The organism is Marinomonas sp. S3726, from assembly GCF_000967665.1.
GTDB lineage: Bacteria > Pseudomonadota > Gammaproteobacteria > Pseudomonadales > Marinomonadaceae > Marinomonas.
Genome location: NZ_JXYC01000012.1, coordinates 57,672 through 115,342 on the forward strand (window position 1 = coordinate 57,672; position 57,671 = coordinate 115,342).

Annotated in this window: 48 protein-coding genes and 1 pseudogene (2 of these 49 cut by a window edge); 29 read left to right on the plus strand and 20 right to left on the minus strand. The window is 39.3% G+C overall.

The window, feature by feature from the left end; all coding sequences use genetic code 11:
• Positions 1-460, minus strand: the 5' portion of a protein-coding gene (locus tag TW85_RS10940) for an AraC family transcriptional regulator (protein WP_046017156.1). The gene continues 428 nt to the left of window position 1, outside the view; 460 of the gene's 888 nt are visible here — the first part of the coding sequence; its start codon is at positions 458-460; its stop codon lies beyond the left edge, outside the window.
• Between the two features lie 240 nt (positions 461-700).
• Here TW85_RS10940 and TW85_RS10945 point away from each other — a divergent pair, with 240 nt between their 5' ends.
• From TW85_RS10945 to TW85_RS10995, 11 genes are all read left to right on the plus strand, one after another.
• Positions 701-2,194, plus strand: a complete 1,494-nt coding sequence (locus tag TW85_RS10945; RefSeq protein WP_046017157.1) for a CoA-acylating methylmalonate-semialdehyde dehydrogenase — start codon at positions 701-703, stop codon at positions 2,192-2,194.
• 124 nt (positions 2,195-2,318) lie between these two features.
• On the plus strand, positions 2,319-3,473 hold the full coding sequence (locus TW85_RS10950) for an acyl-CoA dehydrogenase family protein (RefSeq protein ID WP_046017158.1): 1,155 nt from the start codon (positions 2,319-2,321) through the stop codon (positions 3,471-3,473).
• Positions 3,474-3,560: 87 nt separating this feature from the next.
• Complete coding sequence (locus TW85_RS10955) at positions 3,561-4,349, plus strand: enoyl-CoA hydratase (RefSeq protein WP_046017159.1); 789 nt, start codon at positions 3,561-3,563, stop codon at positions 4,347-4,349.
• Positions 4,350-4,367: 18 nt separating this feature from the next.
• Positions 4,368-5,474, plus strand: a complete 1,107-nt coding sequence (locus tag TW85_RS10960) for an enoyl-CoA hydratase/isomerase family protein (protein WP_046017160.1) — start codon at positions 4,368-4,370, stop codon at positions 5,472-5,474.
• A 114-nt stretch (positions 5,475-5,588) separates the two neighbouring features.
• Positions 5,589-6,479, plus strand: coding sequence for a 3-hydroxyisobutyrate dehydrogenase (gene mmsB / locus TW85_RS10965; protein WP_046017161.1), 891 nt, complete (start codon positions 5,589-5,591; stop codon positions 6,477-6,479).
• A 101-nt stretch (positions 6,480-6,580) separates the two neighbouring features.
• Entirely contained in the window at positions 6,581-7,360 is a 780-nt protein-coding gene (locus TW85_RS10970; protein ID WP_046017162.1) for an SDR family oxidoreductase, read from the plus strand.
• Between the two features lie 149 nt (positions 7,361-7,509).
• Positions 7,510-8,262: an electron transfer flavoprotein subunit beta/FixA family protein gene (locus TW85_RS10975; RefSeq protein ID WP_046017427.1), complete on the plus strand. Its 753-nt coding sequence runs from the start codon at positions 7,510-7,512 to the stop codon at positions 8,260-8,262.
• Positions 8,259-9,215, plus strand: a complete 957-nt coding sequence (locus tag TW85_RS10980) for an FAD-binding protein (RefSeq protein ID WP_046017163.1) — start codon at positions 8,259-8,261, stop codon at positions 9,213-9,215. The genes TW85_RS10975 and TW85_RS10980 overlap by 4 nt, the downstream gene beginning before the upstream one ends.
• 345 nt (positions 9,216-9,560) lie before the next feature.
• Complete coding sequence (locus tag TW85_RS10985; protein ID WP_046017164.1) at positions 9,561-10,685, plus strand: polysaccharide export protein; 1,125 nt, start codon at positions 9,561-9,563, stop codon at positions 10,683-10,685.
• Positions 10,686-10,687: 2 nt separating this feature from the next.
• Positions 10,688-11,119 carry a low molecular weight protein-tyrosine-phosphatase gene (locus TW85_RS10990; RefSeq protein WP_046017165.1) on the plus strand — a complete coding sequence of 144 codons (432 nt, stop codon included), beginning with the start codon at positions 10,688-10,690 and terminating at the stop codon, positions 11,117-11,119.
• A gap of 27 nt (positions 11,120-11,146) precedes the next feature.
• On the plus strand, positions 11,147-13,333 hold the full coding sequence (locus TW85_RS10995; protein WP_046017166.1) for a polysaccharide biosynthesis tyrosine autokinase: 2,187 nt from the start codon (positions 11,147-11,149) through the stop codon (positions 13,331-13,333).
• A 74-nt stretch (positions 13,334-13,407) separates the two neighbouring features.
• Here TW85_RS10995 and TW85_RS25950 read toward each other — a convergent pair.
• Positions 13,408-14,352, minus strand: a pseudogene (locus TW85_RS25950) (IS481 family transposase).
• 112 nt (positions 14,353-14,464) lie between these two features.
• On the minus strand, positions 14,465-15,043 hold the full coding sequence (locus TW85_RS11000; protein WP_046017167.1) for a hypothetical protein: 579 nt from the start codon (positions 15,041-15,043) through the stop codon (positions 14,465-14,467).
• Between the two features lie 356 nt (positions 15,044-15,399).
• Between TW85_RS11000 and TW85_RS11005 the strand changes: the two genes are divergently transcribed.
• Positions 15,400-16,374 carry a haloacid dehalogenase gene (locus tag TW85_RS11005; protein ID WP_046017168.1) on the plus strand — a complete coding sequence of 325 codons (975 nt, stop codon included), beginning with the start codon at positions 15,400-15,402 and terminating at the stop codon, positions 16,372-16,374.
• A 116-nt stretch (positions 16,375-16,490) separates the two neighbouring features.
• Here the strand turns inward: TW85_RS11005 and megL are convergent, their stop codons facing one another.
• Entirely contained in the window at positions 16,491-17,720 is a 1,230-nt protein-coding gene (gene megL / locus TW85_RS11010; protein WP_046017169.1) for a methionine gamma-lyase, read from the minus strand.
• Positions 17,721-18,074: 354 nt separating this feature from the next.
• Here megL and TW85_RS11015 point away from each other — a divergent pair, with 354 nt between their 5' ends.
• Positions 18,075-19,670, plus strand: coding sequence for a sigma 54-interacting transcriptional regulator (locus TW85_RS11015; protein WP_046017170.1), 1,596 nt, complete (start codon positions 18,075-18,077; stop codon positions 19,668-19,670).
• Between the two features lie 30 nt (positions 19,671-19,700).
• Here the strand turns inward: TW85_RS11015 and TW85_RS11020 are convergent, their stop codons facing one another.
• Both TW85_RS11020 and TW85_RS11025 read right to left on the minus strand, forming a co-directional pair.
• Positions 19,701-20,702: a DUF2804 domain-containing protein gene (locus TW85_RS11020; protein WP_046017171.1), complete on the minus strand. Its 1,002-nt coding sequence runs from the start codon at positions 20,700-20,702 to the stop codon at positions 19,701-19,703.
• A 268-nt stretch (positions 20,703-20,970) separates the two neighbouring features.
• Complete coding sequence (locus TW85_RS11025) at positions 20,971-21,993, minus strand: hypothetical protein (RefSeq protein WP_046017172.1); 1,023 nt, start codon at positions 21,991-21,993, stop codon at positions 20,971-20,973.
• Positions 21,994-22,196: 203 nt separating this feature from the next.
• On the opposite strand from TW85_RS11025, the gene TW85_RS11030 reads away from it, so the two are divergent.
• The gene (locus TW85_RS11030) at positions 22,197-22,448 is read left to right on the plus strand and encodes a cysteine-rich CWC family protein (RefSeq protein ID WP_046017173.1); all 252 of its coding nucleotides are present in this window, start codon (positions 22,197-22,199) and stop codon (positions 22,446-22,448) included.
• On the opposite strand, the gene TW85_RS11035 is transcribed toward TW85_RS11030, so the two are convergent.
• Together TW85_RS11035 and TW85_RS11040 are read right to left on the minus strand one after the other, a co-directional pair.
• Positions 22,438-24,789: an EAL domain-containing protein gene (locus tag TW85_RS11035; RefSeq protein WP_046017174.1), complete on the minus strand. Its 2,352-nt coding sequence runs from the start codon at positions 24,787-24,789 to the stop codon at positions 22,438-22,440. The genes TW85_RS11030 and TW85_RS11035 overlap by 11 nt on opposite strands.
• Positions 24,790-25,381: 592 nt before the next feature.
• Positions 25,382-26,083, minus strand: coding sequence for a hydrolase (locus TW85_RS11040; RefSeq protein ID WP_084616243.1), 702 nt, complete (start codon positions 26,081-26,083; stop codon positions 25,382-25,384).
• A 192-nt stretch (positions 26,084-26,275) separates the two neighbouring features.
• On the opposite strand from TW85_RS11040, the gene TW85_RS11045 reads away from it, so the two are divergent.
• From TW85_RS11045 to hisD, 4 genes are all read left to right on the plus strand, one after another.
• Positions 26,276-27,220, plus strand: a complete 945-nt coding sequence (locus TW85_RS11045; protein ID WP_046017175.1) for a LysR family transcriptional regulator — start codon at positions 26,276-26,278, stop codon at positions 27,218-27,220.
• A gap of 157 nt (positions 27,221-27,377) precedes the next feature.
• Complete coding sequence (gene aspA / locus TW85_RS11050) at positions 27,378-29,216, plus strand: aspartate ammonia-lyase (RefSeq protein ID WP_157196931.1); 1,839 nt, start codon at positions 27,378-27,380, stop codon at positions 29,214-29,216.
• A 71-nt stretch (positions 29,217-29,287) separates the two neighbouring features.
• Positions 29,288-30,766 (plus strand): aldehyde dehydrogenase, encoded by a 1,479-nt coding sequence (locus tag TW85_RS11055; protein ID WP_046017176.1) that lies wholly within the window; start codon positions 29,288-29,290, stop codon positions 30,764-30,766.
• A gap of 213 nt (positions 30,767-30,979) precedes the next feature.
• Entirely contained in the window at positions 30,980-32,299 is a 1,320-nt protein-coding gene (gene hisD, locus TW85_RS11060) for a histidinol dehydrogenase (protein WP_046017177.1), read from the plus strand.
• A 204-nt stretch (positions 32,300-32,503) separates the two neighbouring features.
• On the opposite strand, the gene TW85_RS11065 is transcribed toward hisD, so the two are convergent.
• The 9 genes from TW85_RS11065 to TW85_RS11105 all read right to left on the minus strand — a co-directional run bounded on the left by TW85_RS11065 (position 32,504) and on the right by TW85_RS11105 (position 42,701).
• Positions 32,504-33,898, minus strand: a complete 1,395-nt coding sequence (locus TW85_RS11065; RefSeq protein WP_046017178.1) for an aminotransferase — start codon at positions 33,896-33,898, stop codon at positions 32,504-32,506.
• A gap of 304 nt (positions 33,899-34,202) precedes the next feature.
• Positions 34,203-35,630: an APC family permease gene (locus TW85_RS11070; protein ID WP_084616245.1), complete on the minus strand. Its 1,428-nt coding sequence runs from the start codon at positions 35,628-35,630 to the stop codon at positions 34,203-34,205.
• 388 nt (positions 35,631-36,018) lie between these two features.
• Positions 36,019-37,044 (minus strand): extracellular solute-binding protein, encoded by a 1,026-nt coding sequence (locus tag TW85_RS11075; RefSeq protein ID WP_046017179.1) that lies wholly within the window; start codon positions 37,042-37,044, stop codon positions 36,019-36,021.
• Positions 37,045-37,074: 30 nt separating this feature from the next.
• Positions 37,075-37,908: an ABC transporter permease gene (locus TW85_RS11080; RefSeq protein WP_238326204.1), complete on the minus strand. Its 834-nt coding sequence runs from the start codon at positions 37,906-37,908 to the stop codon at positions 37,075-37,077.
• A complete protein-coding gene (locus TW85_RS11085; RefSeq protein WP_084616247.1) occupies positions 37,905-38,849 on the minus strand; it encodes an ABC transporter permease in 945 nt (314 codons plus the stop codon). The genes TW85_RS11080 and TW85_RS11085 overlap by 4 nt, the downstream gene beginning before the upstream one ends.
• Positions 38,846-39,943, minus strand: a complete 1,098-nt coding sequence (locus TW85_RS11090; protein ID WP_046017180.1) for an ABC transporter ATP-binding protein — start codon at positions 39,941-39,943, stop codon at positions 38,846-38,848. Before TW85_RS11090 ends, TW85_RS11085 begins: the two co-directional genes overlap by 4 nt.
• Positions 39,944-40,057: 114 nt before the next feature.
• Positions 40,058-41,221 carry an acetylornithine deacetylase gene (gene argE / locus TW85_RS11095; protein WP_046017181.1) on the minus strand — a complete coding sequence of 388 codons (1,164 nt, stop codon included), beginning with the start codon at positions 41,219-41,221 and terminating at the stop codon, positions 40,058-40,060.
• A gap of 353 nt (positions 41,222-41,574) precedes the next feature.
• Positions 41,575-42,252: a DUF1028 domain-containing protein gene (locus TW85_RS11100; RefSeq protein WP_046017182.1), complete on the minus strand. Its 678-nt coding sequence runs from the start codon at positions 42,250-42,252 to the stop codon at positions 41,575-41,577.
• Positions 42,252-42,701 carry a RidA family protein gene (locus TW85_RS11105; RefSeq protein WP_046017183.1) on the minus strand — a complete coding sequence of 150 codons (450 nt, stop codon included), beginning with the start codon at positions 42,699-42,701 and terminating at the stop codon, positions 42,252-42,254. The genes TW85_RS11100 and TW85_RS11105 overlap by 1 nt, the downstream gene beginning before the upstream one ends.
• Before the next feature lie 260 nt (positions 42,702-42,961).
• Here TW85_RS11105 and TW85_RS11110 point away from each other — a divergent pair, with 260 nt between their 5' ends.
• Positions 42,962-43,561 carry a methyltransferase domain-containing protein gene (locus TW85_RS11110; RefSeq protein ID WP_046017184.1) on the plus strand — a complete coding sequence of 200 codons (600 nt, stop codon included), beginning with the start codon at positions 42,962-42,964 and terminating at the stop codon, positions 43,559-43,561.
• 307 nt (positions 43,562-43,868) lie between these two features.
• Positions 43,869-45,755 (plus strand): methyl-accepting chemotaxis protein, encoded by a 1,887-nt coding sequence (locus TW85_RS11115; RefSeq protein WP_046017185.1) that lies wholly within the window; start codon positions 43,869-43,871, stop codon positions 45,753-45,755.
• A gap of 13 nt (positions 45,756-45,768) precedes the next feature.
• Here TW85_RS11115 and TW85_RS11120 read toward each other — a convergent pair whose 3' ends face one another.
• Both TW85_RS11120 and TW85_RS11125 read right to left on the minus strand, forming a co-directional pair.
• Positions 45,769-46,299 carry an NUDIX hydrolase gene (locus TW85_RS11120; protein WP_046017186.1) on the minus strand — a complete coding sequence of 177 codons (531 nt, stop codon included), beginning with the start codon at positions 46,297-46,299 and terminating at the stop codon, positions 45,769-45,771.
• A 109-nt stretch (positions 46,300-46,408) separates the two neighbouring features.
• Positions 46,409-46,744 (minus strand): helix-turn-helix transcriptional regulator, encoded by a 336-nt coding sequence (locus TW85_RS11125; protein WP_046017187.1) that lies wholly within the window; start codon positions 46,742-46,744, stop codon positions 46,409-46,411.
• A gap of 128 nt (positions 46,745-46,872) precedes the next feature.
• Here TW85_RS11125 and TW85_RS11130 point away from each other — a divergent pair, with 128 nt between their 5' ends.
• The 4 genes from TW85_RS11130 (at position 46,873) to TW85_RS11145 (ending at position 50,801) form a co-directional block, all read left to right on the plus strand.
• The gene (locus TW85_RS11130) at positions 46,873-47,790 is read left to right on the plus strand and encodes a permease (RefSeq protein WP_046017433.1); all 918 of its coding nucleotides are present in this window, start codon (positions 46,873-46,875) and stop codon (positions 47,788-47,790) included.
• Positions 47,791-47,956: 166 nt separating this feature from the next.
• The gene (locus TW85_RS11135) at positions 47,957-49,003 is read left to right on the plus strand and encodes a nitronate monooxygenase (protein ID WP_046017188.1); all 1,047 of its coding nucleotides are present in this window, start codon (positions 47,957-47,959) and stop codon (positions 49,001-49,003) included.
• 135 nt (positions 49,004-49,138) lie between these two features.
• On the plus strand, positions 49,139-50,125 hold the full coding sequence (locus TW85_RS11140; protein ID WP_052702108.1) for a DUF3179 domain-containing protein: 987 nt from the start codon (positions 49,139-49,141) through the stop codon (positions 50,123-50,125).
• A 244-nt stretch (positions 50,126-50,369) separates the two neighbouring features.
• On the plus strand, positions 50,370-50,801 hold the full coding sequence (locus tag TW85_RS11145) for a hypothetical protein (protein WP_046017189.1): 432 nt from the start codon (positions 50,370-50,372) through the stop codon (positions 50,799-50,801).
• A gap of 78 nt (positions 50,802-50,879) precedes the next feature.
• Here the strand turns inward: TW85_RS11145 and TW85_RS11150 are convergent, their stop codons facing one another.
• Positions 50,880-51,629 (minus strand): NAD(P)-binding oxidoreductase, encoded by a 750-nt coding sequence (locus TW85_RS11150; protein ID WP_046017190.1) that lies wholly within the window; start codon positions 51,627-51,629, stop codon positions 50,880-50,882.
• A gap of 167 nt (positions 51,630-51,796) precedes the next feature.
• Between TW85_RS11150 and TW85_RS11155 the strand changes: the two genes are divergently transcribed.
• The 5 genes from TW85_RS11155 to TW85_RS11180 all read left to right on the plus strand — a co-directional run.
• Positions 51,797-52,696 carry a LysR family transcriptional regulator gene (locus TW85_RS11155; RefSeq protein WP_046017191.1) on the plus strand — a complete coding sequence of 300 codons (900 nt, stop codon included), beginning with the start codon at positions 51,797-51,799 and terminating at the stop codon, positions 52,694-52,696.
• A gap of 42 nt (positions 52,697-52,738) precedes the next feature.
• Entirely contained in the window at positions 52,739-53,329 is a 591-nt protein-coding gene (locus tag TW85_RS11160; protein ID WP_046017192.1) for a uracil-DNA glycosylase family protein, read from the plus strand.
• 528 nt (positions 53,330-53,857) lie between these two features.
• A complete protein-coding gene (locus TW85_RS11170; RefSeq protein WP_046017194.1) occupies positions 53,858-55,819 on the plus strand; it encodes a hypothetical protein in 1,962 nt (653 codons plus the stop codon).
• A gap of 15 nt (positions 55,820-55,834) precedes the next feature.
• Complete coding sequence (locus TW85_RS11175; protein WP_046017195.1) at positions 55,835-57,406, plus strand: hypothetical protein; 1,572 nt, start codon at positions 55,835-55,837, stop codon at positions 57,404-57,406.
• A 7-nt stretch (positions 57,407-57,413) separates the two neighbouring features.
• Positions 57,414-57,671, plus strand: the beginning of a protein-coding gene (locus tag TW85_RS11180; protein WP_046017196.1) for an ABC transporter ATP-binding protein. It continues 459 nt past the right edge of the window; 258 of the gene's 717 nt are visible here — the first part of the coding sequence; the start codon lies at positions 57,414-57,416; the stop codon falls past the right edge of the window.

The following is a 57,671-nucleotide window of genomic DNA, read 5'->3' on the forward strand; positions in this document are numbered from 1 at the left end:
TATTGAGTCTTGTATCTAAAAGTGCCTCGAAATCAGTAATTAATCGCGAATGTAGACCTATGGATAATATGTTGCTCTGGGATTGAGTGATAATCTCATCAAGATAGTCTTTAGCGAGTATGCCATCACAGTGAACCCAGTAGATGCTCCAAGGTGACTTTTTCTTAGCGGTATACTCATGAGAAAGTGTTTTTGGTAGTATTAAAAAGTCCCCCGCACTGACTTTTATACTTTTCTTATTAAGTTTTAATAAACCTTCGCCCCCAACGCAATATATTAATAAATAATCATCGTGATCTAGCCTAGACATAGTGTGCCCTTGTGCTTTTTTGTAAAACCCCATGGCGACTGGGTGTAGGGATCTTCCAATAGGGTTCTCTTTAAGACTATTAATTACGGGTCTTGGCAATAAAAAACGAACACTATCATTGGGGATTGGCCAGTTTGATGTGTTGCTCATGTGTTGGCTCTCTAAAAAATAATGTACAAAGTTAACCTTTAGGTAAACTTATGATGTTTGTCGCAATATAGTCCATTAATAAAGCAACTTTATCAATCCTGAAATAGGAGTTTGCGTGGTAAAACATATTTCTATTGAAAAATAATAAATATGAGATTAACGTTAACGTAAAGGTAATGAATTTGCTTACAAAGCAAACTTTCTGATTAACGCAATCTCTAAACTCAAGGAGAAATGGTTATGACACATAAAGTTCCTATGCTAATTAATGGTGAAATGGTGCAAAGCACCTCTCAAAACTGGATTGAAGTGACGGATCCGGCTACTCAAGATGTCATTGCCAGTGTTCCTTGCGCAACTGAACACGAAGTTGAGCAGGCTGTTGCTAGTGCACAGTTAGCATTTGAAACATGGAAAGAAGTGCCTGTATCAGATCGTGCACGTCTTATGTTGCGATACCAAGCTTTGCTAAAAGATCATCACGATGAACTTGCTACCATATTAAGTAAAGAAACAGGTAAAACCTTTGAAGATGCGAAAGGTGATGTCTGGCGTGGTATTGAGGTTGTGGAGCAGGCTTGTAATATTGCAGCGCTAAGTATGGGTGAAACGGTTGAAAATGTTGCCCGTAAAATTGACTGCTACAGCTACACTCAGCCACTAGGTGTGTGTTTAGGTATTACCCCGTTTAACTTTCCTGCCATGATTCCGCTTTGGATGTTCCCTATGGCTATCGCTTGCGGCAATGCTTTTGTACTAAAACCTTCCGAGCAAGACCCATTAACGCCTATGCGATTGGCTGAGCTCTTTATTGAAGCAGGCGCACCTGAAGGTTTATTGCAAATCGTACACGGTACTAAAGATGTGGTGAATCAACTGTTAGTTCATCCTGAAGTGCATGCCATTTCGTTTGTTGGCTCTGTTTCTGTTGCTGAGCATATCTACAAAACGGGTACCGACCATATGAAACGTGTACAAGCCTTTGCTGGTGCTAAAAATCATATGGTGATTATGCCAGATGCACAAAAACAACAGGTTATTAATAACTTATTAGGTGCATCAGTCGGTGCAGGTGGTCAACGTTGTATGGCCATTTCTGTTGCAGTCTTTGTTGGTGAGTCTCGTCAGTGGGTGCCTGAACTAAAAGAAGCCTTATCTAAAGTTAGACCAGGTGCTTGGGATGATGAGGGTGCAGGATATGGTCCTTTGATTAATCCTGCTGCGAAAGAGCGTGTGTGTCGCCTTATCAGTGAAGGAATAGAAGCAGGTGCCGAGTGTCTATTGGATGGTCGTGACTATAAAGTCCCCGGATTCCCAAATGGTAACTGGGTTGGGCCGACACTTTTCACCAATGTTAGCCGTGATATGTCTATTTATCAGGAAGAAATTTTTGGTCCTGTGCTGTTAGTGATTGAAGCGGATACCTTAGAAGAGGCGATCCAAATTATTAATGAAAACCCATATGGCAATGGTACCTCTATCTTTACTGCTTCAGGCGCGGCTGCACGTAAATTCCAGCATGAGATTAAAGTTGGTCAAGTGGGTGTGAATGTGCCTGTACCTGTACCACTGCCTTTCTTCTCTTTCACCGGCTGGCGTAAGTCGTTTTACGGCGATCAGCATGCATATGGTAAACAAGCTGTACGTTTTTATACGGAAACTAAAACAATTACAGCGCGCTGGTTTGAAGATGATATTGCGCATGGTCCTAATATGACGATTCAACTTAAATAATAACAATCTGAGGTGACTATTTAGCCAGCGATTATCTGGTCAGCGACTCGATCACCTCATTAACAATTTAATAGTTTTAAAGGCTTAGCTTGATGAGATGGCTAAGCCTATTTTGGAGGCTTTAATGGATTTTGAATTAAACGAAGATCAGGTGGCGTTTTCGGATATGGCAACTGCATTTGCTCGCAGTGAGTTGGAGCCGAATGCAGCAAAGTGGGATGAAGAATCTTTTTTTCCAGTGGATGTAATTCGCAAAGCAGGTGAGATGGGTTTTGCCTCACTTTATACCCCAGAGTCTGCGGGTGGCCTAGGTTTAAGTCGTCTTGATTCAAGTATCATTTTTGAGCGCCTTTCTATGGGGTGTACCTCCACTACCGCTTATTTGACCATCCACAATATGGTGACTTGGATGGTGACCAGCTTTGCTAAGCCTAGTGTGCTTGAAAAATATGCAGAGTCTTTGATTAGTGCACAAGCCTTGGGTTCTTATTGTTTGACTGAACCAAATGCAGGATCCGATGCAGCTTCTTTAAAAACAACGGCTAAGAAAGAGGGCGATCACTATATCTTAAACGGCAGTAAGGTATTTATTTCAGGTGCCGGTAGTACAGATGTGTTGGTTGTAATGGCTCGAACGGGTGGTCCTGGTGCCCGTGGAGTGTCCGCTATTGTGGTTGATGCTCATAGTGACGGTATTAGCTATGGCCGAAAAGAAGACAAAATGGGGTGGAATAGTCAGCCAACACGCATGATCAGTTTTGATAATGTGAAAGTGCCAGTGGAAAACCTGTTAAGTGAAGAAGGTGAGGGTTTTGTGCTTGCCATGAAAGGGCTTGATGGGGGGCGAATTAATATTGCTTCTTGCTCTTTAGGAACGGCTCAGCAAGCTTTAAATCAAGCGCGTGATTATATGCAAGAAAGAAAGCAATTTGGCAAACAAATTGGTGATTTTCAGGGTTTGCAGTTCCGTTTAGCTGATATGGCGACTGAGCTTTTAGCTGCTAGGCAGTTAGTGCGCTTAGCTGCAAGTAAGCTGGACCTTGGCCATAAAGATGCGACCACTTATTGTGCTATGGCAAAACGTTTTGCTACCGATGTTGGCTTTAAGGTATGTGATGAAGCGCTACAGATTTTTGGTGGTTATGGTTATATCAAAGAATACCCAATGGAGCGCTATGTGCGTGATACAAGAGTTCACAGAATACTTGAGGGAACTAACGAGATTATGCGTGTCATTATTGGCCGTCGTTTATTGGCAGACACGGATTCTGAATTTTAATCTCATCATAAATTGAACATTCTTGTGTTCTGTATCGGCTCAATAGAGATTGATGTGATTTAGGACTGCAAGAGAAAGGAGTTAAACATGACACAGGTAAATACAGACTTAGTTTTGGTAGAGAAAAAGGGCCATATTGCCATTCTCACAATGAATAATTTACCCGCAAATACTTGGACGGCAGAAAGTCTAAAGGCGCTTAAGCTAATTGTTGAAGAGCTAAACCAAGATAAATCAATTTGGAGTTTGGTTTTAACGGGGGCTGGCGATAAGTTTTTTTCAGCGGGTGCGGATTTAAAGCTCTTTGCTGATGGGAATAAAGAAGTTGCTCGTGAAATGGCGCGTTTATTTGGTCTAGCTTTTGAAACCTTAAGTCAATTTAGAGGTGTCTCTATCGCTGCTATCAATGGCTATAGCATGGGGGGCGGCCTTGAAGTGGCACTTGCCTGTGATTTGCGTATCGCAGAAGAACAAGCTGTATTGGCTCTGCCAGAAGCAAAAGTTGGCTTGCTGCCTTGTGCTGGTGGTACTCAAAATCTGACTTGGTTGGTCGGTGAAGGTTGGGCAAAGCGTATGATTTTATGTGGTGAACAAGTTAAAGCTCAAAAAGCACTAGAAATAGGATTGGTCGAAGAGGTTGTTGAAAGAGGCGATGCTTTAGAGAAGGCGATTGCTTTAGCTGAGCAAGTCGGTCAGCAGAGCCCATCTTCTGTTGCTGCATGTAAATCTCTTATTCAAAACGCGCGAACAGCACCGCTACAACAAGGGCTAATTCTTGAAAGAGAGCTATTTGTTGATCTTTTTGATACGAAAGATCAGGCGGAAGGGGTGAATGCCTTTTTGGAAAAGCGAGCGGCTAATTGGCTAAACAAATAAAAAGCTAAGGAAATATTTATGGCAAGCGTAATCTTTCATGAGCACATTACAGTTTCAGGTGAAATTATTGGTGAAATTAGGTTAAACGCTGAAAAGAAACTTAATGCGTTAACGTTAAAAATGATCGACCTTATTTCGGCGAAATTAGATGCTTGGCAATCTAAAAAAAGCGTTGTCGCTATTATATTAGATAGTGAAGGGGAAAAGGCTTTTTGTGCTGGTGGCGATATTATCAAACTGCACGAAGCTATGATGCGAGACGAAATTAGTTCTTTTCCAACTGACTTTTTTACCCGTGAGTATCAGTTAGATTACCAAATTCATACCTACCCTAAGCCAATTATTTGTTGGGGCAGTGGTTTTGTTATGGGGGGCGGCATGGGGTTGTTTGCCGGTGCTAGCCATAGAGTTGTTACTCAAACAACTTACCTTGCTATGCCTGAAGTGAGTATTGGTCTTTATCCTGATGTTGGAGCGAGTTACTTCCTGAATAAGCTGCCAGGTAATATTGGTATGTTTTTAGGGTTAACAGCGGCAGGAATTAACGCAAAAGATGCGATGGCATTGGGAATGGCGGATTATGCTCTAGATGTCAGTCAAAGATCTCAGCTTTTGGAGCAACTTCTCGTTACTGATTGGCAAGCTAACCCTCATGAGGCAGTGAATAAACTTTTGTCTGGTTTGAGTGAAGAATCAAAAAGTGTATTTGAAGTATTGGCTAGCCCAATAATATCTCATCAAGGTTTGATTGAAGATTTAATATCTAATGACTCTCTAGATGACATGTTATCGGATCTTGCAGCCATTGAAACAGAAGAGAAGTGGTTGATTAAGGCTCAAAAAACGGTTGCTAATGGTAGCCCTATCTCTCTTGTCCTCATTAAAGCTCAGTTGGAGCGTAGTGTGGGCTTGTCTCTGAAAGAGGTTTTTCAGCAAGAGCTTGAAGTGTCTGTGCAATGTACAAGACATGAGGAGCTTGCTGAAGGTGTAAGAGCATTACTAATTGATAAGGATAAAGCACCAAAATGGCGTTATGACTCTGTGGCTGAGGTAGAAGATACTTATATTGCAGACTTATTAGGTTCTCCTTGGGATAAGGCTGATCATCCACTTAGGTATCTTTAGATTAGTAATACCTTATATAAGCACGCTGTTTGGCTTGTTTCTTTAAGCATTTAACAACAGAAAGTGGCAGATCAAATTACTAAAACAAGAATAATGATTTAAAGGATAAACGTCATGGCAAATATTGGATTTATAGGGCTTGGCAATATGGGCGGGCCAATGGCAGCTAATTTAGCAAAGGCTGGTCATCAGGTAAAAGCATTCGACTTATCAACAGAAGCGTTGGATAAAGCTGTGCAAGCTGGTTGTATGAAAGTAGACACGGCTTTAGATGCGATTCAAGAAGCAGAGTTTATTATTAGCATGCTACCTGCTGGTAAGCATGTTCATGGTTTGTATGTCTCTTGTGATACTCCCTTGTTTGATCATATCCCCTCAGGCGCTTTGGTTATTGATAGCTCGACCATTGAAGCTGATGTGGCAAGGACAATTGCTCATCTCGCTAAAGAGCGCGGTATTGAGTTTATTGATGCGCCTGTATCTGGTGGTGTAGGTGGTGCGCAAGCTGGCACATTGGCCTTTATGGTTGGTGGTGAACAGGCTCAATTTGATAAGGCTTTACCTGTACTAGAGTGTATGGGAAAGAATATTTTTCATGCGGGTGATCATGGTGCAGGTCAAATAGCAAAAGCCTGTAATAACATGATGTTAGCTATTCTTATGGCGGGTACCTGTGAGGCTCTGAATATGGGCATGAAGAATGGTTTAGATCCGAAGGTATTGTCTGACATTATGAAGCAAAGCTCAGGTAATAACTGGGCTCTACAAGTCTATAATCCTGTGCCTGGTGTAATGGAAAATGTTCCTTCATCTAATCAATACAAAGGTGGGTTTATGGTGGATTTGATGTTTAAAGATTTGGGTCTCGCTATGAATTTAAGTCAGCTAAGTTCATCTCCAACGCCTATGGGAAGTGCTGCTAGAGGCTTGTTTAACCTGCATAAAGAACAAGGTAATGGTGGTTTAGACTTTTCTAGTTTGATTAAGCTATATCAAGAAAAGTAAATTTCATAATTTAAAAATAATCATGATTTAAGCTTGAGTCTGTGCATAACTTGATTTTTATAAGCTAATTCAGTCTTGAGTGTTATATAAAGGGAAGATGTATGAAACTTGATCAAAAGGTGTTTGCAATAACTGGTGGTGCAAGAGGTTTAGGTGCTGGAATGGCGTCTCATTTAGTTGAGCTAGGTGCGCATGTTGCCATTATTGATCTTGATAATGCTGCTGTAGAGATGATGGCGAAAACGTTATTGGGGCAAGCGCATCAAGCAGATAAGAACCTCACTGTGAAAGGGTATGTTTGTGATATTTCAAGTGAAAGAGAGGTGGAAGATACTTTCTCACGAATAAAACAAGACTTTGGTCAATTAAATGGCTTAATCAATAATGCTGGTTTAATGCGTGATGGTATGTTGATTAAGGTGAAAGATGGAAAACTTACTGACAAGATGTCACTTAAGCAATGGCAGTCGGTTGTTGATGTGAATTTAACTGGATCTTTTTTATGCGGCAGAGAGGCTGCCGGTATTATGGCTGAGCAAGCAGATGCTGGCGTCATCATTAATATTTCATCTGTATCACGTGCTGGGAATGCTGGGCAGACTAATTATAGCGCGACTAAGTCGGGTGTTGCGACTATGGTGGTAAGTTGGGCGAAGGAGTTAGCTAGATACAATATTCGGGTAGCTGGTATTGCTCCTGGCATGATTGCAACGGATATGACAGCTCAAATGAAGCCAGAAGCGGTTGAGCGAATGCTTAAAGCTGTTCCACTAAGGCGCATGGGTGAAGTCGATGAAATCGCCCATACAATGCAATACATATTAGAAAATGATTATTTTACGGGCCGTGTCATTGAAATGGATGGCGGACTTCGCGTATAACTTAGGGTAATGACCCTTATTTATCAGGCAAAACAAATAGTTAAAGAAGTATATACCTCTAAAGCTATAGATTGCAGTTAGGGCCATAAGCCTTGGCTGATTATAAAAAGGCCAAAAGCCATAAATTAGACAGAGATGGGAATTTGCCAATGAAAATTTTGGTAGCAGTAAAGCGTGTTATTGATTACAACGTAAAAGTGCGAGTTAAAGCTGATCAATCTAATGTTGATCTTAATAATGTCAAAATGGCCTTAAATCCTTTTTGTGAGATTGCAGTTGAAGAGGCTGTTCGATTAAAAGAGCAGGGTGTGGCAACTGAAGTGGTTGTAGTGTCAATTGGGTCAAAATCTTGCCAAGAGCAACTCAGAAATGCGCTGGCACTAGGTTGTGATAGGGCAATTCAAGTTGAATCTGAGGACGGACCTGATTCACTCTCAGTAGCTCGTATTCTTGCTAAAGTTGCAGAATCAGAAGAACCAGGTTTGATATTGCTGGGTAAACAAGCAATTGATTCGGATAATAATCAAACGGGCCAAATGTTGGCTGCATTGCTTGATAGGCCTCAAGCCACTTTTGCATCTGAAATTAAAGTGGAAGACGGTAAAGCTTCCGTTACTCGTGAAATTGATGGTGGCTTGCAAACACTAAAACTTACCTTACCTGCTATTGTTACTACTGATCTTAGATTGAACGAACCTAGATTTGCATCTCTGCCAAATATTATGAAAGCTAAGCGCAAGCCTCTTGAGGTTAAAGCTGCTGATGAACTTGGTGTTAATGTGTCTTCAAATATTGCATTAGTTAGTGTCGAAGAACCTGCACAAAGACAAGCAGGTATTAAAGTTTCTTCAGTTGATGTATTAGTTGAAAAATTACGTAATGAAGCAAAGGTGATTGCATGAGTACCTTAGTATTAATTGAACATGATAATAGAACGCTTTCACCTGTAAGCTTGAATGTGTTAAGTGCGGCTAAACAAATTGGTAAACCTATTACTGCACTTGTGGCTGGTGCAGGTTGTGCAGATGTTGCAAATCAAGTCGCAAAAATCGCTGATGTTGATTTAGTTTTGTTAGCTGACAGCGTAGCATATGAACATCAACTTGCAGAAAATGTTAGTAAACTGCTCTTAGAGCAAATTGACCCTGATAATAAAGGTATTGACGCTGCAAGATTTAGTAATGTTCTTGCGGCATCTACGACAACTGGGAAAAATGTTCTACCAAGAGTAGCTGCGTTATTGGGCGTTAATCAACTATCGGATGTTATGTCTATTGAATCTGAAGGTCGCTTTAAACGTGCTATTTATGCAGGCAATGCCATAGCGACAGTTGAATCAAGTGATGCTGTTAAGGTTATGACAGTCCGTGGAACAGCGTTTGATGCTATCTCTGCAGAAGGTGGATCGGCTCAAATAGAGCAACTATCAAGTGTTCATTCATCAGGCGATATTGAATTTATTGAGGAGTCTTTAGCTGTATCAGAAAGACCTGAATTAACCGCTGCAACAACTGTGGTCTCTGGTGGACGTGGGCTTGCTAATGGTGAAAACTTCAACATGTTGTACAGCTTAGCGGATAAGCTAGGCGCTGCTGTCGGCGCTTCTCGTGCTGCGGTGGATGCTGGCTTTGTCCCTAATGATATGCAAGTAGGGCAAACGGGTAAAATGGTAGCGCCAGAGCTTTACATTGCGGTTGGCATTTCAGGAGCGATCCAGCACCTTGCGGGTATGAAAGATTCTAAAGTGATAGTTGCTATCAACAAAGACGAAGAAGCGCCAATCTTTCAAGTGGCTGATTATGGTTTAGTTGGTGATTTGTTTGAGGTAGTACCTGAGATTGAAAAACAAATTTAAAGCGATTGCATGCCACTAGCAAGGTCCCTTTGAAGCCTGTTCAACGATCTATTGAGCAGGCTTCAAAGTTTATAACGATTTAAAATTTCCATATATATTCCTTTTCACATATTCCTTTTTGTAAAATTCAGAGTTAGCAGTATAGATTTTGCTGGTTGATATAATTGTGTGTTAATTAAGTTAAGTGCGACATTTGTTAAATACTGTTATTAAAAAATATATATGACTGTTTTTTTTGGCTTTTTTCTGTAATCATTGTCAGCTGCAATACTGCACCTGATAATTTTATTGCAATTGTAAGTATTTAATATAAATGCATTAAACTAATAAGCGATAATTGCCCTTATGAAAACGAGTAGCAAAACATTAATTTCCCTTTTTATGCCTATCTTATTAGCTGGTTGCTCTGTACCTGGTTCATACCTTACTGTACAAGAAGGTGAAAAAGACCCAGCTCTAGAAACAAGTTCAACAGATATTATTAGTAAAATTAATCTATACCAGTTAACGGCCTCTGAAATTGATAACTTCAAAACACCTGAAGTAATCGCAAAGGTAAATCCACAGCTAGATAAAGAAATTACAGAGTATGAATATTTTGTAGGAAGTGGCGATATTCTTAATATTACCGTTTGGGATCACCCTGAGCTGACGATACCTGCCGGCTCATATCGAAGTGCAAGTGAATCAGGCAATTGGGTTCATGCAGATGGTCGTATTTTTTACCCTTATATTGGCTTTGTTGAAGTGGCAGGGAAAACAACCTCTCAAATTCGCTCTGACATGACTTCAAAGTTATCAAAGTTTATAGAGTCTCCTCAAGTTGATGTGAGTGTTGCTGCTTTCCAATCTAAAAAGGCTTATATGACAGGAGCCGTTAATACACCTGGACAACAGTTTATTTCTAATGTCCCCTTAACACTTCTTGATGCCATAAATCAAGCCGGTGGATTGGTTGGTGAGGCTGATTGGCGTAATGTTAGCCTTACAAGAAATGGAACTGAAGAAATTCTCTCTTTATTTAATTTGATGCAAAAAGGAGATTTAACTCAAAATAGATTGTTGCAAGCAGGAGATATTATTCACGTTCCAAGAGATGATAATCAAAAAGTGTTTGTTATGGGCGAAGTTAATGATCCAAAGTTATTGAAAATAGATAGAAGTGGTATGAGCTTAACTGAAGCTTTAAGTAATGTTGGTGGTATCAATCAAGTGGCTGCTGATGCAACAGGTGTTTTTGTGATACGTACAAGCTTAGATAACTCAAAAGTAGCTGATGTTTATCAGTTGGATGTTTCCAACTCTATAGCATTTATTTTAGGAACTGAATTTGAATTACAGCCGAAAGATATCGTGTATGTTACAGCCGCCCCAATTGTTCAATGGAATAGAATAATTGGTCAAATCCTTCCAAGTATTACTGGTTTTGACGAATTAAGTCAGGGCGTTGATACGATAAGAGGCTGGTAATTATGTTTAATGATATTTTAGTTGTTTGTGTAGGGAATATTTGTCGCTCGCCCACTGGTGAGTATTTGCTGAAATCCTTATTGCCAAACAAGAATATTTCATCAGCAGGAATCAGTGCTCTTGTTGGTAAAGGTGCGGATAAACTTGCAATTGATGTTGCGAATGCCAATGGAGTTGATTTGAGTAAGCATAAGGCTCAACAATTAACTAAGGAGCTTTGTAAAAAGTTTGATTTAATTTTAGTAATGGAGCCTGGGCATTTAAGCGCTGTTACTGAAATATCTCCTGAAAGTCGAGGAAAGGTTATTCTTCTGAGTAAGTGGGAGGATTTTGCAACTATTCCTGACCCTTATAGACAAAGTAAAGAGGCATTTGAGCATGCGTATAGTTTGATATACTCATCTTGCGTTTCTTGGGTTGAGAAATTAGGTTAAGTTTTTGATATTAGGTGAAAATGGATTATGAGTAATTTACCTCTTTTAGATAGCGCTAAGAGTTCAAATGAAGAGTTTGATGTATCTAAGTTATTTTCAATTTTAATGAATAATATTTGGTTGATTGTATTTGTTATAACTCTTTTCGGTGGACTAGGTGTTGCAAATGCAATTTTGCCGACACCTATATACAAAGCTGATGCTTTATTGCAAGTAGAGTCCAAAAATAGTGGGATGTCTGCTTTAGTTGGTGAAATGGGGGATATGTTTTCGAATGAATCGACTTCAACAACAGAAATAGAAATAATTAAATCGCGTATGATTTTAGGTAAAACTGTTGATAAATATAATTTGACTATTGTCGCTACACCTATTTACTTTCCATATTTTGGTAAGGGCCTTTCTAGGCTGACTGATGATAAAAAAGATATTTCAGTTTCTTTGTTTAAACTAGGTAACAATAAAAACACAGCTTATAAGATTACTTTGATTGACAATTTGACTGGGGAATACCAATTTGAAGATATTGAATCAGGTGAACTTATTTTTAAAGGGAAAGTTGGTGAAATAGTGAATGCTAAAGGATTTTCTATTTTAGTTAGCTCGTTACAGGGAGTTGAGGGAGATGAGTATACTGTAGGTCATAGGTCTCGATTTGATACAATTCAGTGGTTAAAGGGGAGTTTATCCGTAAGTGAAAGAGGAGCTCAATCGGGTATCTTATCGCTTTCTTTTATAGGAGAGGATAAAGAATTAATTCAGAAGATTTTAAATGACGTGAGTCAGAACTACTTCCTACAAAACGTGCAAAGGAACTCTGCTGAGGCTCAGAAAAGTTTGGATTTTTTACATGGACATTTGCCTAATATTAAATCTGAATTAATGTCATCTGAAGATATTTTGAATAAATTTATGCAAGAAAACGAATCTATTGATTTAAGCATGGAGGCTCAGTCAACTTTAAACTTAATAGTCGACCTAGAAGGAAAGCTTAATGAGCTAGTATTGCAAGAAAGTGAAATATCTAATCGGTTCACCAAAGATCATCCTACATATCAAGCTTTATTAGATAAAAGAAAGGTTCTTGAGTCCGAACAAAAGAAAATTAATAATCAAGTTAAGAAATTACCAAGAGCTCAAAGAGATGTTTTGAGAATGAAAAGGGATGTAGAAGTAAATCAACAAATTTATATACAACTTCTTAATAAATCCCAAGAGCTCAATATTCTTAAAGCTGGGACTGTTGGTAATGTCCGCATTTTAGATGATGCAAAAGTTTACTCTTCGCCTATAAAGCCCAGAAAAACACTAATTGTTTTTCTGACTACAATGGTGGGAGTAGCAGTGGCTCTAATGATAGTGTTTCTTAAAGAAATTATGCACAAAGGTATTGAAAGTCCTGATGAAATTGAAGAAATAGGTTTGTCTGTTTATGCTAGTATACCAATGTCAAATTTTCAGACAGGGATGGATATTAAGAGTAAACGCAAAAATGGCAAAAACCATAAAAGATGCTCAAACCTAAGCCTGAGTGAAACATTGTTGGCAGTAGCGAATCCCGCAGATTTATCGATAGAGGCTCTTAGGGGATTAAGAACAAGTATGCACTTTGCAATGATGGAAGCAAAAAATAATATTGTAATGATTTCTGGGCCAGCGCCGGGTATTGGTAAGTCATTCGTTTCTGTAAATTTTGCTGCTGTTATGGCTAAAACTGGCCAAAAAGTATTAATTGTTGATGCTGATTTGAGAAAAGGGTATTTGCATCAGAAGTTTGGTTTACATTGGACAAATGGTTTATCAGATTTTCTTTCCGGTAAAGAAGATTTGTCAAGTATCATTAAGAAAACAGAAATAGATAGTTTAGATGTTATCACTAGAGGGCAAGTTCCACCTAATCCTTCTGAGCTTCTGATGAATGACAGATTCTCAAATTTTATTGATCAAGTATCAAATCAATATGACTTAATACTGATAGATACACCGCCAGTACTTGCTGTAACAGATCCTAGTATTGTTGGTGCATTTGCAGGAACCACATTGATGGTTGGTAGATTTGGTGTAAATACTTCGAAAGAAGTTGAAGTTGCGAGACATAGATTTTTGATGGCAGGAGTTGAAGTTAAAGGCTTCATCTTAAATGCTGTTGAGAAAAAAGCCAGCATTTCAAGTGGGTACGGCTATTACAATTATAATTATGAAAGTGATACATAATTTAAATGTATTAATTCAGACCTGATCTGACAGTTACCCACTTTTTTCGAGGTGCCTGTCAGATTATATCTGGGTTAGATTTTTTCAGCCCAGATAGATTTTTCATCCTCTAATGATTATATTGGCGTTCTGTCACAACACACTTTTCCTTGATGAGCTCGATGATTATTATAGTAGTACATTCATTCGACTAGATCTTTTTGTAAGTCTTCCATCGTGACATACAGTTTCTTTCTGAATGTCACTTGGTAGAACTCATTTAATATCGTCTTGTGGAAGCGTTCGCAGATCCCGTTTGTTTAAGGTGACATCGCTTTAGTTTTTGTGTGATCGATATCATTGATCGCTAAGTAGAGCTGGTATTCATGCTAATCTACTCGTCCACAGTATTCTGTTCCTTCACTTGCTAAGATTCTCAGCATTGGTAGCTCATGAATTTCAAAAAATGGTAGAACTTTGTCGTTCAGCATATCTGCAGTGGTAATTGGTGTTTTTGTTGTATAGAGTTTAGTGGGGGCGATTTTGCTGTAGGTATCAACAAAAATATGCTGATAGATGCGGCCAACACCTTACAAGTCGCCACATAGAAGGTATCTTGAGAGCCCAGATAGCCTAGATGCATCGTTTCTATTTCACCACACGCTTCATCATTGTGCTTTTTTTAAAGTTCTCTAGATCATTGCGAAGCCAGATTGATAGAGTGCCGCTTGGTGAGATAAATACACCTATTTTATGCAGCTCATTGCTTGTTCTCACTTGTCCGTGAGCAGGGAGGTTAATCGTATATTTGAGAACAGTTTTTCTGTTTCGCTATCGATACGATTCTTCAAGTTTGGTGTTCTGCGATTTTGATTCATCAGTGTATCAATACTACCGGTTTCTACCAGCTCTTGATAATGATAGAAGGTGTCCCTTGAGACGCCAATGACTTTACAGGCTTTTGATACTTTACCGAGCTATTCTGCAAGATTAAGCAGAATAGCTTTGTGTTTGATGATTGGGTTGCTAGTATGAATCATTAGAGTTACCTCTTATTTTCTTTGATTAGTGATTAAGCTCTTTAATCAAAGTAGGCAACTCTTTTCCAATAGAGACGTTAGATCTATTAGGAGATAATACACTTAATAATTATTAAAGCTGATTCTTGGCTTTAAATGTTTGAATCAAAGCTTCAGGTTTTACTTTTTTGTTCTGGCTATTTAAAGCGTAAACAACTGTTTCGCCTTTAGGACCTGCTCCAATCTCAGTGAAGCGTAATGGAACTTCGCCAACAATGCGAGCAGTTGTCATTTCTTCTAAAGATGAGAATACATAGATTCTACCTTCTTCAGTGCGAGTCTCGCCATAAAAACCAGCTGAACCTTCAAGCTTGCCATCGTACATGTCGACAGAAGCAATACCTTGGGTTTTCTTTTTGTCTTCGTTAGTTAGGCCAAATACGATAGTTTCACCTCTAGGGCCTTCACCAATACGTACTTTTCTATAGGCTGTCTCACCAACTTGTAGGAAGGTTTGGTAAGTAGCAAAATCATCGAAGAAATAGATGCGACCTTCGTGATCAACTTGGTATAAATCTTCGTTATTTTGAGAAACAACTGCTTCAGTTTGAGTGTTTGTAGCGAGTGTATTATCGACAGAGCTTGTGCCGCAAGCCGTTAAAATTAAGCTAGTACCAAGTACACATGAAAGGTTAATAAGAGTTCGTTTCATTTTTGTCTTCCTAGTTAAATAATGACAAAGATATTACGAAGTTCTTATTAAGTTTTTGTGTCAAAGAGGTGACACTTTTATGGCATTAACTTTTCATTCGAGCCAGAGCGCGCCAGCCTTGTATATTTAGCGTTTCTTTATTTGAAATCACTTCCTGAATTCAAGTTCGATACTTTTTATTTCAATTGACTGAATAAATTTACAAGTTTTTTAGCGTTTCTTTCTAGGAGAATTGTTGCCTAGTTTTGATTTTTAGGCTCATTAAATGATCTTTTTGAAATAGCTTTGTCAATTTATGGCTGGTGCATGGGGTTTTATATTAGAGTTTTCTTTCAAAAATCGAAGGAGAATGGCTAATGCTCAAATTACAACATGGACTGTTAGCCTTAACGTTAGTCAGTTCACATCTTGTTAATGCTGAAAGCTGTCCAGATTATGAAGTGTTGGATGCACTTCCCAACTTTACTTATCCTGCCGAACGTTCTTTTGACCATACTGCGAGTACTTTGTTATCAGGTTTTTATAGTCCTTACCATATTATTCATGACCAAGTAATCAAGGCTGATGAGCCAGTGACAATAGTGGGTAAATTTGATTATAGTCGTGTTTTTCACAAAGACTTAGAGGATGAAAAAGTTCATGCTTATATCTATGGTAGTGGCATGAATCAGTGGCAGTATCTAGGTGCTTACACGACAGACACGGATGGTAAGGTTTTTGTTCCAATACAAAAGCCTGAGGGGGAATATCAAATTCGCATGGTTGTGGAAGGGGATTTATCGAGTGTTGATGGTTACCTTTCAGTCGTTACTGATAATCGTAAAGCAGTCTTGTTTGATATTGATGGAACTTTGACACTTAATGATTTTGAATCTGTAGGTGATTACCTAGGTGTTGATAAAGCTGATGCCCATTACTATGCGAAAGAAACTGTCTTAGCTTACAAAGACAAAGGCTATCAGATTATTTATTTAACAGGTAGACCATATTGGGTCGGTAAAGATAGTCGCGAATGGTTCGATTATATGGCGCTACCTCAAGGTCATTTACATACCAACCCTTATGGTGATGGACCAATACCTGGCAATACACAAGCTTATAAAACTGAATATTTAAATCAGTTAATGAATAATTTCTCTATTGAAATTGTTAGAGCTTACGGTAATGCAACGACTGATATAGCCGCTTATGCTGATGCTGGTATATCACTTGATGAAATCTATATTATTGGTGAGAACGCAGGTATGGATGGTACTCAAGCTGTATATGGCGATTACGCTTATCACTATGCTGATAAGGTTAGCGAATTTTCTAGGTTAAATTGTGACTAATGACTAATGACTAATGACTAATGACTAATGACTAATGACTAAGGCAAATAGGGAGTGAAAATTTATCCCCTTACCACTTTTACCTTATAAGGGGATAAAACTTAATCTGGTTTTGATTAGGCAACGTTCTGTTGATGATTCTTTCCTACAAGGTTTAAGCGGGTGTCAATTAAATCAAGTGCTTGCTTAAGATCTGCTATCAAATCATCTTCATGCTCTAGACCTACTGATATACGAATTAAGCCATCACTGATACCCGCATCTAAACGTTCTTCTTGAGTATAAGGAGAATGAGTCATAGAGGCAGGGTGTTGAATTAAAGACTCAGCATCGCCCAAGCTTACCGCAATAGAAAAGAGTTTCATGCTATTAATGAATTCAGCGCCACCTGCTAAGTCTGTATCAAGCTCAAATGCAATGACACCGCCAGCCGCTTTCATTTGTTTTCCAATGAATGTATTTCCTGAGTGGCTTTTAAGGCCTGGATAATGGACTTTAGTGACGTGTTTATTTTCTTCTAAAAACTCAGCAACACTTTGCGCATTGCGACAGTGACGCTCCATACGAATGGGTAGGGTTTTAATTCCTCTTAATATTAACCATGCATCGTGAGGGCTCATGGTTGCGCCGATATCTTTCAGTACAGTCATTTTGATGTGATTAATCATCTCACTTGTGCCACAAATAATACCGGCAACCACATCTCCGTGGCCATTCAAGTACTTGGTAGCGCTATGGACAACGATATCAATCCCAAATTCTCCAGGTTGTTGCAAAATAGGTGTGAGGAAAGTGTTATCAACGACTGAGATGAGGTCGTGCTGTTTAGCTATGTTTGAGATGGCGTCTAAATCTAATACCACCATATTGGGGTTTATAGGCGTTTCTAAAAAAACCAACTTGGTATTTGCTTTAATTGCCTGACGGAACGCATCCATATCAGTCATATCGACAAAAGTAACTTCAATGCCAAAACGAGTCAGCATATGGCTGATGAGTGCGTAAGAGCAACCATAAATCGCTTTAGAAGCAATCATGTGATCGCCTGCTTGCAAATAGCTTAGTAAGGCACCAGAAACAGCACCCATACCTGTTGCAGTAGCTGCTGCATCTTCCATGCCTTCCATTGCAGCTACACGCATTTCTAATTGACGTGTTGTCGGGTTACCAAGACGACTATAGATAAAGCCTTCCTCTTCTCCGGCAAAGCGGTCAGCACCTTGTTGTGCGTTCTCGAAAATGAAAGTAGATGTCTGATACAAAGGCGTGGCTAATGAACCAAATTGCTCATCATTTATGCGTCCTGCATGAATTGCTTTGGTTTCTATATTATTACTCTTCGCCATGATAATAGTCCTTAAGGTTACTGTTAACCTGTTATCTCTGATGATTTTTGTTTTATTTATATCTCCTTATTAGATAGCAACTCTCTTGCCAATGTATATAAATTTATATTAATCAATGGTTTAGAGATTGCTTTGGTTTTTAATGTATTATTTTTGTCATAAAAAAGTGACACTTGAAAGTTTAGACTAATTAGAATTTTGTTTTTTAATCGTAAGGGTTTATTTTATAAAGAATTTATACGGAAAAGTGGGCGAAAGGGAAGAATTAAGCTGGTTAAAGTGCATTTTAATTGTAATATTAATATTACGCTGTCATATTTAAATGACATTTGGTGTTGGAATGCGGTGAGTTTAATGCGTTTAGAAATTAGATCGAATGATAGAATAGGTATTAGCCAAGAAATATTGCATATTTTCTCTAAGTACGCGTGGGATATTCGAGCAATAGAGGTAACGGCTGGCTTTACTTATGTTCATGTGAATGAAAGCTATCAAGACTCTTCCCTTATCATTGAGCAAGTGCACTTAATTGATGGTGTCACGTCATGCGACGAAATAGAGCTTATGCCTCAGGAGAGGCGAGAAAACCACTTAAGGACCTTACTCAACCGTATCCCAACCCCAATATTTGACCTCGATGAAGCGGGTAATATTTTAGCCTTGAATCAAGCCGCGATCCATTTAATTGATTTACCAGATACTAAACTGGAAGGCCTCTCAATCAGTGAGTTTATCGATCAAGACTTTTATGGATTACTGCAAGGTAAAGGAAGGGAGCAAAGTATTGTCTTCAAGCAAGATGCCCATATTGCAGAGGTAAGTCCTGTTTTGGTAGAAGGCCAAGTGCGTGGTGCACTCTTGATGCTAAGAGACATGAATAGCCTAGGGCGGCAAATGTCGCTTATGCAGGCACAAAAGGAGCATGGGTTAGAACAAATAATTGGTCAGTCTGAAACGATTAAACTTTTGAAGCAACAAACTAGACGCTTTGCACAGCTTCATTTGCCCGTTTTAATTCAAGGCGAAACAGGGACTGGTAAAGAGTTAATCGCTAGAGGACTACACCAAGAAAGTGAACAGAAAGATGCCGCATTTCTCGCATTAAATTGCGCGGCTTTGCCAGAGCACTTATTAGAAAGTGAATTATTTGGTTATGCATCAGGCGCTTTTACAGGTGCGCAAAAAGGTGGCAAACCCGGTTTATTAGAACTTGCGGATGGTGGCACCTTATTCTTAGATGAAATTGCTGAAATGTCGGTTTATCTTCAGGCTAAGCTATTACGTTTTTTGCAAGATTATCGCTTTCGGCGTGTGGGCGGGAATCGCGAAATCAAAGTAAATGTGAGAATTATAAGTGCCACTCATCAAAACCTACCCCAGAAAATCGAAGAAGGTCGTTTTCGAGCAGATCTCTATTATCGCTTAAATGTTTTGAATCTTGTTCTACCTGCGCTCAGGCACAGAGGAAATGATATTGCTTTACTGGCTAAGCACTTTATTCAAAGTGCAGCAATTCAAGTTAATATGCCTGCACCTTTGATTGATGAAGCATCAATTGCTGAATTACATGCCTACACATGGCCAGGTAATATTCGACAACTACAAAATATATTGTTTCGCCTCGTTGCTCTTAACAAAGGAGAGTATCTTTCTTTAAAGGATATTAAGCAAAGCCTCGCTCAAGCTGCTGGAGAAATGAAAAGTGTCAAAAAAAGTCATTTGAGACTTGAGTATGATGGGGAGCCAATCATAGATAATAAGTTACAGGGACAAGGAATTAGAACACAAGATGATAAAACTTGGGCGAATGCTCAAGCTGAATTTGAGGTGGATTTATTATCACGTTTATACCCGCTTTATCCAAGCACACGTAAATTAGCAAAGCGTCTTGGTGTATCTCACAATAAGATTGCTATGAAGCTTAAAGAGCACGGTTTTACGTCTGATTAAATGTATTTAATCAGACGTTTCCTAGATCTATCACCATTTTGCATAATGATCTTCAACTAAGCCCATAGCATTTTGAATCTTTATGGTTTCCTTATTTAGTTTAATAGAGCCATTAAAGTATCCAAAAAACTGCCTGAAATTAGATGCAATTAGAATGAGATTCATCTTCTGAGCGCGTTTGCCTTGTTTCTCAAAGCTAAGTTCGAGCTTTGCATCATTTGATATAAGGTGCCATGTTTGAGACTCTTGGTAGCGATCAAAGCTGAAATCAACCATGTCAATTTTGTAGTATTCATCATCCAACCAGATAGCGTTTTCACTAAAGCCTGTTTCATTTACGCCGGAAGCCAAATTAAAACCCAGTCGTCGGCCATCTTCTAAATAGGTAGAGAGACTAGCCCAGTGCCAACTTGTCTCTCTACGCATAAATCCCGCACTCCAATCAATGCTTGCTAGAGCTCTTCTTGCTTCTAAAGGGTAACTTTTTGATTGCCAGTTTAATTGCCCATGAACAGGGCGAGCAGTCAATTTTTGAGTATAAACCCAACCGTTATAGCCTGCTTTAGAGCACAGATTAAGGGCTTTGTCTGAGTTTGTTTCATCAATGATAGCCTCTAAACTAAGGCCATTCTTTAATCTCAAGGTAATATATCTAGCTTGATGCTTTGCTTCAAACTGCAAAAAATTATCCGCTTTAGATATGCTTGAAAATCCTTTGTTGGGATGAGAAGACATTCTTGTTTTAAGGCTAAATGGCTGAATGAAATCAAACTCCTCAAAGGTTTGCTTCTCAATGTGGTAAAGGTATACGAAGCAGTTGCTGGCATATTGTAAATCAACAATAGCCATTCCCATGATAAAGTCATCGCACTTGATTGAAATGAATTGGAACTGATTGAACTTAAACTTTTTCCGCCAATGAGAAAGCGGTTTATCCATGGCATTTCTGAGGTCATAATCAAGATGGTTAATTTCTTTCGCTTTTGTGTAGCCGAATTCGATTTGTCCTTTACTGTTAACCAAATATGACATTGAAACGTCCCTGAATAATTATTAGTCATTGTTATAGTGTCTTTTACTAATATAAAAATCAATTATTCAGTACAATTGCTCAATTTATACATACCTGTAATAGCAAAGCTCATTTCAGATAAGCTTTGGATACATTATCTATATAGTTTGCTATAAAACGCTCATGTATAGCTGACTTCTGACTAAAATAAGTACTGTATCCTATATAGATACGTTTAATGGCAATTTACTTGAATGCAGTACTTTCTATTGCTAAGTTTTCAAATTGTTAATAGGCCAAATTAACAGGTAATATCCCCTCTAAGCCTTTAAAGCCTTGTAACCGCTCTTTAAGCCTCATACCAAAATCACTATTGTTGAGATGAGGTACGCGAGTTTTGTCCGTTTCATAGCTATTAAGCTTTACTTCATCAGCAAGATTAGGGTCTTTAAGGCTTGCCTGTTTGTCTCTTGCTTGAATAGAAAGCTCTCCAATTAAATCAATATCATGCTGCCAACTAAAGCGATTAACACCTCTGAAAGTAAAGTTTTCATCTAGATATCTATCGCTAAGCTGAATCAAATACTGCATTAAATAATGAGGTAACAAATGAATGTTTGCTTCATCTAGTATGAGTGTAAAAGGGGTGGCTGATAATTCGGCTAATTTGCTTTTATCGGTTGGAATGAAGGTCAAATCAACAAGGTATTGCAATTTTGCTTGAGCTTGATGAGTTACTTGTCTCTCTTCAAAGTTAACTAGCCTAAAGCAACCGTGATCATATTGAATTCTTGCAAGCGCGCTTTGAATTATTTGCTGATTCAGTCCAAGCGCATGCTTATCAGTCTTATTTGATAGGGCATGGCTTAATAAAGGAAGATCGTGATGATTATTAAATGGAGTACTGGTTTTATCCTGGTGAGATAGCCTAAAGAGCTCACGAATCTCATGCTCTCGGGCTTTCTTTAAACCTAAAAAGGCTGTCTGGATCACTTCAGAGCTGGGTAGCTGTGGCTCAATACGCCATTTACGGCCGTATACAATTTTGTAATGTTGCTGATCTTCTTGGTTTAAATAATTGTCATAGCCAATAATACCAACTTGTAGATAGAGGCCAGACTTATCTTCGCAAACAAAAATTGGGTATTCAGTATCAAACTGAATTTCTTGAATCAGTTTTTCAATCGAAGCAAGCGTATGTTGATATCGTAAATAGTGCTGCGGAATGCATTGAGTATTATTATCTAAACAAATGACAGGTGCATGCTTAATTGCAGACTCGCCTAAATGTAATGGAATGGCTTTGCTCATCATAAACTCTTCAAAGGCTCTTATAAGACAAAGAAATGGAGTTTAATCAAGTATACTAATGGGCGGAAGTTGCAAAAAATGCAACTGGTCGAAGTAAAAATGCACCAGCTGTTCACCTATTTATCTGTTCAAAAATAGTGTAAAGATAATAAAAACTTGAAATGGATTCTAACTTTAGGTTTATAAAAAATGAGGCGTAAATTTTGTCACCAAACCAATATACTTGCCCCTTATGTCATCAAACTAATGCTTGTGGCCTTAATCAAATGAGCAGCAAAGCGTGCTGGTGTGAATCATTGTCGCTACCTGAGAAAACGCCAGAATTAAATGAAAAATTAGAAGAGCTGCAAGGAAATAAGGCGAATTTCTCTGAGCTTGAACAGAGTCAATCTTGCATTTGCCAAGCTTGCCTAACGAAATTGAATCATTTGGCTAAAGGTTTAATTACTCGTTAATATCATATTTTTTACTAAGGGTAATAACATCACTAATTGGCATGGGTTTATAAAAGTAAAAACCCTGAATAAGTTCTACTTTCAGCCTTTTTAAGTAGTTCAGCTGCTCTTCTTGCTCTACACCTTCTGCCACAATAGATAAGCCAAGTCTATGGGCTAACAATATGATGTGCTCAACAACATAGCCAGAGCGAATGTCATGGGGGATTTTTTTCACAAAGGTATAATCAAGCTTGACCACATTAACAGGTAAGTTCTGTAAGTAGGCTAAAGAAGAATATCCAGTGCCAAAATCATCAAGGGCGACATGAAAGCCCGCCGCTTGAAGTTGATTGCTTATGATAATGGCGCAATCTAAGTCTTCTAACATGCTACTTTCGGTAAGCTCAAATTCGATATACTTGCTATTAACCTGATTTTTTTGGCAAATTCCCAATAACTCTTTTACAAGAAAGTCACGATTAAACTGATAGGAAGATAGGTTAATAGAAATCCGAAAGCCTGGGCAATGATTAAAATGTTCGATTAATAGTGATGCTTCACCGATGATTCTACTGAACAGATAGTTTTCTAATTGAAGCATGAGGTCTTTAGAGGTTTCGACAATAGGTAAGAAATCTCCAGGCCTCAATAAGCCTCTTTGTGGATGCTGCCAGCGAATAAGGGCCTCAACGCCTTTGATTTCACCCGTTTGGCTGCAAAGTTTAGGTTGGTAATAGGCAATGAATTCTTTATTTTTTATACCTGCTGCAACCATGTTTAAGAGATTTTCTCTAGCTTCAATTGCTTCAACGATAGTGTTTGAGAAAAAAACTAACTTGTCAGTTTTTAAGCCTTTTGAGTGTTGTAGTGCTTGTTCAAAGCGGGTGGCGATAGCTGAATTATCTAAGATGAAATCAAGCTTGATACCACCAGAATGTAGTTTAATATTTTTCATTCTGTTGATGATTTGCTTCATCAAATTATCAATGTTTTGTTTAAATTCATCCTGACTATGGGCCGAAGTAATGAAGGCAAATTTGCCACCATATAAGCTATAGCACTGGCTTTGCTTATCACCATATTGGCTAATGATATCCGCCACATTTTTTATTAGATCGTCAGCGATTTTAAAGCCTTGGCTTTTATTAATTTTTTGCAGTTTGGCAATATCAATAATAGCCAGGTAGTGGTTGGTTTTATTACGGGTACGACATTCTTCGAAGAAAAGCATCATAGCAGACCGGTTTTTCATGCCGGTTAATGTGTCTTCAAATGCCTCTTTCTCAAGTTTTTGCATCGCAAAATCAAGCTTGCTTTTTAAAGTACGATTCCAAACATAGAGGAGAACTATCATCAGCAAAGCCAATATGGCGCCAATAATACTGTTTCTTATCCAAGACTTATCCTGATGGAATTCGTCGTATATGGACTTTCTTGAGAAAACAGCCTGACCATTGGTGACTTCATTAAAGGTATCAAACATAACGGCCCAACGATCTGGGCTGGTATAACCAAGAGGAATTTTTTTTGAATCGATTAGTTCTATTGTTTTTTGAGCTTCAAATTGTTGGTGTAATAAATCAAAGGGTTTAGGGTTGAGTGTTTCAAGCGACAAAATATGTCTAATAGTTTCATCTGGATGTTTGATGGCATAATTCCAACCTCGAATAACAGCACGGCGAATGGATGCTACACGATTAGGGTGATTATTCAGTTCAGATTGGGTTGTCGCTAAACTGTCACCATAAAAATCAATACCATAATCAAGTGGTGAGAGTATTTTAACCTTTTGTCCAAGAGCGGCTAACTGGTATGGCTCATTTGAAATATAACCGTAAATGGCAAAAACAGTACCATCAATGAGCTTGTTAACATCACCATCATAAGGGTGTTTGGAGTAGCTGGTGGAAGGGACACCATTTTTATTTAACATGGCATCAATTTGGCCTGCCAACGCCGCATCAGCCAGCATTAGCTTTTTACCTTTGAGTTCTTTTATATCTTGAACATTGTCTTCTAGACGAGTCATCAAGATTTCAGGAGCATGCTGAAAAATGGAGGTAACAATAATGACGGGCGAACCAAGAGCCAGTGAATTGATTGATTCGCTACCAAGTACAGCATATTGGCTAGAGTTATTAATAAGTTGGTGTAAGTGGTTTTTATGAGGGCCGCCTTCAATGAGCTGGACATCCAGTCCCTCATCTTCAAAATAACCTTGTTCTAAGGCGGCATAATAGCCTGCAAACTGAAACTTGTGATACCACTTGAGATGAATGCTAACCGTCTCTGCTAAGGAAAGAGAGGAATATAAAACAAGGACGAGCAAGGCCACTAAGTGTCTGGCTGATATTAGCATTGTATGATCTGCACTAATTTATTCATAAAATGCGCGTTACCATCAATCAACATATTTAACAAATCCATTAGCTATAATATTTAGATAAAAATGATTACTTCTATCTCTATAAGTATAACCTTTTTTCTCTGATTAAATTTATATTAACTTGGCCAATTGTAGTTTTTTGTGATTTATAAAACGAAATTTTACCAAGATTATTTCTAGCAGAAAATTCATGCTTTCATTTTAATGAAAAAGACACCTATTGTTACTAAGTGTATGAAATTAATAAGTAAGTCCTAATTTAGTTTGTAAGCAATTTGTGGCTGTAACTTGCTCTGATTAGCTTGGTTCTACTTAAAATATTAAGTTCAAGCCTTGGCTAAGTTTAGTCTAGATTAAAAATTAAATGCCTCTTCATTACTTTCGAAAACTTCCTAGTGCCCACTATTATTGGAGGAGGTGGGTAGAGAGATAGTCTTGCCATTGAAGGAGTGGTAATAGATGAGAGTGGAGAAAAGGTATTGATATAGACTTTATTTTGATAAGACCTCTCTTAGATAAAGTTTCAAGCTGAAACCTTCTCTGGCTCCAGCTTGATTTTAGTTGCTTAGTTAGATTTCTTATTTGCGATAAAGCTTTGATACACATAACCATAACTTGTATGTTCTGCTAGTACAGCACCAAGTTCTTGACCCTTAGGGCTTCTCCAGTCATCCATAATCTCCGCGAGTACAGAGGCCCAAGTAACTACTTTTACGCCAGCTTGTGTCATACGATGAATCGCAGCTTCACGGCTAACTTTATCCCAGGTACCAGATGCATCAACAACCGCGTAGACATCATAGCCTTGTGCAACGGCTGAAATGGCAGGAAACATAAGGCATACATCAGTCACTATGCCTGCCATGATGATTTTATTACGTCCAGTGTCTTTAATTGCCTTTCTAAATTCAGGTGATTTCCAAGCATTGATTTCACCTTGTCGGTTAATCACTTTTGCATCAGTGAGTACTTGGCTAATTTCTCCCATTACAGGTCCGTTAGGCCCTTGCGGATAGCTGGCGGTTACAATGCTTGGTAAGTCCAATACCTTAGCCATCTTAGTTAGGCCTAAAATGTTATTTTTTAGCTGGGCAGGGTTCATATCTCTTACTCCCACCATAAGTCCGGTTTGATGATCTATCATGGCTAGAACGGCATTATCTGGCGTTAATACTTCGCTGTATTTATTCGCATATGATTGGCTGGCTAAGCCTAATAATGCGACTGTGAAGAGAGTATTTTTAACAATAGATTTGAAAATTTTCATGAGTTAAACCTCGTTTTTGAATGTGAGGTCATATTAATTGTTGGTTTAAAAGTGATATATACCTATATTCGAGACTCTTTGTTGATTTATTGATAACAAAATTCTGTATTTGAAAAAATGTTCTTGAAACTAAATTGGATTAGATTATTTTATTTAAAAAGATATGACTTATTTAAAGTAGGAAAAATAATAATGAACTTTACCTTGAAGCAACTGCGTTACTTTGTAAAAGCGGGTGAATTTAATAGCGTAACCAGAGCAGCAGAAACCTTATTTGTTTCCCAGCCATCTATTTCTTCTGCCATTTTACACTTAGAAGATGTGACAGGTTTACAGCTTTTTGTTAGACATCATGCTCAAGGTCTTTCCTTAACGCCTGCAGGTAGGCAATTTATCCTTAAAGCGAAGCAGCTTTTAGCTGATGCCGAAGGGTTAGGGCATTATGCGAATACTCTCGGTGAAGATGTTGCTGGTACTCTGAGAATTGTTGGCTTTCCCACTTTTACCCCAATACTTTTACCTTCTTTAATGAAAAAGTTTGTGGAAACCTACCCTGATGCAAGTGTTCAATGTGATGAAAGCCATCACAAAGACATTATTGAAGACTTGATTGATGGCCGTTATGAACTTGCTTTAACCTATGATATGCAAATTCCCGCTGAGATCGAATTCGAGCCGATTGTAGAGTTTCCACCTTATGCTATCTTGTCTCAAGATCACCCATTGGCACAAAGAGAGACATTAAGCCTAAAAGAACTCGTTGAATATCCAATGGTGCTGTTGGATTGGCCTATGAGCCGAGATTATTTCTATTCGCTATTTTTAAGCCAAGACCTTGAACCTAATTTTGCCTATCGAGCACAGTCCTTGGGCATGGTACGAGGTTTAGTTGGTAATGGTTTTGGTTATTCCTTGTTTAATACGCCACTTGCAACAAACCTAGCCTTAGATGGCTCTCAACTGATTGCTATTCCTTTAACAGATAATTTACGACCACTGAGGTTAGGTGTAGCAAAGGTTGCTCAGTTTAGGCTGACACCTGTGGCAGATGCCTTTATTGAAATGTTAAAAGAAAGAGCGAGTGAGCTTACAGACTCAGTGTTTACCGATAAGCGTCTTTATAAAAACTTGAAATAATCTTGTTTAACTTTCCTGCATAAGTTTTTTTTATGCAGGAAAGTTAAATTAAATATTTTACATATGCATTGGGGCTTTTTAATCTGTTGTTATAGATATGTTCATTTACTGACTTCGAGGTAAATGCGCTTAACCCTCTATATCAATGGATTAAAAAATGACTGTCCTAAAAAAAATAATTAAATCGGTTTTACCTTGCGATACTTTGAACAAATCAGAGTTTGATAAGCTGGTACAGCTCTTTCATTCGCAAAAATTAAAGCAAGGAGAAATGTTCCAACATGACTTATTAAGCTCAGATGTTATTTTGCTTGTATCTGGGCAGTGTCAGCTGATATATCAGGACATTCAAAAGCATTTAGATTCCCCTTCACTTTGTAACCCCTTCATCGGCGATGATAGTGACACTGCATTACGTAATATTTGTGTTGTGAGTGAGTCAGCGTCATTTGTCAGTATTAAACGTCAGGCATTATCCACTTGGTTGGATATAAACCAAAATACAGCACTCTTAAGTCATGCCTTTCTAAAATTAGAAATGAATCGTTTGAATGCTCAGGTCTTAGATGTACAAACATTTCGTACCGAAAAAGATTTACTTGGGGTTCGACAGGTTGAAGAAAGTGCATTGTATGGCATTCAAACCCTACGTGCCCAAGAAAACTTTGCTATCACTGACATCAAGGTTAAGCATTTTCCTCAACTTGTTAGCGCGCTTGCTATGGTTAAAAAGGCGGCGGCTAATGCTAATCATAAGTTGGGACTACTTTCACAAGAGCATAAAAATGCTATTGGACTAGCGTGTGATGAAATCATAGGGGGTGAATGGCATGAGCATTTTGTCGTTGATGTGATTCAAGGAGGCGCGGGCACATCAACGAATATGAATGCTAATGAAGTGATTGCCAATAGAGCGTTAGAAATCATGGGGCATAAAAGAGGGGAGTATCAGTATTTACACCCGAATAATCATGTGAATCTTTCTCAATCCACCAATGACGCTTACCCCACTGCGATACGTTTAGCTATCTTGCTAAGTCATCAGGACTATGTGGATGCTTTATCAGATCTTTGCTATCAGATGAAACAGAAAGCTGTAGAGTTCTCTGATGTCATCAAGATGGGGCGCACTCAGCTGCAAGATGCTGTGCCTATTACGCTAGGTCAAGAGTTTGATGCTTGGTACTTCACCATGAAAGAAGACATCTCGGAAGTGAAAGATGTTATTGAATACTTTAGAGAGATTAACCTTGGTGCTACTGCCATAGGAACAGGGATAAACACTGACCCTGATTATTCCAGTTTGGCCATTGAAGAGCTATGTCGTATTTCAGGAAAAGAATTAGTCAGGGCAAGAAACCTCATTGAAGCAACGTCTGACATGGGCGCTTTTGTGACCTTTTCCAGCGTACTTAAGCGAAATGCTGTCAAGTTATCTAAAATCTGCAATGACCTTAGGCTCATGTCGAGTGGTCCAAGAGCTGGGCTACAAGAAATCAACTTGCCCGCTATGCAGCCAGGTAGCTCAATCATGCCAGGCAAGGTTAACCCTGTGATACCCGAAATGGTCAATCAAGTTGCATTTCAGATTATTGGGAACGACATCACGATTACAATGGCAAGTGAAGCAGGGCAATTACAGCTCAATGTTATGGAGCCTGTCATCGTCTTTAATGTTTTGCAGTCTTTACGATTACAGGTTCGCGCTGTATCAACCTTATCGCAAAAATGTATCAAGGGGATAACCGCAAATGTTGAGCATTGCTTAAACACGGTTAATCACAGTATTGGCATCATCACAGCGCTTAACCCATTCATAGGTTATGAGAATGCTACTCGAATTGCTAAACAAGCCTTAGATGAAAGTGCCAGTGTTAGAGATCTTATTTTGGCTGAAGGTCTGTTATCTGAGCAAGCTTTGGATGACGTGCTCAGTGTAGAGAATATGACAGCACCCCGAAAAATGCGTGTTAAAGAAGCAATGCAGTTAGTTTGATCCCATAAAATTAGACTAAAACTATTTAATAGAACCTATGTCGGGCAAGGTGTCCTGATTGGAGAAAAAGAATGAAAAACAAACAAGACTGGTTAGATCTACAGCAAAAGATTGAGCTTAAACATCAGGCTTTTATTAATGGACGTTTTGTTGATGCCAGTGATAAAGGTGTATATGAGACAATTAATCCAGCAAATGGTGAGCGACTAAATCAAACGGCTGCTTGTACCGAACTTGATGTAGATACTGCAGTAAAAGCGGCTAGGGAGTCATTTGATGATGGCGTTTGGGCAGATAAAGCGCCGGCAGAAAGAAAGGCTGTTTTAAAGAAGCTTGCCAGTTTGATTATGGAAAATCATGAAGAGTTAGCTTTGCTTGAGAGCCTAAATGTAGGCAAACCAGTGCAAGACGCTATGAATGTCGATATACCGGGTTCAGCTGCTTGCTTTGAATGGTACGCTGAAGCGATCGATAAACTCTATGGTGAAGTAGCGCCGACAGATAAAAACAATGTTGCCACGATTACACGTGAACCTGTTGGTGTGGTTGCTGCTGTTGTGCCATGGAACTTCCCGCTTGATATCGCAGCATGGAAGCTCGCACCAGCGTTAATTAGTGGTAACTCTGTGGTACTTAAACCTGCTGAGCAATCACCATTGACCGCATTAAAACTCGCTGAGCTTGCTCAACAGGCAGGTTTGCCAGATGGTGTTTTAAATGTCGTAACAGGCCACGGACACATAGTGGGTAAAGCCTTGGGTCTTCATCAAGATGTCGATTGCTTAGCTTTCACTGGCTCTACTCAAGTGGGTAAATTATTTATGGGCTATTCTGCTGCTTCCAATTTAAAGCAGGTTTGGCCAGAGACTGGCGGTAAAAGTCCAAACCTTATTTTTGCTGATTGTGATTTAGACGCTGCTGTAGAGCATGCAGCCTTTGGTATCTTCTTTAATCAGGGCGAGGTCTGCTCGGCAAATTCACGTATTCTTGTTCAATCTAGTATTAAGCAGGCTTTCTTAGACAAGTTTGTAGCAAAAGCAAAATCAATGAAGGTTGGTGATCCGCTTGATGCAGATACCCAAGTAGGTGCTTTAATTGACCAACAACATGCCAGCAATGTTAGAGCTTGTATTTCTCAAGCCCTTGAACAAGGAGCAAGCTTGGTAACAGGTGGTTTAGGTGATGAGAGTACTGCCGTAGTGGCGCCAACAATCTTTGATAATGTGAGCCCTGAAATGGCCATAGCGAGAGATGAAGTCTTCGGTCCTGTGGCTGCCATTATTGGGTTTGACTCAGAGGAAGAGGCTATCAAGATAGCGAATGACTCCATTTACGGATTGGCAGCTTCTGTTTGGACCCAAGATTTAAACCGAGCACATAAAGTATCTGCGAAACTAAAAGCAGGTACAGTCTCCGTGAATACAATGGATGCTCTAGACTTTTCGACACCATTTGGCGGTTACAAGCAGTCAGGGTTTGGTCGTGATTTGTCGCTTCATGCACTTGAAAAATTTACTCAGTTAAAAACCACTTGGATCAAGCTTGCTTAGGTTGTATTAGTAAAAAAGAAGCACAGAGTTTGATTCCCTCTGTGCTTTTTTTATTTAGAAACTATGAGTAATTTTTTATCAAGATGAATCAAGGCTGAGCTTTATAGCCTGATAGCTTGGCTTTCTTTTCTAATTTTATTCCCCCCCAATTTTTAGTCGTTTCACCTATGCGGTGACGCCTGTTTTGAGATTCATTTAATTTGGAGTTATTACATGCAAAACATTAATTTATGGCAGCTTGATGAGCTTGACTCAGCAAAAAGACAATCTCTATTAATGCGAACAGAGGCTGACTTAAGCCTTTATATAGATCAAGTTAGGCCCATTATTGAAAGGGTTAAGAAAGAGGGTGATTTGGCTCTCATTGAGTATACAAAAAAGTTTGATGGTGCCAGTTTAAGTCTAGAGACAATTCAAGTGACAGAACAAGAGTTTCTTGATGCCCAAGCTCAGGTCGATGAGGACACATTAGCCGCAATCAAATACGCCTCTAACAACATACGTCAATATCATGAGGCGCAAAAACCTCAAGAAATGGTGATGCAAGAAGTTCGAAGTGGTAGTTATGTTGGTGAAAAGTATTTGGCGATTCCTTCTGTCGCTTGTTACGTGCCAAGAGGTAAGGGGTCTTTTCCATCCGTACTCATGATGAATGCCATTCCGGCGGTTGTGGCTGGGGTTGAGCAAGTGGTTATTCTAACACCGCCTGGGCCTGACGGACGTGTTGATGCTGCAACTTTGGTCGCTGCAAAAGAAAATGGCATCAATCAGGTATATAAGTGCGGTGGTGCACAGGCGGTGGCAGCGGTAGCGTATGGTACGGATACATTACCAAAATGCAGCAAGATTGTCGGGCCGGGTAGTCCATGGATGATAGCAGCAAAGCAAGTGCTAGCCAGCCTGATTGACCCAGGTATTCCAGCGGGTCCATCGGAATCTATCGTGTTTGCAGATGATAGTGTTGATGGCGCACTGGCTGCTATGGATTTATTGATTGAGGCAGAACACGGGCCAGATTCCTCTGCCTATTTAGTGACAACCTCATCTAGAGTGGCGCAAGAAGCATTATCAGCTATTCCTCAGCATTGGTTAGCTATGAGTGAGCTTAGGGTTGAATACTCAAAGACAGTGCTAACAGGTCCTATGGGGGGCATAATTCTCGCTGACAATATTGAGCAGGCTTTTGATTTTATTAATGACTACGCACCTGAGCATTTACAAATTCTAAGTCAAGATGCATGGAAATACTTGGGCAAGATTCGTAATGCAGGTGAGGTTTTATTAGGTCAACACTCACCAAGCACTCTAGGTAACTTTGTTTTAGGCTGTAATGCTGTTTTACCCACTTCAGGGGCGGCTGCCACTGTATCGCCATTATCTGTGATGGATTTTATGAAGTTCATGTCCGTGGCGTATGTGACTCAATGTGGTTATCCAGAAATGGCAAAACATGCGCACGTCTTGGCTAGCTACGAAGGTTTTGATGCTCACGCAAATGCGGTATCTGATAAACGCAATAGCTTAATAAAGTAAAGAAGTAGAAGCGCTATCAAAGCGGTGCTAGTCACCGCTTTTTTGTGTTTATTAAATATAAAGATAGGTGTTTGGAGAGTGATAAGAATAACTGAAAAGCCTATTTTTCAGACACAAAAAAGGGTAGATGGGAGAACATCTACCCAAAATGAGCAACTTGGGAAGCTGCTCATAAGGCTGGTGGGTGTAATTCAGCCTGTAAACTTATAAGAAACCATCACGTTTTAGATCTTGGGTTGTGGCTTCAATACTTTCTCTTAAGGTACTGACTAGGAAATCAACATTCTCTTTTGTAAGCGTTAGTGGTGGTGACAATACGTTCATATGCGCCAATGGACGGACAATCAAACCGCGAGCCTGACAGTGGTCTGCAATTCGGTTACCCACAGCAGCATCAGGGTTGATTAACTCTTTGGTTTCTTTATTGGCAACATTCTCAATGCACATCATAAATTTACGACCGCGCACGTCCCCAACAATAGAAAGGTCACCTAGTGATTTAACTTGCTCTTCGAAATAAGCCCCCATATCCATCACGTGCTCGCAAAGTTGTTCACGCTCTATAATTTCAATATTTTTGATTGCAGCCGCACAGCTAACTGGGTGGCCAGAGTAGGTATAGCCATGGGTAAATAAGGCGCCGTCTTCTTGTGGCACACTGATGACATCGTAAATATCATCAGACATTATGGTGGCACCTAAAGGAAGGTAGCCAGAGGTTAAGCCTTTTGCGCAAGTAATGATGTCAGGCACTATCTCAAACTCATCATCAGATGCAAACATATGGCCTAAACGACCAAAGGCCGTAACCACTTCATCTGATACATAAAGAACGCCATATTTACGGCACACTTCTAAAGAGCGTTTGTGATAACCCTTAGGCGGTACGATAACACCACCAGCACCCATGATAGGTTCTGCAAAAAATGCAGCAACGTTATCTGGACCTAATTCAAGAATTTTATCTTCTAGCTCTTGAATCTTCTCATCGCAGAAGTCTTCGATACTTTGATCATTTGGACGACGATAAGGATTAGGGCATGAGATATGGTGTACAAGCTCTTCTTCAATATCAAAACCAATGTGGTCAAACTTGACGCCAGTAATTGACATGGCCATATAAGTACTACCATGGTAACCATCAATACGAGAGATGATTTTCTTCTTCGATTTTTTACCTAGCTGATTAAAGTAGAAGTGGATAATACGAACCGCGGTATCGTTGGCAACAGAGCCGCCACAACCGTAAAAGACATGATTCAAGTTACCAGGCGCAAGTTCTGCAAGTTTGGCAGAAAGCTGTGCCGCAGGAACTGTCGTGTGATGACCGAATGAAGAATAGTAAGGAATATTCATGATTTGATCAGCAATGGCTTGTGCCATTTCTTCGCGTGCATAACCTATGTTGACGCACCACAGTCCGCCAATACCATCTAGGTAGCGTTTACCTTCACCATCCACTACATGCACATTATCGCTGTCAGCGAGGATCATAGAGCCTTGCTCTTTGAAGGTTGAAAAGTCAGTCCAAGGGTGAACATAGTGATCTTTATCTTGTTGCCACACTTGCTTCATATTGATGTTTTTTGTATTGGACATTTTCGAGATTACTCCTCAATGAAAATTATTATTCTTTTTTCTGATCTCTCTAAGGTAGGCATTTGTTAGGTATAAATAAAATATTAAAAATTTTACTTAAATATTAAAAAAACCTATGCAAGGAATGACGGTAATTAAGAGTCTACAAAGCCCTGACTAACTATGTGCGCTTTAAAAGTATAGGAGATCTTGAAGGTGGAAGAAGTACATTGGTGAGAGCAAAGTGAGCGTATAAAAACAGAAAAACCCGTAAACATTATGTTTACGGGTTTAGTATTAAAGTTCACTTAATACTTAGGCGAAGCTATTTTTGCTTGAGAATTTCATCAATGTCTGTGGCTTTGAAAAGGGGTTTACCCATGACCAGTTTCACCCAAAGAACACCAATGATGGTCACAAGACCAAGTACCACACCCGCGGCACCAAATATTTGAGCACTTAACTCTGGTGCTGGTGAGGCATAATAAATGGCATAAAGCATTCCTAAAATACCAACAATCTGAGGGATAGGGTAAAAAGGTGTTTTATAAGGTCTGGCGATACTTGGATAACGTTTGCGTAATACAAGAACGTTGATATGGGTGATGATATAAGCCAACAACCAAGCAATCGCAGCTGAAATAAGAAGTAAACCGATAGACTCAGGCTGATTTCTTAACAGCAGCATAGGAATACCTGTAATTAAAGCGACAAAGACAATAGCGACCCAAGGGGTTTTCTTTTCCTTTGTTAATGTTTTGAATTGAGGGAATGCCTGACCATTTTTTGCCATACCATAAAGCATTCTTGGTATTGCCGCTAATGAGGTATTCACCGTGCTACAAGTTGCTGTAATAGCTGCAATGGCTAAAAACATTAAACCAACATCACCGAATACCGCTTGGGCAAAGTCATAGTGAGGCAGTGTTGAATTAGCTAAATCATCAGCTGGTATATAAAGCAAAGCACCAAGACAATATAGAGTGATAGTAATGAAAATAATGGTCACACCTATCATCATAGAGCGAGGTATATTTCTATTCGCATCTTTTGACTCTTCCACTAGCGGACAAACAAATTCTGCGCCGACAAAGCCCCAAATAGCTAATGCAGCTAGGGTAAGCACTTCTGCACCCAGTGGATTCCAGTTAGAGACCAAGTCTATGCTTTGATTGTGAGGTGCTGAGATTTCAGTTACAGCAGATAATCCAAGTACCAAGAGGACAACAACCATTACAAAGGCTAGTGTGGTTTGTAGCTTGGCGAAAACATCTAATCCCATTAAGTTTAAGAAGGTAAAGATGGCTAATAAACCAAAACCAACTGAGTATTGAGGGAAGATACCCGGATAAATTTTCTCAATGATGAAGTCGACCAATAAGAGTTCGGCAGATAGAGCGAACATGGCAACGACGACGTAACCAGAGAAAACCGCTAAAATAGCTGGGAAATGGCCAATAGCGGCTTCGGTATAAGTACTTAAGCTTCCTGCTCTTGGGATCATTAAGGATAGTTCTGAAAAAGACATGACATAGGTAATTGCAAGCAAGTAGGCAATGGCTAAAGGTATTATGAAACCTAAACCAGCAATGCCCGCGCCCTGTAGCATGAGTACCATCACGCCTTGAGACACAACTAAACCAATAGCGACCGCTAACAGCGAACCTAAACCTAATATTTTATTAAAGCCAGTTGGCTTTGATGTATCTGTTTTAGCCTGATTGGCATTACCATAGGTGGTGGGGTTTGACATCTTTCGCTCCAAAGAGAGTATTTATTGTTATTTGACTCGGCTATTAAAATTTAAAGCCTGTTGTTCACTTACTTGTTAACGAATTAGGCTCTTCTTACTATTTTTTGAATCCTTATCAAAGATGACATGTCATTGTTTAATCTTAGTGGATTAGCGCTAAAGAGTGCTTTGTATCAGTTTTTGCTGATAAATTAAGAGTACGTAGTCTTGCTTTATTATTAAAATATTAAAAATCACTTTGCTGCATAAATATTTTTTATCCAAATAACCTACTCTTTACCAGCCAATTTATTCGTTAAAATCTAATAGAAAGTTAAAAAGCCCCTAGGTTAGACATAAAAAAGCCAATAGAGGCGAGTCTATTGGCTTTAACTTTTTATGTGGCAGCTTATAAAAGCAATTGAGTCCAGACTTTATCAACTAACTTTTGTGCGACAGGAGAGCATGCCTGGGTAAATTTGACTCTTACTTCAGGAAATATCTCTGGCGAATTATCCGGTTTGTGTTTGGCGTTTCTTGCATTAATGATAAAGCCTGATGAGTGGCCATAATAATTGTATTGGGTTGTCGCATTGGCCTCTTGGCTAATCCAGTTAATAAAGGTTTTAGCATTTTCTGTGTTGCGTGAACCTTTAGGAACAACTAAAGCATCTAGCCAACCAATCAAACCCTCAAGTGGTTGAGCATAAATAATGGGGGCCTTGTTATCTTTTCTAGCTCGCATTGTATCTCCATCCCACCAAGAGTGCATGGCGACTTCTCCGCCAGCTAGACGAGAGCTGATATTGTCTGAGCTATAAACCGCTACGTAAGGCTTTTGCTTTTTAAGTAGCTGATAAACACGCTTCATTTCATTACTGTCTTCACTACAAAAATCGATTCCTAGATAAGCTTGTGCCGCTGGAATGATTTCATCAGGCGTACTAAAAGCAGCAATTTTTCCCTTCATACTTTCTTCTGGTTCAAAAAACTCTTTCCAAGAGTTGCCAGGACCTGAGTATTCATTGGTATTAAATGCAAAGCTTGCTGTGCCGTAAGCAAAGGCGATGGAGTACTCATCATTAGGGTCCCACCATTGGCCTTTCCATCTTGGATCAAGGTTTTTAAATGCAGCAAGTGATTTAGCGTTAATATTTTTAAGTAGATCTTCCTGAATCATAATTTTAACAAAGTGCTGGCTTGGCATAACCAAGTCATAATCACTTGAGCCGGATTTAAGTTTTGCTAACAAATCCTCATTAGAGGTGTAGCCATCTAAGGTGACTTGTATACCTGTCTCTTGCTCAAATTTTTCTATGAGACTTGGGTCAATGGACTCAGACCAAGTATAGATATTGAGCTTTTCAGCGGCGCTAACCGAGAACGAAAGGCTAAGGGCGGTAAGTCCTGCTAGGGTAGATTTTGCAAATTTCATAGTGCTTATCCTTTGTTATTGTTATCGAGGTTACTTATTGCGTTTAGATATCATCCAAGCTGGTGTTACCAGTAATAGGGAAACCAGCATGATGAGGGTGGAAATAGCATTTAATTCAGGTGAAACGCCTTGTTTTACCAGCGAGAAAATATAAACGGGTAGGGTTGTTGCGCCTCCACCTGACACTATGCTGCTGGTGATAAAATCATCCATTGAAATCACAAAACTAAGCATGGCGCCGGCAAAAATCCCGGGAAGAATTAAAGGTAAGGTAATGCGTTTAAAGGTAATCCAAGGGTTGGCATATAAATCTTGAGCTGCTTGCTCTAAATTGTTCGCCATACCTTGAAGGCGAGCGCGAATGGGTAAAAATGCAAAGGGAATGCAAAAACAAGCGTGAGCAAGGATTAACTTGGTTAATCCATCTTGTAAGCCAAGTTGAGAGAAAAGAATCAGTATGGCGACCGCAAAGACGATTTCTGGCAGCATTAAGGGTAAATTGATCACTGTCTCAGACAGTTTTACATGTTTAACCTCTTTACCACGCGATAGAACTAATGCGGCCGCGGTAGCAACACTGGTCGCAATAATAGTTGCTATGGTGGCAACGGTTAATGAGACCTGTACTGCATTCATTAAACCTTCATTTTGCAAAGCGCTGAGATACCATTTAAATGAAAATCCTTGCCATACAGAGACGATTTTATTGCTATTAAATGAGTAGGCGATTACGACCAAAATGGGTAAATATAAAAAGAGAAAGAAGGCGACACTGATTAGGCCAAAACCTGGATAGTGTTTCACATCTTTATTTTTTGCGGTGATAAAACGCATAAGTGCATTTTGATTATTTGAATGGCTCATACAGCACTCCCTTCAACAATAGGGCGAGAGCTTTTTCTGGCATTCCACATAAGAAAAAGCATGACTATGATAAGTAACACCACAGCAAGGCTGGCTCCAAATGACCAGTTTCTAGCAATGCTGAATTGGTTTTGAATCAAGTTTCCCATCATCATGGTTTTGCCGCCGCCGAGTAACATGGGCTCGAGCACCGTGCCTAAACATGGAACAAAAACAAGAATAAAACCTGCCACTATGCCGGGTTTGCATAAAGGCAAAATGATTTTAGTTAAGGTACTTAAACGAGTGGAGTAGAGGTCATTGGCTGCTTCTGTAAGGCGAGCATCAAGTTTTTCGATACTGGCGTAAATAGGCAAAATCATCAGTGGGATATAACTGTAAACCATGCCAACTAACATGGCGTTATTGTTATACAGAAGGCTATCCATACCTGAGGTGAGGCCTAAGAAAGTTAGGCTAGACTCTAAAACACCATCATTACTTAAAATCAAAACCCAAGCATAAACGCGAATCACCATGCTGACCCAAAACGGCAAGGTAATCAGGTAAAGCAGTAGGGCCTTGGTACTGCTTGATTGTCTTGATATGAAGTAGGCAACTGGAAAGCTGATTAATAGGCAAATAATTGCGGTGGCTGATGCTAAAAGTAAAGTGCGAGCAATAATAATCAGATATTGAAAGTTAAGGTTTAAATTATCATCCCAGTCATAGGTAAAGAGTATTTGCTGGTATGACTCTAAGGAAAAAATAGCTTCGTATCCGCCATAGGGATCTGAAGTCATCATGGAGACATAAAAAATGATGCCTAGAGGAATGATCATTAAAAAAAACATCACCAAATAGGCTGGCATTAGGCCAATTAGATTCCAAGACAATCTAAGGTTAAAAGGTTTGTTGATTGAGGCATTCTGCTTATGAGTGTTATTGATGATCTGGTTCATTGTGTTAATACCCTTACTGATGATTGTAAGAAGCCAATTTTGACCATTTCATTAATGCCGTAGCTTATGTTGTTGCTGATGTGATTTCGTTTAGATACTTTGAGGTTCTGCCCTTGTTCTGTGTGCACTGTATAATGGGTGTAACCACCCATATAAGTACGTTGGGTAATCCTGCCTTCTAGATTGATGTCTAGCCCATCACTGTTTATAGAAATTTTCTCGGGTCTTAAAGAAAGGGTGGCATGACAGGATTGGTTTTCAATTAAAGCGTTGAAACCCGCTTGTGAACTAGGATCTAGTTCAAGGTCAACACCTAATGGCGTTTTAACCTTTAGGGGGTGATCCTTTCCTTTGTTAATCACATCAACATTTAAAAAGTTGGTTTCGCCGATAAAATCTGCAACAAATTTATTCGCCGGGTTTTCATAGATCTCAGCTGGTGTGCTTAATTGTTGAATATCACCATTCGCTAAAATGCAGATACGGTCCGACATCGCCAGTGCTTCTTCTTGATCATGGGTAACAAAGATAAAAGTAATGCCGGTGTTACGCTGTAGTTGCTGTAATTCATCCCGCATTGCTTGGCGAAGTTTGAGATCCAATGCTGAAAGAGGCTCATCGAGTAACAGTACTTTCGGTTCTGGTGCCAAAGCTCGGGCAAGCGCAATACGTTGTTGCTGACCGCCGGATAACGCCGATGGCATGCGCTTGGCAAACTGCGTCATATGCACAAGGTTTAGCATCTCATCAACACGGGCTTGAATTCTGTCTTTACCCCAGCCGATCATTTCAAGGCCAAAGGCGATATTTTGCTCAAGGCTCATATGAGGGAATAAGGCATAGTTTTGAAATACAGTATTCACCCTGCGTTTATGTGCCGCTAAGGATTGTATATCTTCTGCGTGCAACTGGATCACGCCTGAATTGGGTGTTTCAAATCCAGCAATCATTCTAAGTAGCGTTGTTTTACCGCAACCGCTAGGGCCTAAAAGGGTAAAAAACTCATTATCTTTAATCTCCAGAGAAATATTGTTGAGGGCTTGATAAGAGCCATACGACTTTGAGATGTTATTTATTTTTATTGCAATGCTCATTGTGCGTCTCTTCTTTTAAATTTATGTACGTTCTTGCCCTTGGGCTAGTATTCGATGGCGGACTCTTTTAAGTGATTTATTAGTAAGTAAATGGTGTTGTGGTCGTTTTTTGGACTACGGTTGTTGTCTTAAGCTTTGTATGAGTTTCTGCAAAAATACGTCACACTGTGTGAGTTGTTCAGCTTCGATAAACTCATCGGGTTTATGGCCTTGGTCCATGCTGCCCGGCCCACAAACGACAGTGGGAATATTTAGTTCTTGGCTAAATAAACCGCCTTCTGTACCAAAGTTGATGTTGGCTTTTTCCTGAGATTGAGCGAGATTTCTGACGTAGCTAACGACATCTTCGGTTTCTGATGTACTTAATCCTGGATATTGGGTGATTAATTCAATTTGGATATCACAGACTTCACTAATCTCTCTCATTTCAGTGATGAGCTGATTAGCATAAGTTTTGAATTCTTCGAATAGCTGGAAAGGGTCTTCTTTGGCTATATTGCGCATTTCAAAGGTAAAATCACAAAAATTAGGAACGATATTGAGGGCTTGGCCACCCTGCACAACACCTGTATGTATCGTGCTATATGGAATGTCATAGTTGGAATCAAACGGGCCATCTAATTTTCTTTGGATAGCCGCTTGTTCTAACCAATGAATCAATCTAGTTGCATAGTTAATGGCGTTAACTCCCATTGGCGCCATGCCTGAATGGCATTCTTTACCGATAACTTTTACAGTCGCCGCTATTTTGCCTTTATGACTGGTGACAACCTGCATGGAGGTGGGCTCGCCAATAATGCAAATTGCAGGTTTTATTGTTTGCTCTTTGAGGTTTTCGATCAGCTTTCTGACCCCGACACAGCCAATTTCTTCATCATAAGAAAACGCGAGGTGAATAGGAGTGTGTAGTTCATTTGCTTGTATTTGTGGCACACTGGCCAGAACTGCTGCCACAAAGCCTTTCATATCACTGGTACCACGACCATAGTAACGATCGTTTAACTTGCTCAATTTATAAGGAGGTTGTGTCCAGTTTTGGCCAGTAACAGGTACTGTGTCTGTATGGCCGGATAGCATAACACCAGCTTTGTCTTGAGGGCCTAGGGTTGCATATAAATTGGCTTTGGTTTTTTCTTGGTTGTAAACCAAGCGACTTTCTACACTGTGCTCAGAAAGAAAAGATTGCACATAGTGCATGAGGGCAAGGTTAGATTCACTGCTGGTGGTATCAAAAGCAATTAGCTTGCTTAAAATCTGTGTGGTGAGGGTATCTGTCATCATCTTGCCTTTAAATTTGGTTGCAGTGTTTGGAATCAAAGCTCGGTTTTTACTTACTTGTTAAAAACTGATTGAGATCATTCTCTAAGTGATAACTTGAGGATATGTCGTAATTTAAAGGCAATAAAATATTATAAAGTTGTTAACTGTATTAAAAAAATGAATCCAATTGGCATATTGTTTATGTTTTTAGAATGCTTAAGTTTTTTAAATATCCAATTGAAAATAAAAGAGTTTTTTTCTTGTCTTTAGTGAAAGAAGTTGATGGAAAGGTATGAATAACCCTAAAACCTTGGATTGAAACCAATAAAAAACCAGTGGCTAGCACTGGTTTTTAGATATCAAATGAGAGTTTATTCGTCCCCTGGGACTCCGTATGATTCGGCGTTAGCTGGATCTTTGGCGCGTGTGATATAGGCTTGCATTTGTGGCTCGTATGCTTGCCATAAAGACTCAAGCTCTTGTAGTGGATCATCATGCCAATCCACCCTTAAATCTATGATAGGCCATTCAGGGTCTGAGCACACTTTTAAGCCAATAGATTGTATTGGCCCCATCTCACCACCAGCCTCAAGACCAGCTCTTAATGCAAGCAGTAAACGATCAGCAAGTTTACCCTTACTTAATTCGAATGCTTTTACCATAGCTTGAGGTACTTGATCGTTTGCTAATAGGTTGCCCATAGCAATAACATTTTTGCCCTTGGCAAGATTATGAATACCCAATGCTTGCTCGCCACTGAAAGTTGCACTGTCTCCGTTGGCTGCAAGTATGCCTAATTGACGCCACTCAATACTGGCTTCTTCTTGCTTAAGTTGCTCTAACACAGACTGGGTATCTGGGTAGCTGCTATCTTCTAATAATGTGAGAGCACGCGGTCCTAAATCAGGGTTAGTAATGTTTTGCGTTAGCGCAACACCCACTTTGGATTTAACGAAATGACAGCGGCTGGCAACGCAGATACTAGACGAGGTGATAATACTGCCAAGCATACCTGTATCAGGGCAAACTCCAGCAACAGAGAAGGTCATTATGCTTCTCCTTTTTCTGGTTGCCAATCGTCTGGAATCACTGCAATAACATCAATTTCCATTAACCATTGAGCTTGAGCTAGGGCTTGAACCACTAAACCAGTTGAAATAGGGTAAACACCTTTAAACCATTTACCTGTTTCCTTGTAGACATCTTCACGGAATCTTGGGTCTGTTATGTAGGTTGTTGTTTTGACAACATGGCTAATATGAGAGCCAGATTCTTCTAGTAACTGATTCACATTTTTCATAGCTTGTTTTGCTTGAGCACCTGGGTCACCCAAACCGACTAGATTACCCTCAAAGTCCGTGCCGACTTGCCCGCGCACATAAACTGTATTGCCTGCACGTACTGCTTGGCAGAGGTCATTGTCCAAACTTTGGTTGGGATAAGTCTCTTTGGTATTGAACATACGAATTCGAGTATGTGTCGGTGTAGTGTTAGACATGAAAGCTCCTTACGCTTTGTCGCATTCTGAAAACCATACAAGGGTTGAAAACAGCCGTTAACGCGTTTTTAATGCAGCATAAGAAAGCCCTTTAGATAAATAAAATACTATTAACTTTTAACTTGTATAAGAAAAAATAATGCAGTGAGAGTGATGTTAAAAAATAATAATAGAGAAGCTTTTTATTGCAGGAAAACAGACAGGGCTTTTAAAAAATATGTGCCATACTTAGCTCACTTTTTATTCAATTAGGATGAATGATGGAAAGTTTCCCCGATAGCACTTGGCATGATTACCTTGCAAAAATTAAAAGCAAACCTCACCGAGAAATTCTGGAAAAAGTTGTCGAGCTACTCCCTAAGGATATCTTGTGTGCAGTAGAGTGCGGTTGTGGTGTTGGAAATAACAGCCAGTTTTTGATTAATAATGGACTTAATGTACATGCCTTCGATAAAGATCCTAATGCAGTTAATTTATGTCGCATGCGGTTTATTAACGAATCAAATTTTGCCATCTGCTTAAGTGATTTAGATACCTATATCTATCCTTCTAATGGTCTGGTAATTGCTGATTCAAGTTTCTTTGTATGTAACCCTAAGCGCTTTGAGATTTGCTGGCATAACTTAGCGCGCTCAATACAGTTAGGCGGTTTGTTTTGTGGTGACTTTTTAGGTCTTAATGACTCGTATGCCAAACACGACCTAGACAATGTTCTGGCTTTAAGTGAGGCTGATATTAGACGTTACTTTTCATCTTTTGAAATCATTGATTGGCATGAAAGAAACCGTTCTGGCGTTAATTTTCAAGGGGAAGAAATTAATCGTCATAGTCACACTTTATTAGCGCGTAAACTCCAATAATTGCACCTCATTACTTTTCATATTAGTTTTGCTAATGCATAAAATTAATTCTGCTTAGTTAAGGCTTAATTATTTAAGACTTCAACTTTTAGCTTAATCGGTGTCAGATTTGCTAAAACAGAGAAAAAATACAAATTAAGTATAAAACCTCCTAGGACTTATTAACCTAAAGTTACTTAAGTTATGGTATTGTAACTATGTGACCAATATTTTTACCTAAACGTAATGGAGTGTAATATCTTTTGTATATTACTTTTACAATTTAAAAAATTGGATGGATTAAATTTTCTAATAAGGTAAGTGTATTATGTTTGTAAATCTTAGCTTTAAAGCGAAACTAAGTATTCTTCTTATCAGTGCTATCAGTGGATTTATTATTGTCACTTTAGTGGCGTTAAATGGATTAAATATCCAAACAGAATCTTCCAACCGCTTACAAACCTTATCTGGAATTGAAAGTAATTTAGACTCACTCGAAATCGCAATGATGAAAGAGTACGAGGCGATGTTTGAGGTTAATGATGATAATTTTCAAGCTTATGTTGATCAGATAAATATGGATAAGATTGATCTTCTTCTTGGCCTTGAAGAAGACATTTTAATCATAGAATCCCCAGAAGGTCAGTCTCATTTAGAAGCAACTATGGTGAGTTTAACCAACTTCTCCGATGCACTTGGGTATGTGGTGCTACAAAGACAGCGTTTAGGCTTTAGCGGCCAAACTGGGCTTAAGGGAGAAATTGCGGGTTTAGGCGACAAGGTACTTGAAGATGTGGGCAAGCTGAGTTTGGTGAAACGCTCATTTCTACCTGTTCGTGAAGCTGAGAAAAACTATGTATTCGAAACCACCCAAAATAACCTTGATACCTTTATGGCGAAGTTTAACGAGTTCCATAAAAGGGTTCAGAACTTTGGTTTAGAAGACAGGTTTGGTGAAAGTATTAATGCTTACTTAGTTTCCGTTGAAAAGCTAACAAAAGAAACCTTGAAAACCAGTGCTGCTGAAGAAGACTTTAAGCAGCAACGAGCTGAGTTTGATGTGAAACGTGACAATGCATCTGAATATTTAGCGAGTATGACCAGAAACGCGACTGAATTTGCTAAGAAAAGCTCGCAACAGGCAAGTCTTACCTTAATTGCAGTCAGTGTCATAGTGGCACTTTTTGCTGGTGTCTTAATGGCATTCATAGGAAAGAGCGTCAATCGCTCACTTAACCAGATTATTCGCGACCTAATCAAGGTGCAGGAAGGGGACTTGAGTGCTAGGTTAGCAATCAATGCTAAACGCAATGATGAGTTTGATGCCCTGTGTAATTCGGTTAATGCCATGACCAATGGGTTAGGTTCAGTAATAGGCGATGTCGTTCAAACCACAGAAGAGGTTAATGGCATGGTAAGTGAACTTAACCTTGCTGTTACTGATATTGCTGATAGTAATAAATCGGTTAACACACAAACGAATTCCTTAGCAGCAGCAACAGATCAAATCTCTGCAACCATTTCGAATATTGCCACTACGACAAGCACTTTAAGTGTTCAATCGAAAGATACCTTTGAATCTGCTAAAAACGGTGCTGAAACCATTAAAGATGCGCTTGATAATTTATCCATGACAGTGGGATTTGTTAATAAAACCAGTGATCAACTGAATGATTTAGGTAAATTGTCTAAAGACATTGATGGTGTAATTTCTATGATCAATGATTTGGCTAATCAGACTAATTTACTCGCTTTGAATGCGGCGATTGAAGCGGCAAGAGCTGGGGAGGCAGGTCGTGGTTTCTCTGTTGTCGCTGATGAGGTTCGTTCATTGGCAGAAAAAACTGTTGAAGCAACGTCAAGTATCACTGCTATAGTAAGTACGATTCAAACCTCGACGAATAATGCCATAACAACCATGAAGGATGGTCAAGAGAACTTAAAGGCCATAGAAACCTCTGGTGAGAAGGCTGCACAAGCGATGAGAGAGATTGAAGTAAATGCTCAAACAGGGGCTGATTCTGCTCATAATATGGCCATCTCTATTCAGGAAGTTTCCAAAACATCTCAACATATGAGCGAGGAAATGGATGCCATTGCACAGCAATTGCAGAAAGACACGGATTCCATTTCAACGATCGCTGATAGTACTAACCAAATAAACTCCTTAGTTGATCACCTAGATACTAAAACCCGTGTATTCACAACAGTGTGAAGATGCTTAGCATTTAAACTAACTCCTCTAGAATACGCTTTAAAAGGAAGGTCTCTCTTACAATAGAGAGGCCTTTTTTTGGGCTTGAAGCCATAGTTTCTTCATTATGAGCAATGGCCGCATGAATATTCATCCAAACCGGGTGCATGCCATTTTGAATTTCATGACGTTCAAGCTCAGGTGTATCAAGTTCTTCATCAATGTCACAGACATAACAAAATGATTGCATCTGCATTATGTCTATATCTTCCTTATACCAAGGCCTATATTCTTCATAACAACCAAACTCTTGGATATTACGAACATTTTTCGCGCCTGTTTCTTCTTTTAGTTCTCGTATTAAGCCTTGAATATTATCTTCACCTTCATCAATGCCACCACCTGGTAAACTATAGTCATGATAACGCTTTGTATAGAGCATGAGTATTTCGTCATTTCGAATAATAATGCCCCTTGTTGCACGTCGTAAAACTCGCTTGATAGAGGCATCTTGGAGCTTTTCAGGTGAAATATTAGGATGAAGCGTAGAAGCTAATAAACGCATGTAAGCACTCAATAATAACTAGTAAAAATAGAAGGCGGGATTATAAGTGCGGCCTATCATTTTTAACACTCTTTTATAATAGTGCTTAAGGAAGTCTTTAATACACTTACTATTGATGAGCTTGAAAATCGGCTAATGTCATTTTCTCTGTATGTGTCGCATCGTCAGCACAGCATTCATCCTGCAAAAAGCCAATAACACTCTGCAACTGTTCATACTGAGCAACACAATATAACACTCTGCCTTCACGTCTTTGATTAATAAGCCCAGCTGATGACAAGCTAGAAATATGATGAGAGAGGGTGGAGCCTGGAATCCCTAAAGATTCCTGTAAGCTACCTACGGCAACGCCTTGAACCCCAGCTCTGACAACGGTTTTAAAGACTCTAAGCCGAGTTGGATGGCCTAATTCTTTTAAGGCTTTGGCAATAATTTCTATGTCCACAATGGCATCCCTGTTAAAAGTTATTTCGATAATAATCGAAATAACTTGTTTTATCTAATTTATTTCTTTATATTTCGATAAATCCGGAAATATAGAAATTAATTAGATAAAATGATAGTGAGATGATTATGTTAGGTATTGATATGAGTATGGTGACAGAAACTCTGAATATGTTCGTGTTTTTAGCGGTGGAATTAACCTTGTTGTTCCTACTGATAAGCTACCTTGTCGGTGTGCTACAGCATTATATTCCCCCTGCTAAAATTCAAAGTATTTTGAGCACAAAGAAAGGTAAAGGTTATATCGTTGCAGGCTTTTTAGGTGCCATTACACCGTTTTGTTCTTGCTCTACCATCCCTTTTTTAAAAGGCTTGTTACGTGCAAAAGCCGGTTTTGGCACCATGATGGTTTTTCTATTTGCTAGTCCTTTGTTAAATCCAATCATTATTGGGTTATTTGCCGTGACTTTTGGTGTCCAGGTAACTTTGTTTTATTTCGCGATTGCTCTTGGTGTCTCAATTATGGCCGGAATCCTGCTTGAAGCATTAGGATTTGAAAAGTATGTGAAACAAGAAGCTTATGCAGAGCCTGTTAGTAAAGGTTGTTCTGGCAACTCAAAGGGGCAAGCTAAGCAAGGCACACCATGGTTTGCAATTTGGCAATCAAGCTGGAAAGACTTTAAAAAAGTATTGCCTTATCTGATGGGGGGGATCGCGTTAGGCTCTATGATTTATGGCTTTATGCCAACAGACCTTGTTGCTCGGTTCGCCAATGATAATAATCCTTTTGCCATTCCAGTCGCTGCTATTATCGGTATTCCTTTGTATATCCGTGCTGAAGCTGTCATCCCTCTTAGTGCGGCATTAGCCGCTAAAGGTATGGGATTAGGAGCTGTCATGGCGTTAATTATTGGCAGCGCTGGGGCGAGTCTTACTGAAGTTATTTTGCTTAAATCAATTTTCAAAAATAAAATGATTTATGCTTTCCTAGCTGTCATTTTAACTATGGCAATGGGAGCGGGCTTTTTATATAGCATTATCTTTTAATGGTCTGAATACATTGTTCTTCTAAGATAGCCAAATGGATTTAGCGAGTGAAATAGCTCTGCTAAATCCTCAGTATTTTTATAATTCTCAAAGGTTAGATTGATTTTATTGTTTGATTATTTATAAATGATCCAACGTATCTAAACGACACCGTAGGGAGTTATTCATGTTAAAAGGAAAAATCAAAGACCTATTAGGCACCGAGCTTCCAATTATTCAAGCACCTATGGCCGGAGTACAAGACAGTGCTTTGACTATTGCTGTCTCTGAGGCTGGAGGTTTAGGGTCTTTGCCTTGTGGCATGTTAAGTATCGATAAGATGGTGTCAGAAATTCAGCTAATAAAAGCGGCGACAAGTAAACCTTATAACTTAAATTTCTTTTGTCATCAGATGCCTGATTATGAACAAGAAAAGCATGATGTTTGGCAAAAAACCTTAGCTAAGTATTTTAGTGAACTCGGTATCGAGTGTAAAAACAGCCCAAACAGTGCCACCAGAATGCCTTTTAATCACGATGTTGCTGATGCCATAGAGGCTTTTAATCCGGAATTTATTAGTTTTCATTTTGGTTTACCTGATGATGACTTGCTCGCTCGAATTAAAGGCTGGGGGACACGCATAGTATCTACGGCAACAACAGTAAAAGAAGCTTTATGGTTGGAGGCAAAAGGCGTTGATGGCATTATTGCTCAAGGGGTTGAGGCTGGTGGTCATAGGGGAATGTTTTTAACCAAGGACATAAGCACTCAAATTGGCACCTTTGCTTTGCTTCCTCAAATTGTTAAGAAAGTAGACCTTCCTGTCATTGCCACAGGGGGGATTACAGATGCTGAAGGCGTTAAGGCGTCTTTGTTGCTAGGTGCTGACGCCGCCCAAATCGGAACCGCCTATTTATTAGCGGATGAAGCCAAAACATCCGAGCTTCACCGTAATGCACTTAAAAATGTTGCGGCTGAACATACCGCATTAACTAATATTTTTTCAGGGAGGCCAGCGCGAGGTATTGTAAATAGAGTAATGGCCGATCTTGAAAATATGTGTGACCAAGCGCCAGACTTTCCTCATGCTGCTATAGAAATCACCCAGTTACGTAATAAAGCCGAAAGCCTTGGTGATGCTGGTTTTTCTCCCTTGTGGTGTGGTCAAAATGTCTCAGGTTGTTTATCCGCTTCAGCAAAAAGTATTACTCAAGAATTGGCTGGCAAGGTTTAAAAATAGTGATATTGCCTTTTCTTTTACCAGAAAGGGCAATGAAACTAACCAGCTTTTAAGGCGTCTATACTTATATCAAATAATTTAAATTCCTTTATATCCTTAGGAATAGGTATTAGATATAGGTAGGTTTTTATGGCGACTCTGAACAAAAAATGGCTGCTTTTTATCTTCATCACTTTATTACTCTCTTTTCCTATGGCTCAAGCCAGCTTCTTTGAGCAATGGCCCAAAACAGACTTCACCAAGAGTAGTGTAAATTTAGAAGAGGTGATGTTTGGTGGACCGGGTAAAGACGGTATTCCTGCAATTGATTCACCTAAATTTGTTTCTCTCGATGAGGCAACAACAAGATTGAATGACACTGATCCCATTATTGGTGTGGTGATAAAAGGAGAAGCGAAAGCCTATCCTTTGAGAGTGTTAATTTGGCATGAAATCGTTAACGATGTTATTGCCGATGTGCCTGTTGCTGTAACTTATTGTCCTCTTTGTAATACTTCAATTGTGTTCGATCGCAGAATTGGGCAGAAGGTCTTAGATTTTGGAACAACAGGAAACCTAAGGCATTCCGATTTAATTATGTACGATAGGCAGACACAGAGTTGGTGGCAGCAATATGAAGGTAATGCCATAGTGGGTGACTTAGTCGGTACAAACCTTAGAGTGTTGGCTTCAAGGCTTGAATCTTTTGCAGATTTTAAAAAAAGAGCACCAAATGGACAGGTGTTAGTGCCAAATAACCCAGCGTTTAGAGATTATAATCGAAATCCTTATGTTGGCTATGACAGCTCTGCACTGCCTTTTTTATTTAAAGGAAAATTGCCCAAAAACTTAACGCCAATGATGAGGGTGATTGCGGTTGATGGTTTAGCTGTCAGTCTACCATTACTATCTCAACAGCAGAATGTTAAGCAGGGCGACTTATCGTTTAGTTGGCATAAAGGGCAAAGTTCAGTGCTTGATACTTCTGATATTGGCCAAGGGCGAGATGTTGGCAATGTGTTAGTCACGCGTAATGGGGAAGATGTCCCTTATATAGTGACATTTGCGTTTGCCTACTTTGCTTTTAACCCTGATGGAAAGCTTTATACAAAGCAAGGTGAAATGGCTGTTTATTAATTTTTAATCGCTGTTTTTCTTCTGGACTCAGTTAAACTCGTTTGTTGGTGAGTATCTGGCACCTTAAAAAAATACCTTATCAAGAAATTAAGGGTTTTATATAAGTTGTTGATTTGTATAAATTTAATTTCTTTTTATGTAATGAGGTGTTATTTTTACAACGTCTTAAGAAAGGCAAAATTACAGACTTCAATCTTGATCTGAAATACAGCTTAAGAACCCTAGTGATTAAGGAACACACCTAATGAAGTCTTATAAAATTATTTTTGCAGCAATTATTCTTACCCTTTCTGGCATTGCGAGTGCTATCAACTTTTTTGCGACTAGCAATTATTATCAAGGTAATTACCAGAATATGGATCCAACCTACGGCGGCATTTGTATTGGTGGCGATATATGTGGATTAGAAAATACCTTATTTATTGTTTACCCTCAAAATACCTACTTGTCAGTTGCTGAGGTGACGGCTCATGATGATGTTGGCAGTAAAACAAAGGCCCGCCTTCAGTTATGGGTTGATGGCGTATTTCAAGAAGATATGGATGTGAAAAAAGCAGGTTCTACACTTCGTTTCTACATCAACAAAACGGTGAAAGGTAATATTGAGTTTCGCTCTGTTGGGGAAAGTGACGGTAAAACAGATGAGACAGTCATTGAATCTGTTTTAACTTTTTAATTAGTGAAAAGGGTACAAGTATATTTCTTGTACCCTTTATATTTACTCTCCTTTAACCAAAAAACATTAAAGCGCGGCTTAAAACCTTTCTTCTAAATCCAGTGATTCTTGTGTTTGGCAGTTATAAATGACGGGCATCTTGCCTTCCCAATAGTCAAAAAGGTAATCCTCTCTGGTTAAACGTGCCATAAAGTTAGCAACATTAATTCGGCTTGTTGTGCCTGGGTCAAAGATTGCACTTCGTTCTGGAGAGGCATGCAAAGCGTAGTTCGAAATGTCCTTTTCATTTATTAGTGTATCTGGCCTTACTATGATCCATTTTAATTGATAGTCGTTTTTAATTTCGCACCTTAGATAGTTTGCCGCTCTTTCATTATCTAGGTGGGGTGGAACAAGGCATCGAATAATCGCTAAAGCCATCTTCTGAGATTTTGAAATGGGCTCTGCTAAATCTAAGTTTTGGCTACCAGAGCTGCTCATTAAAATAATTCTAAGGGGTTTTCTTCTTGTTAGGGTTTTCCTGATAAGGCGTTCTAGCTGGCAAATCTGCATTATGCTATCTCGAACTAGCATTCTTGGCTGCCCATAGATTCCTTTAAAGGTTAAGTTGTGGCCTAAACAAGAGGCGATACACTCAACTCTCGCTAAGATCTTAATCAGCTTAGCTTCACTAAGTGTTAATACTGTCCCTTGTATTTGCTCAAGGTTAGGGTGGGGTGGTAAGTTTGGGCTTCTAACTAAAGCGATCACACTTTGGTTACTGGATAATAAATCCTTAACAACTAGTTGGCCGGTTGCCCCTGTCGCTCCTAATATAAGAACCGCCATATTGTTTTTCTCCCTTTTGAAAACTAAAAAAACATTATAAGTATTCAATAAAAGGCGGAAAATACGATTAATTTCATAGCATCTATTCATAAATGAATACCAAAAGCCGATATACTGCTAAAATTCTATTTAACAATGTATAGATAAGGTCGTTAAGGTGTTTCAGTATGGAATGGCAACAAAACCAGTTTGATTGGAATCATGCTCGAGCATTCATGATAGTCGCTGATGAGGGTTCTTTGTCTGCTGCTGGAAGAGTGATGGGAGTGAGCCAGCCAACATTGGGCCGGCAAATCTCTTTGTTTGAAGCAAAGTTAAACCTAGTTTTATTTGAGCGGGTTGGCAGAGGGCTGGAGTTAACGCAGGCGGGTTTAAGGCTATATGAACATGTGAAGCAAATGTCTTATGCGGCAGATCAGTTTTCCCTAGTGGCTTTGGGACAGAGTAATGACCTTCAAGGTACGGTTGGTTTGTCTTTGTCACAGCTTGATGCATTTTTTAAATTTCCCGAGCTTTGGCCAAAATTCCAAGAAATCGCCCCTAAAATACGAATTGATCTTGATGTGAATAATCAAATTAGTGACCTTAAACGCCGCCAATCAGATATTGCCATTCGTTATAAGAGGCCAGAAGAAGCGGATTTGATCATCAAAAAACTGGGTGAAGAAAGGGTGTTTCTTTATGGGCATAAGAATTACGTAGCAAGTTTTGAAGACAAGCAACCACATGAAATTAACAACTTACGTATATTGGGTTTTGACCAGACTGACCAATTAAAAGATTACTTTGCTAGTTTTGGTATGACGATCAAAGAAGAGCAAATTGTTTTTTTGACGCATAGTCAGCTAGTGCAATGGCAGTTGCTTAAGCAAGGTAATGCATTGGCTCTTTTACCAGATCATATTGCAGCAAGAGACCCTAATCTAGTACCTGCTTTTTCGTCTCTTTGTACACCTATGAGTTTTGATATTTGGCTTGTTTGCCATGGGGAATTACATACTAATCCAAGAGTAAGGTTAGTCTTTGATTTCCTTGTTGATCACTTTATGGCATCCAGTGCCAATTGAATAAGCTAACTTACCGTAAGAAAAGTAATTAGGAAGAACCTCATGCCTGAATTAATTTCTTTGATAGAAGAAGTGCGCACCTGCACCTTATGTTCTGAGCATTTAGAGCATGGTGTAAGGCCTGTTGTACAGCTTCATGAAAAGGCTAAAATTCTCATTGCGGGACAAGCTCCGGGTCGTAAAGTGCACGAATCTGGCGTGCCATTTGATGATGCCAGTGGTGATAGATTAAGAGATTGGTTAGGGATAGATAAAGCGACTTTCTATGATGAAACTCAAATTGCTATTCTTCCTATGGGGTTTTGCTATCCAGGGTCCCATAAAGGAAAAGGTAAATCGGGAGATCTTGCTCCAAGGCCTGAATGCGCGAAAGCTTGGCGTAAAGCGTTATTGTCTAAACTTGAGCGTATTGAGCTCACCTTGGTAATAGGACAGTATGCTCAAGCTTATCATCTTGGAAAACGATTAAATGTGACTGAGACAGTGAAAGCGTGGCAAGACTATTGGCCTGATTGCGTGCCTCTGCCACATCCTAGTCCGAGGAATAATATCTGGATGGCAAAAAATCCTTGGTTCTCAGAAAACCTATTGCCTAAATTAAAATTGGAAGTGGCTCGTATTCTATCCTCTTGAAACGTGAGTCTCTTGTGAATAAAACATTATTCGTATTTAGTTTTTTACTACATACATCAAAGTGATGCCTTGCTTGATACTTTATCAATTACCTTAGTAGAGCAGAGCAGGCTAATTAGAGGTGATTTGATCTTTGGCTCTCAAGGCAATTATCTGGGCTTTTTTTGTCTGAATGTATTTGTTGTTAATTCTGAACATATCTATAAAAATTCTCTCCTGACTGTTTTTGTAAACTATTTTCATCCAACGATTTTAGTTTTTTACGCTTGATTTGCCCTAATTAAGCATAAGGTAAGCTGAATTCATTTTTTCTAAAAGCGCTAAAAACAGTGTCAGATTAATAAGTTGTTTGTAAGTTTTTTGTATTTTTTGCTAAGCTTGCTCTGGTTGCTTGCATCTTTTTTGAACATTTCAACACTTAGCCTTAAGTAAACTTTATTTATCATTATGTTTGTTTAAGTGAGTATGCAGCACTACTTTTAAATAGGTCTGGATGAAATCCTAGTGCAATAATATCGGGAAGTAATTATGCAAAAGCCTTATCAAATTACCTTTACCATAATGCTCGCTTTAGCTCTGACTGGTTGTGCAACCATTATGGGCTTTATTTTCGAAGATAAAAAAGTAGAAATGTTTGCAGCTGAAACAGACCCAATAAAAATTCAAGAATATCTTGAATGGTCTGTTAATCGCCTTAATGAAGAAGATGAAGATAGTCCCGATCTATTGGCTAGGTTGATGCCGATTGCTGTTACGCAAGCTAATAATATTGATCTGTTTGATGCTGAACCTAGTTTGTATAGTGCACTAACAGACAGTCTTGTGAATATCGCCAAAGATGGTGTGCAGACGACTGATCAAGAAGAGTGGGAAGAAGATGGGTTTCCTTATGATGTCACGATAGATTATTTAAGGGCTTCTGCTGCTTACAATTTGGGAAAACTTGATGGCGATACGATAGCATCTCAACTTCTAGTGATATTACGTAAAGTAGATTCACCAGGAGTGCAAACTGTCGTCATTAAATCCATGTTGGATAGAGTAGACAGCTATCGTGTTACCCCTGAAATACAGGCACAAGCTGTGACGGCCTTATCCAGTGTCGATGTGGCAAATTTAGCAGAAGACACACCATTGAGTCAGCTTGTTTACGCACTAGAAAATAAGCTTGTAACACTTGCTATAATCAACCGAGTGTTAGCGAAAAAAGATATCTACCAATTATCGGTTCGTAATTTAAATTACATCTTAGATGTGAATGAAGGTTTGTTTATTCATCACTTAGACAACCCAGGCAGTATTAATAAATCTGAGTTGATTAAAAACTCTCGTTTACTCAGTTCTTTAGTGTTACCAAGGCAAGCCCAATATGATGGCGTTTTACCTAAGTTCACTAGTATTCAATTAAGAGCTCAAAGATTACTTTTGCAATATGTTCCAGGGCTTTATTACTACAGCATGTATGAAAATGCGCCTATTAGTGATTATAGTTTGGGCCAATTGATGGCGAGTCTGGCGTTTTTAGATAGACATGATGACTATGCGACAAAGGCAAAAGGAAAGTTGGTCGCAAAAGGGGATGATGAACATTTATTCTTTAATCATCACCAGGTGATGAACGCAGAAATCTATGCAACAACTAAGCTACGAGCGAAAGAATTAGTTTTTACTAGTTTGCAAAAAAGGGTAGAAACACGTCCTTATGCATACATAGATTTTATCTATTCATTTTTATATCTAAATTACCCTGATGAGTTTGCCGCCTATTTAATCAAAGCCGTTGATGTTAAATATAGGAATGCGAACCTTGATCAGCTCCAGCATTATTATGGATTACGTTTATCAAAAGATTCAGCAGTAACAGCCAAGCACAAAGCGCAAATAGTAGACAAAATTTCTGCTAAACAGTTATCAAGAAGCTTGGCTTACAATGATAGTGAGTTTAAGCGCTATACAGATAAAGTTATGCCTGTATTTGTGGCAAATCAGCCTTTAGCCTTATTAAAAGGTCTGACTTCTCGTAATCAGAATGTGAAAAAACAAGCAGGTATTTCACATCTTGTTAATTACTATATTTCGGCACTTGAAAAGCAAGCGATAGTTAATCGAAAAATATATTTAGCGCCAGCAGGACGAATCATCGCGCTAAGAAAAGAGTCGGATACTAAAAAAATATTTGGCAGCCTAATGGCATTACCTTTATCCGAAACCAGTAGTATGTTCGAACAATATGCGTTTTCTGATTCTCGTACCAGCTTAGCAAGTGATTATTTATTCTTAGGTAATTATCTTACTAAACATAAAACGGGCTTAACGCCAAATTATGCGAGCCGATATGCCAAGTTATTTAGCTCAGGCGTTAGACAAGCTAAAAGTGAAGATGCCTCTTTGCATGCTGGGCAACAAGGGATTGCGAATCTAAGCTCGGACGCAGATCTACAACAAATTAAAGCGGCGTTATCGGGTCGTTTTAAGAAAATCAGTTTTTAAGCAGGGAGAATTGTTATGAAGATGAATACGTTTTATGCCAGTTTAACCTTGCTTTTAGCTTATGGACAAACCGTAATAGCGGATGAAGTAGAAGAGTATGATTTTTCGTATAAATCAGGCTATTCGGTTACACATTATGAAACTGATCTTGCTTTGCTGCCACAGTTTGATGTGACGGCGGATACCGGTGAAGTTTTGTTTGATCGTCGTGATGGGTTAGCTGCTAAAGTAAGTGTTAATCAGAGCATCGAGTCAGTTAAGCAAACCGCTGTGGCTTACTCTGCAAGCAAAACAATGACATGGCAAGCTAATTACTTGCCACAGCCAAACACAAGCAAACTCAATAAGCTTTATACATTTTCCGTTAAAAATGAACGTATCCCTGTTTATTATGATGGACAAAAGCATGTGTTAAATCGCGTTGTGCTCCAAGATGAAAACGGACAAGTTTATTTCACCGCGAAATATGGTACGACAGCAAATGCTAAGCTGCATTTCCCTGCAAGTAAGTTGCAATACAAACTGACTAGTTTAAATGGCAGTATGCAATCAGATGGCAAATTGATCTATAAAAAGAGTAATCCATTTACCGCTGCTAAAACTGGTTACAAGGTCAGGATTTCTCTTAATAACAAGGTGAATGAAAGTTTTGTTATTGCTCCATCCCTAAGGCTAAATGGCTCTCATTCGGCAAACTTATCTACACCAAATGCTAAAAATGGCAATCATGGTAGTGATGGCCGTGGCGGAACAAGTTATTCTAGTAGTGCGTTATCAAGTGTGGCTGGTGCGTTTGCTGGTGGTAGCGGACGAGACGGTAACAATGGTGGTGATGGTCGTCGAGGTGGCGATGGTGGTGATGGATATGATGCGAAAGATGTTGGCAGCATTAATGTGACAATTAAACCCTTTAACTCTCCCTTCTACCAACAACCGTTAAAGGATTATACCTATAAATCTAGACAAGGTTCTGACCACTTACTATTTGAACAAACCCAAAAACTTTACATCGCAGCGGTAGGTGGTAGAGGTGGTAAAGGGGGAAATGGTGGTGATGGCGGTAATGGCGGTAATGGTGAGTCGGGATCCGCGGGCACCAAAGGTAATAATGCAAGTGAGTACAGCAGTGCAGGAAGTGGAGGTACTGGTGGTGACGGCGGTGACGGCGGTGACGGAGCTCGCGGAGGAAGTGCAGGCGACGGCGGTAACGGTGGTGATGGCGGTCGAATTCAAGTCACATTATTTGGTCCAACCAGTTTTCAGGCTAATGCCCGCAGCTACTTTAGCGCTAAAGTAGGCGGTGGTTCTGGAGGCAGTTCTGGCCAGCCGGGCTCTGGTGGGTCAGGTGGTAGCCGAGGTGGCGCGGGGCCTGGTGGCCCTGGTGGTAGTTCATACTACAACCCAAATTGTACGATAGATTATTCAACAGGTTATTCAAGCTGTAACCCAATTAGTCGATCAGCAGGTTACCAAGGTAGCTCAGGCTCTTACGGTCGCTCTGGTTCATCAGGTTCGTCTGGTTCTTCAGGCTCATCAGGCTCTTACGGCTCTAGCGGTAATATTAGCTTTTATGCATCTGGGAATTGATTGAATCATGCATAAAGAAGCAAATGATGTGGCAATAAAAGTTACAGATTTAGACAGATATTATCTTATCGATGGAAAGCAGTCGGCGATTTATAAAAACCTCACTTTGGAGGCAAAGGCAGGTGAGGTTACTTTAATTATGGGAGCCTCAGGTAGTGGGAAGTCCTCGCTTTTAAGACAGATAGCTTTATTGGATAACATACCTAAAGGTGACATTTTTTATGGTCATCAATCTGTCGCCACTTTAAGCAAGGCTAAAAAGGCT

Bases quoted from the DNA above. Each gene is read 5' to 3' on its own strand.
- TW85_RS11115 (WP_046017185.1), top strand. From the start codon at position 43,869: ATGTTTGTAAATCTTAGCTTTAAAGCGAAACTAAGTATTCTTCTTATC.
- TW85_RS11005 (WP_046017168.1), top strand. From the start codon at position 15,400: ATGCTCAAATTACAACATGGACTGTTAGCCTTAACGTTAGTCAGTTCA.
- TW85_RS11040 (WP_084616243.1), bottom strand. From the start codon at position 26,083: ATGAAAATTTTCAAATCTATTGTTAAAAATACTCTCTTCACAGTCGCA.
- TW85_RS10960 (WP_046017160.1), top strand. From the start codon at position 4,368: ATGGCAAGCGTAATCTTTCATGAGCACATTACAGTTTCAGGTGAAATT.
- TW85_RS11085 (WP_084616247.1), bottom strand. From the start codon at position 38,849: ATGAACCAGATCATCAATAACACTCATAAGCAGAATGCCTCAATCAAC.
- TW85_RS11020 (WP_046017171.1), bottom strand. From the start codon at position 20,702: ATGTCATATTTGGTTAACAGTAAAGGACAAATCGAATTCGGCTACACA.
- TW85_RS11175 (WP_046017195.1), top strand. From the start codon at position 55,835: ATGAAGATGAATACGTTTTATGCCAGTTTAACCTTGCTTTTAGCTTAT.
- TW85_RS10990 (WP_046017165.1), top strand. From the start codon at position 10,688: ATGTTTAATGATATTTTAGTTGTTTGTGTAGGGAATATTTGTCGCTCG.
- TW85_RS11155 (WP_046017191.1), top strand. From the start codon at position 51,797: ATGGAATGGCAACAAAACCAGTTTGATTGGAATCATGCTCGAGCATTC.
- TW85_RS11160 (WP_046017192.1), top strand. From the start codon at position 52,739: ATGCCTGAATTAATTTCTTTGATAGAAGAAGTGCGCACCTGCACCTTA.
- aspA (WP_157196931.1), top strand. From the start codon at position 27,378: ATGACTGTCCTAAAAAAAATAATTAAATCGGTTTTACCTTGCGATACT.
- TW85_RS11035 (WP_046017174.1), bottom strand. From the start codon at position 24,789: ATGCTAATATCAGCCAGACACTTAGTGGCCTTGCTCGTCCTTGTTTTA.
- mmsB (WP_046017161.1), top strand. From the start codon at position 5,589: ATGGCAAATATTGGATTTATAGGGCTTGGCAATATGGGCGGGCCAATG.
- TW85_RS11140 (WP_052702108.1), top strand. From the start codon at position 49,139: ATGGCGACTCTGAACAAAAAATGGCTGCTTTTTATCTTCATCACTTTA.
- TW85_RS11110 (WP_046017184.1), top strand. From the start codon at position 42,962: ATGGAAAGTTTCCCCGATAGCACTTGGCATGATTACCTTGCAAAAATT.
- TW85_RS11055 (WP_046017176.1), top strand. From the start codon at position 29,288: ATGAAAAACAAACAAGACTGGTTAGATCTACAGCAAAAGATTGAGCTT.
- TW85_RS11025 (WP_046017172.1), bottom strand. From the start codon at position 21,993: ATGAGCAAAGCCATTCCATTACATTTAGGCGAGTCTGCAATTAAGCAT.
- TW85_RS10985 (WP_046017164.1), top strand. From the start codon at position 9,561: ATGAAAACGAGTAGCAAAACATTAATTTCCCTTTTTATGCCTATCTTA.
- TW85_RS10980 (WP_046017163.1), top strand. From the start codon at position 8,259: ATGAGTACCTTAGTATTAATTGAACATGATAATAGAACGCTTTCACCT.
- TW85_RS11105 (WP_046017183.1), bottom strand. From the start codon at position 42,701: ATGTCTAACACTACACCGACACATACTCGAATTCGTATGTTCAATACC.
- TW85_RS10975 (WP_046017427.1), top strand. From the start codon at position 7,510: ATGAAAATTTTGGTAGCAGTAAAGCGTGTTATTGATTACAACGTAAAA.
- TW85_RS11065 (WP_046017178.1), bottom strand. From the start codon at position 33,898: ATGTCCAATACAAAAAACATCAATATGAAGCAAGTGTGGCAACAAGAT.
- TW85_RS11150 (WP_046017190.1), bottom strand. From the start codon at position 51,629: ATGGCGGTTCTTATATTAGGAGCGACAGGGGCAACCGGCCAACTAGTT.
- TW85_RS11145 (WP_046017189.1), top strand. From the start codon at position 50,370: ATGAAGTCTTATAAAATTATTTTTGCAGCAATTATTCTTACCCTTTCT.
- megL (WP_046017169.1), bottom strand. From the start codon at position 17,720: ATGGCGAAGAGTAATAATATAGAAACCAAAGCAATTCATGCAGGACGC.
- TW85_RS11130 (WP_046017433.1), top strand. From the start codon at position 46,873: ATGTTAGGTATTGATATGAGTATGGTGACAGAAACTCTGAATATGTTC.
- TW85_RS11015 (WP_046017170.1), top strand. From the start codon at position 18,075: ATGCGTTTAGAAATTAGATCGAATGATAGAATAGGTATTAGCCAAGAA.
- TW85_RS11070 (WP_084616245.1), bottom strand. From the start codon at position 35,630: ATGTCAAACCCCACCACCTATGGTAATGCCAATCAGGCTAAAACAGAT.
- TW85_RS11100 (WP_046017182.1), bottom strand. From the start codon at position 42,252: ATGACCTTCTCTGTTGCTGGAGTTTGCCCTGATACAGGTATGCTTGGC.
- TW85_RS10995 (WP_046017166.1), top strand. From the start codon at position 11,147: ATGAGTAATTTACCTCTTTTAGATAGCGCTAAGAGTTCAAATGAAGAG.
- TW85_RS11120 (WP_046017186.1), bottom strand. From the start codon at position 46,299: ATGCGTTTATTAGCTTCTACGCTTCATCCTAATATTTCACCTGAAAAG.
- TW85_RS11080 (WP_238326204.1), bottom strand. From the start codon at position 37,908: ATGAGCCATTCAAATAATCAAAATGCACTTATGCGTTTTATCACCGCA.
- hisD (WP_046017177.1), top strand. From the start codon at position 30,980: ATGCAAAACATTAATTTATGGCAGCTTGATGAGCTTGACTCAGCAAAA.
- TW85_RS10955 (WP_046017159.1), top strand. From the start codon at position 3,561: ATGACACAGGTAAATACAGACTTAGTTTTGGTAGAGAAAAAGGGCCAT.
- TW85_RS10950 (WP_046017158.1), top strand. From the start codon at position 2,319: ATGGATTTTGAATTAAACGAAGATCAGGTGGCGTTTTCGGATATGGCA.
- argE (WP_046017181.1), bottom strand. From the start codon at position 41,221: ATGACAGATACCCTCACCACACAGATTTTAAGCAAGCTAATTGCTTTT.
- TW85_RS11170 (WP_046017194.1), top strand. From the start codon at position 53,858: ATGCAAAAGCCTTATCAAATTACCTTTACCATAATGCTCGCTTTAGCT.
- TW85_RS11045 (WP_046017175.1), top strand. From the start codon at position 26,276: ATGAACTTTACCTTGAAGCAACTGCGTTACTTTGTAAAAGCGGGTGAA.
- TW85_RS10945 (WP_046017157.1), top strand. From the start codon at position 701: ATGACACATAAAGTTCCTATGCTAATTAATGGTGAAATGGTGCAAAGC.
- TW85_RS11090 (WP_046017180.1), bottom strand. From the start codon at position 39,943: ATGAGCATTGCAATAAAAATAAATAACATCTCAAAGTCGTATGGCTCT.
- TW85_RS10970 (WP_046017162.1), top strand. From the start codon at position 6,581: ATGAAACTTGATCAAAAGGTGTTTGCAATAACTGGTGGTGCAAGAGGT.
- TW85_RS11000 (WP_046017167.1), bottom strand. From the start codon at position 15,043: ATGAAACGAACTCTTATTAACCTTTCATGTGTACTTGGTACTAGCTTA.
- TW85_RS11135 (WP_046017188.1), top strand. From the start codon at position 47,957: ATGTTAAAAGGAAAAATCAAAGACCTATTAGGCACCGAGCTTCCAATT.
- TW85_RS11075 (WP_046017179.1), bottom strand. From the start codon at position 37,044: ATGAAATTTGCAAAATCTACCCTAGCAGGACTTACCGCCCTTAGCCTT.